A 57671-nucleotide genomic window follows, 5' to 3' on the forward strand; every position below is an offset into this window, starting at 1 on the left:
TCTCCTTGCGCACCTTGAGGTCCCTGGTCGCCTTGAACTCCTTGAACTCCCTGAGGTCCTTGGTCGCCTTGGGCTCCCTGAACTCCCTGAACTCCCTGAGGTCCTTGGTCACCTTGAACTCCTTGAGGTCCTTGGTCGCCTTGTGCTCCTTGAACACCCTGTGGTCCCTGGTCGCCTTGTGCTCCTTGAACACCCTGTGGTCCCTGGTCGCCTTGGGCTCCTTGAACACCCTGAGGTCCTTGGTCTCCTTGTACGCCTTGAACTCCTTGTGGTCCTTGGTCTCCTTGCGCACCTTGAGGTCCCTGGTCGCCTTGAACTCCTTGAACTCCTTGAACTCCCTGAGGTCCTTGGTCACCTTGGGCTCCTTGAACGCCCTGAGGTCCTTGGCCACCTTGGGCTCCTTGAACGCCCTGAGGTCCTTGGCCACCTTGGGCTCCCTGAACACCTTGAGGTCCTTGGGCTCCTTGGACTCCTTGAACACCTTGAGGTCCTTGGTCACCTTGTACGCCTTGAACTCCTTGAGGTCCTTGATCACCTTGGGATCCTTGAACGCCCTGAGGTCCTTGGTCACCTTGAACTCCTTGAGGTCCTTGAGGTCCTTGGTCGCCTTGAACTCCCTGTGGTCCTTGGTCACCTTGGGCTCCCTGAACTCCTTGAGGTCCTTGGTCACCTTGTACGCCTTGAACACCCTGTGGTCCTTGGTCACCTTGTACGCCTTGAACACCCTGAGGTCCTTGGTCGCCTTGGTCTCCTTGAACACCCTGAGGTCCTTGATCACCTTGTACGCCTTGAACTCCCTGTGGTCCTTGATCGCCTTGGTCTCCTTGAACTCCCTGAGGTCCTTGATCACCTTGAGGTCCTTGGTCACCTTGCGCTCCCTGAACGCCTTGAGGTCCTTGGTCACCTTGGGCTCCCTGAACTCCTTGAGGGCCTTGGTCACCTTGCGCTCCTTGAACTCCTTGAGGTCCTTGGTCACCTTGGTCGCCTTGGACTCCTTGAGGTCCTTGGTCACCTTGGTCGCCTTGAACACCCTGAGGTCCTTGGTCTCCTTGGGCTCCCTGAACTCCCTGAGGTCCTTGATCACCTTGTACGCCTTGAACTCCCTGTGGTCCTTGATCGCCTTGGTCTCCTTGAACTCCCTGAGGTCCTTGATCACCTTGAGGTCCTTGGTCACCTTGCGCTCCCTGAACGCCTTGAGGTCCTTGGTCACCTTGGGCTCCCTGAACTCCTTGAGGTCCTTGGTCACCTTGCGCTCCTTGAACTCCTTGAGGTCCTTGGTCACCTTGGTCGCCTTGGACTCCTTGAGGTCCTTGGTCACCTTGGTCGCCTTGAACACCCTGAGGTCCTTGGTCTCCTTGGGCTCCCTGAACTCCCTGAGGTCCTTGATCACCTTGTACGCCTTGAACTCCCTGAGGTCCTTGATCGCCTTGAGATCCTTGAACTCCCTGAGGTCCTTGATCACCTTGGGATCCTTGAACTCCTTGAGGTCCTTGGTCACCTTGAACTCCTTGAGGTCCTTCGTCGCCTTGAACTCCCTGAACTCCTTGAGGTCCCTGATCGCCCTGAACTCCCTGAGGTCCTTGGTCACCTTGGTCGCCTTGGGCTCCCTGAACTCCTTGAGGTCCTTGGATTCCTCGATCGGTTCCTAAAAGTTCGTCAGATACTAACCGATGGGCAGGTACTAATTGCCCCAATGCATCTTTACCCCAAACAGAAATTTGAGTTTCATTCTCTGCTGGTCCGCTAGTGGTAAAAACGAATTCAAATGCGTCTACATTTGCAAAGAAATTCCTCGTTATAACCGCATTTGGTCCCACTACCACTAATTGTTGTACATATAATGTTCTGCTACCGTTTAAAATAAAACCCTCGATCAAAACGATAGAAGAATTTACAGAATCTCGGTTATCTATTTTTACTGTGACCAGTTGGGTGGGTCTGACTCCTAGAACAGGATCGTTTGCAATAGGTCCAGTAGATAATACTACCATTGGATACTCCCTCCTTTCTAGTAAAATCAAGCTTTTTTGTGAACAATGAGATCTTTCTCAAGATCCTGTTCCCTCTATTTTATGTCTCAACCATTTGTTACGATTGTGGTTCTATCTCTGTACATATGTTGTGTTTCAAGAATCTAGTTGCTCATCCGCAACAATGCGCTGAGCATCAATGATTTCACCACTCCCGTTTCTTCCCCAAACTGAAATATCAGTACTTTCTTCTGCAGGACCGCTTGTGGTAAAAACAAATTCATATGCGTCGAAGTTCGCTACATAATTTTTCGTAGTAACTGCATTGGGAGCTAACACTACTTCTTCTAGCACATACAATGTTCGTAAATTGTTTAAAAAGTATCCCTGAATTAAAATAGTTGAAGAATTGACTAAATCCTGGTTAATTATTTTTACGGTAACCTGTTGGATCGGCCTGGCCCCACTAACAGGACTATTCTCAATAGGTCCAGTTGATAATACTGCCATTAAGTTGATGTCCCCCCTTTACCATTTATTAACTACAAATCCATATAAACATATAAAAAATACTATATATATTGAACTCGAAAAATTTATAGTAGTTGGATTCGATCCTAAACATGGGATTATTTAGATTTAAATCCACTATATTATTTTACAGTTCAATCTATATAGAACAGAATAGGGATTACTGTAGCTACATCTATCATATTAATAATTTGTTACACATGACTGTTTGTTTGCCTATTAAAATTAAAATAGATATTTACTCATTCAATCCATTCAATCAAGCCTTATTAAATTCTGAGGATATTAAAGGTAGTGACCGAGCTTTAGGTAACTTATTAAAGCTGATTCATCAATACCATTCCCAACCATAAAAAGGAAAAAAGGCACCCCAGAAAAAAAGGCGCCTTTATCCTTGTAGATCAATTTCAAATAAACTCCATTCTCTTGCAATCACGTTTACACAGAAACAGTGAAGTTATAATAGTTTTTTTACAAATGCCACTTGCACCAACAGTTCATGCTACAACACTCTAGCAGATTTATTTTTTAATTTCTCAAATTGTTCCAACCTTTGCTTCTCATCCCATAAATAATGAAATCCCCATCTATTTGCTGTATCCCCTTCTCGCAGTCCTTGTTTTAAAGCCGAGAAACGTGAATTTAGATAGTCAAATCCCAAGTATTTATAGTGTAATAATAAAATATCATTATTGGATGGCTTTATGACGTCCCCTGTAGGTGAAGCAGTATGCCTGCCAGGACTGAAATTTATTTCTTGAATCGCATTTGGATTAAATATTTGAGGCTTATCGTACGTTTGACTTCTTACACCATTCCTTACCGTTTCATGTAATGGCTGATGGCTACTCGGAAAAAAATCAGAAACCATCTCATAACCATCAGGGACAATCAATGTTATCCCTTTAGAGGTGCATTCTTGCAGATATGTTCTAAGGTTAGGGTGATAGAAATGTTCATCTGCGTCACACACAATAACCCAGTCTGCCTTGCCTCTGCTTCCTTTCCAAAATTGATTGAATTTATCTTGTGCTGATTTCACGAGAGAATTACCTTCTATTTCGAATCTATCTATAACAACTTTGGGATTTTCCTTTAACATGGATACAGAATTATCAGTTGAGGCATTATCGAAAATATAGTATTGATCCGCTATATTATCATAGTGCTTAAAAAAAAACGGGAGCATTTTTTCTTCATTCCAGCATAAAGCATATACATGTATTATCACGTGCTCTTCCCCTTTCACACTCAAAGCTTATGGATCGACTTGCTTGATAATATATGCAATTTATATTTGTAGGGTTCAAGTCGTGGAAGACGAGCTTTTCGTTAAGCGAGTATGTGAGAGATGATAATTAGCATTAAAATTAAATGCCGTCCCCAATTGGGGTAGCGTGCAATCCCGATAATGCTGCTCAATGTATTGCAAAATATCAATAATTGTTTTCACATAGGCTGCCTCGGATGTTTCTCCCCACGTAACCAGACCATGCTTTTCCATCAATACCAATTCTGCTTGCGGATGATCGAGTACACCTTGGGCAATCATCACCTCCCACCGCATACCGACGAATGGTGGTCTTTTATCGACTGGCATGAGCAGTTGGATAAGCAACCCCTTCTCAAGCCATACTTGTTTACACGTTAAAACGGGCTATTCGATTGGCTAAACAGGTTGATCCTGACAAGCTTCCGTTCCTGAACCAGCGGTTGGAGGACGTTACGACCGCAACACTGGCCCAACTATGGGATGAAATGCAAGGCTTCTTCGTCAGCGGTCCCAACCGCCAAATTTCGTGGGCCGGACAAACCCGGGACGGAGCCGTAAAACATCTCAAGTCCTACTGGGGAGGTATGCTACGAGATGGAGCGGACACGTTCTTTGGAATTGTACGATCCCCATAATAAAGCCTTTTCTCCCTACGGCAGTTATTTAATCAACAGCTACTGTCACGCGTGGAGCTGCACCCCAACCTATTTGATTCGTAAGTATACGCTTTAAAATGCAATAAGACCGTGCCAAAATCGGGTTGTGAGAACCTTTTTCGGCACGGCCTTACTATTTGATTAACTACTCGTCTGTTCGCATCACTTGGGCAAGCAGCTCATACGACCGCAGGCGCGCTTGATGATCATATATATGAGAAGTTGTAATCAGCTCATTGGCTCTCGTCTGATTCATTATAAAATCAAGCTTTTGCTTGACCGTATCAGGGCTACCGATTGCAGAATACCCCAACATATTGCCGCGAACCGCCTCCCTCTCCTGCTCACTCCAGAGCTTCTCCATGTCATCAACTGGTGGCTTTAGTTTCCCGCTCTGCCCGCGTATCACATTGAGAAATTGTTGTTCTTGTGAAGTGAAAAGCCACTGTGCTTCCTCATCAGAATCTGCAACAACCACATTGACGCCGACCATCACATACGGCTTATCCAGTGCCTTCGATGGACGGAAATTGCGATGATACAGCTCCAGAGCGTGTAGCAAATGAGCCGGGGCAAAGTGACTGGCAAACGCGAACGGCAACCCGAGCTGACCTGCCAGCTGTGCGCTGAATCCGCTTGATCCCAGCAGCCAGATCGGTATATCCAGCCCTTCTCCCGGAACCGCCCGTACACCCGGAACTCCCCCTTTTAGCGCTGAATTGAAATAGGAACGCAGCTCATTTAATTGCTCCGGGAAATCTTCACCAGTGCTGTGCAGCCCTCGCCGTAGCGCCCTCATGGCAGGCTGATCTGTGCCTGGAGCCCTACCCAGTCCCAGATCAATCCGTCCCGGATACAGTGACTCTAACGTTCCGAACTGCTCTGCAATCATGAGCGGAGCATGATTGGCCAGCATGATGCCGCCTGAGCCTACCCGAATCTTGTTGGTATGCGCAGCTACGTGCCCGATAACCAGTGAAGTAGCCGCGCTGGCCACCGCCTGCATGTTATGATGCTCCGCCAGCCAGTACCGATGATACCCCCATTGCTCGGCATGCTGGGCAAGAGCAACGGTATCGCGGAAGGAATCGGCAGGAGTGCCGCCTTCAATGACGGGTGCAAGGTCTAGTATAGATAGTGCAACGTTCCGAATAGTCATTTTTCAATGAACCTCCCTGTATTTGTATCGCTGGTGAAATGCTATATCACTGATGAAGTAAACGCCTGTCCCATTTCCTTCACCATCACATATAATCAGTAAAATAGCTGCACTGTCAGAGTATCGTTTTACGATTCCCCTCACCGCTTTAATTATTTGATATATCAATTGATATGTCAAATATAATAATGTGTCCCGTTATGAATTGCAAATGAATTAAATTTTTAATTTTTTTGAGAAATAGTTTACTTTTACGAAAAGCTCCTCTATCATTTACTTATATGGATAATCATTATCCACATTAGACTGATTACAGATTTTGAATGTATAGAGGTGATGCTAATGCATATGAAAACAGGCGTCGAACAATCTGTCTACGCCCTCCTGCTACTCGCGATGCTGCCAGACAAAGCGGTTTTGCCAGGAGAGGCCATCAGCCAACAATTAGGTGCTTCGCCCACTTATTTTCATAAGCTGTTGCGAAAATTGGTCAGCTCTGATTTGATTACTTCTGTTCCCGGGGTCAAAGGCGGGTTTAAATTAAAGAAAAAACCTGAGGATATTCGGGTATTTGATATTTATCTTGCGATCGAAGGACAACAGACACTCTATTCTTCCAGCGGTATTTACAACGATATGCTTGAATTAAAGGAAGAAGATCAGTGTTGCCTGCTGACAAATTTGATGGAAGAGGCGGAAACGTCCTGGAAGGCAGTTCTGAAAAGGGAAACCATCTCATCATTATCCGCTGACTTTTATAAAGCGGGTTATGCTGCCAAAATTACTTCTTTGGAGAACTGGATTCAGGAAAAAAGGGTTTTGTAAAGAATTTGAAATCGCAGAAAGGATCATGAACATGAACGATTATTTAGTAAAAGCTCTTGCCTACAATAACCAGGTCCGGGCTTACGCCGTCAGAACGACGGGGACGGTAAGTGAAGCACAACGGCGTCATCATACCTGGCCCACGGCATCGGCTGCATTGGGACGCTCCATGACGGTCGGCGTCATGTTCGGGGCCATGCTTAAAGATGAGGATAAACTCACGATCAGGATTAATGGTGGCGGCCCCATTGGCACTATTCTTGTCGATACCAATGCCAAAGGGGAAGTTAGAGGTTATGTAAAAAATCCGCAAACCCATTTCGACCTTAATCATATAGGGAAATTAGACGTCGCCAGAGCAGTTGGAACAGATGGAGCGCTGATTGTATCCAAGGATATCGGATTAAAGCAGCCTTTTGTCGGACAAGTCCCTCTTATATCAGGTGAGCTGGGTGAGGACTTCACCTCATATCTGGTCCAATCCGAACAAATTCCTTCTTCTGTTGGAGCCGGGGTGATTGTCAATCCTGACAACTCCATTCAGGCGGCTGGCGGATTTATTATTCAGCTAATGCCGGGTACGCAGGAAGAGGTAATCAGTTTTATTGAGAGACGCCTTGAGGCCATTCCGAGTATTTCCTCTATGGTCATGCAAGGACTGACGCCGGAGCAGATACTTGGACAGATTTTGGGAGAAGACAATATTAAAGTATTGGAAACCATGCCTGTGCAATTCCATTGCCCCTGCTCTGAGGAACGAGTTTCTAATGCCATTATCAGCTTAGGTAGTGAGGAAATCGCAGATATGATCCATACCGATGGACAGGCCGAAGCACATTGCCATTTTTGCAACGAGCATTACCATCTGACCAAAAAAGATCTTGAAGGCATGCTAGAAATGGCTACTTCATAATTGCAACAAGTCTATCCTGCAACATCGGTGCCTTGCTTCGCAGTGCTGGTACTAACCAAGGAAGAGACTAATCCTTGCTAAGCAAAATCTCCTAAATAAGAGCTGTCCCCAAGGTAGTTTTAGCTACTAAGGGACAGCTCTTTTCCTTTTATTCGAACCTTGTTGTCAATCTCAAACTTCATTCACCCGCCCCTGACACTCGCGGTACTGACTGGGCGTATAGCCTGAGTATTCCTTAAATTTCCGATAAAAAAAGCCCTGGCTTTCGTATCCCACCTCGTACGCTATTTCGCTGATGCTGTGGTTCGTATGGCGAAGTAGCGTCTCCGCGTGCAGCATCCGTTGGGTTTGGACAAGCTCCCGAAAGGTTTTGCCTGTCTGCTCTTTAAGCAAATCCCCCAGATAATTAGCGTTAAAACTAAACGCCGCCCCCAATTGGGGTAGCGTGCAATCCCGATAATGCTGCTCAATGTATTGCAAAATATCAATAATGCTCGCTTTACCCGGCTTATGATCCAGCTCAAAATTCATATCCAGCTGATACACCCGCATCAGCTCGGTAAGCAGCAAAGGCACATAATGACTTAGCATCTGCTGGGAATGAAATAAAATATAACGGTTGTGTCGTCTGTCCCGGGATACCGCGTTAGCCAGAAAATCAGCCACAATACCCGTATTACTGAACCGTCCAAAAAAAAGTGGTTGAGAACGCTTCCATTTTCATAATCAAATTAACCAAAATATCATTTTCCCCAAGCGCGTAAATGCTGTGCGGAACATTCGTATCCAAAATACATATCTGCCCCTGCTCCAGCCTAATTTCCCTGCCGTCAATAACCTGTCTGCATTGCCCGGAATACATATAATTCATTTCAATAAAATCATGATTGTGTAAGGGCATGTCCGCAAAACGATGGTGCTTACTCATATAAATGGAACCGCTATCAAAAAAATATTTGCCCTGCATTCGAAGAATCTCATGTCCTATTTCGCTTTCGGTAATATGAAACCCTAGGGGTTCTAAATCGTTCACATTTTTCCCGGTGCGAATCTGTATTTCCTCTACAGCATCCAGGCTTCTGAGAAATTCATCCAATTGCTGGTGGTTCATCGTTTTCCCTCCTGCTCTCTCCCAGATGTCATGCGATGAGATTGACAATAAAACAAAAAAAGCCCCTCTGCGTCAATGCGTTGTATGTAAAAAAATGCTCCTAAAAAGGAGCTTGTGCGGATTGTACGTACTCAGGATCAGGGTATCCAAATGGATCTGACAGGTAAACAAGCAGGACGTGGCGCTTGTGTCGGCGCTTACGCAGACTGCTTGCATAAAGCTCGAAAAACAAAGGTGCTGGACAACGCCTTACAAGTTCACATCACCGATGAAACCTATTCTTCACTGGAGCAGCATCCAGTGTGGCAGGATGGATCATGTCCACTATGCTGCAACGAGGGTGACGCACGCGTATAAGGATGGTAAAATCTTTATCCACACTATATCGGACACCTGACGCGCGTGCAATGTCTACTTTTCCAGCCGGGCATTCAAAAGCTGATCGTATCCAAACTGCTGGCGCGTAAGCTCCTCCTTGCGCTGTTTTTCCACAGCTTTTCCCCCCAATTCCCACGCTTCCTCCGGCTTCACTACAAATACACCATCGTCATCACCCAAAATGAGATCACCTGGATGTACGCTGACCCCAAATAGGCTAATCGAGGTATTCACCTCTCCCTCCAGTTCTAGTGTACGTGTAGTCAAGGCGCTAATTCCTTTGGAAAAGACGGGAAATTGCAGCTGGTTCAAGATACCGACATCTGTGACACAACCGGAAACAATCACACCAGCAAGTTGTTTTTTCATCGCTACATAGGCTCTGAATTCTCCCCAACAGGCTCTGGCATCGTCACCGGACATATCGACGACAAGGACATCACCCGCTTGTGCCAATTCCAGTGCATGACGCACAGCGGTGGAGTCCAGATGGGGAAGCCTGACCGTAACTGCATTCCCCAACAAACGAATGGGACGGAACAACGGCTGTGCTCCCTGCATACATCCAAAATCCGTGAAATGCCCAAGGGTAGAAGCACTAACATGCTGATAAAGCTCCAGCAGGTCCGTCGTTACCCCCTGAACCCGAGGTTGAATCCGAAACATACAAACCAGCTCCTTTCGTGATCTAACCAAAACTCACACTATACATCTAGGAATCAAAGCAGGCGGAATGGCGCTTAGGCAAAATTTTCAGCTCACTATAGCCCAAACATCGTAGCTCATACTTAGCTCGTACAATGTATCTTCGGACAGGTAGGGCAATAGCTGCCCTTTTCCTTCATCTGATAAAAATAGCAGCAGGTTTTGCGAACACGTACAGCTTTCACCACCGCAGTGGGCGTGGCGGATACCGATGCCGTTACAGGTACCGCCGCTCTCTCTGAACGGGGAGAACCAAAATACCGGGCCAGTGGATTTTGCCGTTCACCAAACAAGTGAGCCGGAGCTTCACAGGTCAAATATTTAAAATCCTCTTCTGTCCGCAACCGATCCCCGCTTTTTAGCTCCTGCCGGATACGGTTTTCATATAGCGCATAGACATAGATAGCGGTGTTTTCCCATAATACCGTCCTCGGAATGGAAGCAACAGCAGACACAGATCGCCACACCAGGGCCAAATGCTCTGCAAATACATACCGGATGACGTGATCACGCCAAGCATGGCGCTGCTCCAGACCGATGTCTCCCCCATCCTCACCCTTCTTTCCGCTGTCACATTCCGTAACCAGCAGTCTGTTCAAATGCAACCTTGGAAGCCAGGTATCCTTGACAAAAGCAGATTGAATTGCACAATCAGCAATCTTGACTTCCAGCATCTTGTTATATACCGACATGGCATACAGAGCCGGGGACACGATCAAAAAACCGTACCGCTTCGCCAAAACAGAGGCCGTTACCCTGCGTGCAGAAAAATCATGCAGCCCTGCCAGCCGATCCAGATACATGGCGCATTGAGTTGCATCCAGCAAATCGACCGCAGGTAGATCATACCGTCCGTTTGGAGCTTGTTCACCACGGCTGCTTATTCGCAATTTTTCCGTCAGATACGACCATTCGTCAGGCTCAAACGAAGATCCTTTGGCGTACAGCACCCATTTTCCTCCCCTTTCCATGAGGAATAAACATCGGTGTTCCGTACAAGGGATCAGGAATGACTTGGCAGCGCAGTTGGAATACCTTTTCCACCGTCTCTGCGGTCATGATTTCTTCCGGCTTTCCCTGCGCATAAATACGTTTATCGTATACCGCAACCATATGGTGCGCATAGCGACAAGCCAGATTCAGATCATGCAGCACCATGACAATGGTCCGCCCTTCTCGTTCATTCAAATCAAACAGCAGGTCCAAAATCTCAATTTGATGCGTCATGTCCAAATAGGTCGTCGGCTCATCCAGCAGGATCATATCCGTCCCCTGCGCCAAAGTCATGGAAATCCACGCACGCTGGCGCTGCCCGCCAGATAAGGAATCTACCGGACGATCCGCAAAAGCCTCCAATTGCGTCGCTTGCAGCGCGTTTTGTACCTGTGCTTCATCCTCTGCCGACCACTGCTTCAGCCAGCTCTGATGTGGATATCTGCCCTGCTTGACCAACTGATACACTGTCAGTCCTTCCGGCGCTGACGGTCCCTGCGGCAAAATGGATAGCCTTTTGGCAATTTGCTTGGAGGGTAACTGGGCAATGGCCTGTCCATCCAGCAGCACAGCTCCCGCCGCAGGCTTCAATAGCCGCGCCATGGCACGCAAAATCGTCGATTTTCCACACCCATTGCTGCCTACTAGTACCGTTATCTTTCCCTCCGGAATTTGCAGGTCCAGCTCTTGAATAACCGGATCTGTCCCGTAGTTAATCATCAGGTCCTTTACCTCTAAACCCATGCAGCTTCCCTCCCCTTTTATAAACTGCGAACTTAAGATCTTCTATATTCCATTAAAAAAAGAAAAACACCCATAAGTGTTCAAAAAAATTCCAGCTCGGCTTTAATGCCGATTTCGGCGCTGGAGCAGCAAATACAGGAAAAACGGTGCGCCCACCCCTGCTGTAAAAATGCCTGCGGGAATATCAATCGGATAAAAAGCCGTACGGGCCAGCAAGTCGGCGAGATACACCAGCAATCCCCCTACCAATGCTGATACCAGCGTCAGGCTACCCATAGAGCGGCCTACCAATCTGCGCGCAATATGCGGTGCGATTAAACCCACAAAACCAATCGCTCCCGCAACTGCTACGGCAGTTCCAGCAAGAATCACACTGAGCAGCAGTAACATCACACGATGCCGCTGCACCTCCACTCCCAAGCCGGTAGCCACATCATCCCCCAACTCCTGTGTGTTGAGGCTGCGTGAAAAATAGAGAACCAAAGGTGTGCAGATCACAACAGCGATCAGCATGGTATATACGTTATTCCACGATGCTCCATACACGCTGCCCGTCAGCCAAATATAAGCCTTGCCGGCTGTAAAGGACGAGCTCATGACCAGCATCAGCGTCGTAATCGAGCTCATAGCAGAAGCCAAACCTATCCCCACCAGCACCAGTCGGATTGGTGTCACACCATCCTTCCAGGCCAATATATACACAAGCAGCGATACGACCAGCGCTCCAGCGACAGCCGCCACAGGCAGCCATTGAATGCTCAAAACAGCTCCCCCATAAGCAATGAACGTAACTGCCGCTACGGATGCTCCGCCTGTAATCCCGAGAATGTCCGGGGATGCCAGCGGATTACGGATAATGCCCTGAAGCACCGCTCCCGCAATGCCCAGAGCCGCACCAACCAGCACTCCCGTAAGCGCTCGCGGAAACCGCAGCCTGTACAGAATAAAATCATAATCGCCTGAGCCACGCCCCCATATCGCTCGAAGCACTTCCCAAGGGTGCACATACGTATCTCCCCAGCCTACACTAATCACGCCAATGATCAGTAGCGCCAAAGCCAGTCCACACATCATCCATAGTGCTTTCTTTTCCAGTTGGATATGAAACCTGCCGCTCCTGCTGCGCAGCGTCACATAATGCTTCGCATTCATGCCGTCTCTGCCAGTCCCATGATTCAAATTCACGCGCTTCATTTCCACGCCACCCCTTTACGGGCAATGTAGACGAAAAAGGGAACCCCTATCAAAGCTGTAATGACGCCAATCGGAATTTCCTGCGGCGAAATCAGTACTCTGGCTGCGGTATCCGCCGACACCAATAGCAAAGCACCCAGTACCGCCGAAAAAGGGGTAATCCAGCGGTAATCCGCACCAACCAAAGCACGCGCCACATGCGGAATGATCAGACCGACAAAGCCAATCGCCCCCGCAATAGCAACAGAGCATCCAGCCAGCACCACAATAATCAGGCCCATCGCGCATTTTACCCATAAGATATTTTGCCCCAAGCCCTTCGCTACATCTTCCCCGGTCACGAGCAGATTCACTGCTCTCCCCATAAACATCGCCGAGATCCCAGCCGCTAGCATAAAAGGAAATAAAGGCTGTAGCATCTCCAGCGAACGTCCGCTGACAGAGCCTGCCATCCAGAACAACACATTTTGCATTCCCGTTTCATTCATCACCAAAATAATTTGGATCATCGACATAAACAAAGCGTGAATGGCAGAGCCGGACAATACAATCTTGACTGGCGTCAAACCATCCCTGCCTAATGATCCGATGACGTACACCAGAATAGCCGCCAGTCCTGCGCCGATCAAGGCAAAACTCATCAGAGACATCATGGACTCGACCGAAAACGCGACCGCTGCGATAGAGACGAAGAACAAAGCACCCGCATTGATACCGAACGTACTGGGTGAAGCCAACGGGTTGCGGGTAAGTGCCTGCATGAAGGCTCCTGCCATCGCCAAGCTCGCGCCTACAACAGCAGCAATGACCGTGCGCGGCAAACGTTCGGTATGTATCAGCACATGCTCTACATTTTGAGCATCATAATGAAATAAGGAAGAAATCATAAAATTTGGATTAATTAGCGTTCTACCCATCAGTAGGCCAAGAAATAAAGCTCCTGTCAACAAAATCAGGCATACACCAAGTCCAGTCCATTTTCTTAAATTTGTCGTTAGCATCGTTGCATAGCCTCACTCTTCCAACAGCCTGGTACAACATAAAAGAAGGATGAGAGATATAACCCCTCACCCCTCTGCTATATTTCCGTTGTTCTTATTGTCATGTAGGTTTATGATTTCAGATCATACATTTTATAAAGATCATCCAGCATCCGATTCGCGCTCAGATAACCTCCAGCCAAATTCCAGTTCACTTCGTCGACCTTAAAAATGCTATTTTTCTTGTATGCATCAAGGTTTTTCCATAGAGGATGACGGGTCCAGGCTTCAACATTTTTTTCAATCGCAGCCGGATCCTTACCGGAGTTAAATACGAACAATGTCTCTGCATTCATATCGGGTATGCTTTCCTTGCTGTTGACTTTAACTCCCCACTGATCCCCTTCTTGTGCAGGAGGGCGGGTAAAGCCTAACTCCTTCAGAATTTTCCCGGCATAGCCCATATAATAAATACGTGCATGGTCCGCGCGGAAATTAACAATGGAGGCCTTGATCGGCAGACGGTCACCCATTTTCGTCCTGAAATTCGCTACACGCTGATCCCAATCCGCCAGTAATTGTGTTCCTTTATCCTCCTGATTCAACACTTGTCCGATCAGTTTTACGGTTTCCTTCCACTCATATACTTCATTGACGGCCACGGTAGGGGCAATTTCCGATAATTGCTGGTACGTCGCCTCGTTACGGAATCGGGTTGCAATGATGACATCCGGTTTCAGGTTATAAATCTCCTCCAGGCTCGGCTGTGTTTCCAACCCGACCGTGGGAATCCCTGCGAGATCCTTTTTTAAATAGTCATACACGGGCTCCGTTCCATGGGACTCCACAATCCCCACAGGCTTTATACCATAGGCGATCATAACATCGTTGGCTCCGTTATACAGCGTTACGACCCGCTTGGGTGTCCCCTTAATCTCGGTTTTACCCAACACATGCTCAATGGTACGCACCGAATCGGTTGAAGCCGCTCCCTGCGTGTCCGTCGTTCCTTTATCCGTTCCAGTCGCTCCACCGGAATCCGCACTCTTACCCGCGCCTCCAGTGCCACAGCCTGATAAAAGCAGCAATACAACTATGAGTGCAATCCATATACTCCCCTTGCCTGATGCTTGCATTTCTCTATTCCCCCTATTTAGATCGCCAATAATGATATTGATTCTCATTATTAATTATAGGGAGGGGGGCCATGATGAACATGGACGTTAGCGTCCTTTATTTGGACGAATCAGACAATAACAACGTGACCGTTTTGTCCAATAACAGGTCGTGGGACAACGAAGTATAGCATGTATACAGGTGTCGGCTATCACACATATGGTGTACGGCTCCGCTTTGCACCGCCTTTAGCTTCTGCCATTCAGGAGAGCGCCACAGTGCCAGACATTCCTGCTGAATCGTTTGTTCTTCACAGGCATTTCCATAATGGCGGAAACACGTCAGTATGATGCGATCCGCATCATATTCAGCCAGATCGTCCACCGTCACCTCACGGTAATGGACAATATCCTCCACTCCCGCAGGCATAGCCAGCTTTAAATCCCCGTATAGCACCGTTCCCACATTCCGCTGTCCATACACACACATTTTCTGGTTCCCCACTCCGACGATTAGCACCGTCTCCCCGCCGAGCTTTTGCCTGAGCTTTCGAGAAATGGTCGCAGCCTTCGTTTCATACCGTTCCAGCCATTCCACCGCTTCCGCATCCTTGCCGACAATACGGGCAATCGACTGAAAATGAGTGCGCCAGTTTTGAAAAAAGGGCACGGTGACCGTGGGAGCAATCTGCTCGTACATTTTTTCCTTTTTCGACTTCTCAAAATCTCTAAACTCACAGGTTAAAATCAGATCAGGCCGGGCTGACATCAGCTTCTCCAGGTCGGGCTGAACCTCACCCACCGAAATGGTATTGCGGAAGCCCTCGGTGACAGGATAAGCCTTGTTGATGACCGCCGCATACGGCTCAATGCCCAATGCCACCAAATGTCCGGTTAACAGATGCTTGAGCGAAGCGATTTTATCCGAATAACGGATTGTATTCACGTAGGCTGAGGGGGAGCGTCCTGTCGCAGCTTTAAATTTGCGGCTAAAATAGAACTCATCGCTAAAACCGGCACCGTGAGCAATAGATCGGAAGGAATCACGGGTAAGCACCAGCGCCTGCTTCGCATGATTGATACGAATGTCCGTCAAATATTCCATCGGGCTTTTGCCAATCAATTTTTTGAACATACGCGAATAATAATCAGCGCTCATCCCTGCCAGCTCCGCCAACTTGTCCCGCGTAATATCGGAAGCATAGTGCTGCTCCATATAATGGAGGGTCAGCGTCACCGCCTGCTGCACATCGGGCTTCTGATCACGGCTCGTATGCTGAAACAAGGACATCAGCATTTCCTGAAATACAATGTTGGCCTTCATTTGGTCCCACACGCTATTACAATGATGTTTCCTCTTGATCTCCTCGACCATATCCATCACAAAACGAAAGTGGGAAATGATCCATTCATGCGGTCCAATCGCTGGTGCGGGTATGTAACGGTCCGGCTCCCCGGACGGCTGTAATGCAAGAAAACGGATGATGTAATAATCCGCTGGAGCGCCGAACAACATATGGAGCTTCATGGCTGCGCCGGGAGCGAGCATAAAGCCCTTTTGACGGTAAAGAGGATACGTCATTCCATCAATGACTATATCCCCTTCGCCTTCATTGAATAATAACAAGGTATGAAAAGACGTTTCTTGCCGGGAGGAAGAGCGACCAGAGCACACATGCTGAATATCTTGCAGTTTATAAAGAAATGAAGTAAAGGATTGATCCTGCGTATTCATGGTTCCCAGCCTTTCTATATATCGATAATTATTCTCGATTCTATGAGAACTCTTTTCATTATATATAGACTGGGTCGGATTTTGCAAAATGGAATTGCGCTCAAGCTTATAAATGATGAAACGGGTTCTGTATACGGCTTTGACCAGATGGCATGCTGCCGGGTACGCCAGACTGCTCCAGCAAAGGCTTAACCAGTAGCTTGAGTGGCCAGTCCGGCTTTTCAAATAAAATATGCTCGATTTCCTGACGAACGGCAGCCTTGAAAGGCACGCGATGAATCGCTTCTTCCAATTGATGCCTTAATACAGACCATAAAGTGAACTCGTCTATACCATAAACATCGGAAAGAGTATCTATAATGGCGTACAGATTGACTTGAATGCCAAGGGTTTGCAGGTAGAACAGTAATTTCTTCGGTGTTTCATTATATAGGCTGTTGGAATAGCCTGGCCGGATTTGGTATTCAGGATCGGCTATTCCCTGCTCTGTCAGCCAGGGCAGATGCAGACGTACCGAGTCATGGTCACGTAGCAAAATGTGCTCGATCTTTCCATTTTTCCAAACCAGCACACAGTTTTGTCCATGGATTTCAGGCATAAGCCCGATCCGATACAAGCGCAGCATGATTTCAAAAAATGCCGAGCACACTTCACCGAACAGTTGTTTTACCGATTTTGCCGTGTCTGGAAGTCCGCGCTCAGCCGCCCATTCCTGGAAAAAATGGTGCTGACTTGCGGCCAACGCAGACATGGGAATCAGGCGAACAGCAGGATCATGGATCAATTCGTGCGGATAAATCCGCGCCATCGCTGCCAAGTGCCGGGGTGGATCATCATACAGGCTGCCATTTTCCGGCATATAGGCCCACCAGGAGCCTTCATCGCATAAAAATAAGCGTTCCTGAAGCTGTGGGTCACGCGTCTTGGCTTGCTGCAACATGGCTTGTCCGCGATCTCCGTTAATCAGCTTTACCGCAGGGAGATAGCGGGATGCCCCCAATGAAAACACGCCCAGCGGCAGCTTGACATAATTCTGCCCGCCATCCTTGGGAGACAGGGAGCGCACAGACGAGGTTGCCTGAAAAGCTCCGGCCTTCACTTCCAGTGGAATCCATACTTTGTCCACCTGCTCGGTATGTAAATGCTGGGGTAGCATATACGTGAGCTGCCACGGATGAACGGGGATTGCAATATAATCCGCAGCTAATCCGCGTTCCTGCATCTCCTGCTCTACTAGCTGACGCTCGGAGCTGGACAGAAGAAGGTCGTCCGGCTGCTGCCCATCGTATGGACGCTGTGTGTCCGATTTGACTGCATCTGCTACTGTTTCTGTGTCCGTAAAATGAGGCCCTTGTGCGATTCCCACTCCGGTCATCACCGCATCCTTTCGGAGCGCCACCCAGTTCAGCGTGATGTCTTGCCCAAATTCAGCGATATATTTGCGATAGTCCTCCTCGTTCAAGCCCGTTTTGGCCTTGGATGCGGGGTGAAACGGACGATCACGCAGCGAAGAATACTGTTCCAATCGTTGAAAAGCCTCTGAGGGCGATTTCTCCAGTATATTTTCATCCGTCAGTCCGCTATCCAGCGACCATGTAGTCTGTTCAATGGATTGCTCTAGTAGCTGGATAAACCGTCCCACTCCCTCCTGTTGACGGTATTCTTCATCCAGGCATCCCTCAATCACACGCTGCATCAGCGTTACGGGGTGAAGCAATTCTGCACTAAACCCGCCACCCTCTGACCACCGCCGAATTTCATACACACCACTCGACTGTAGATAGCGATAGGGTTGAACCACTGCAGCTTGTACGGGAAAAATGAGACTGTGCTGCTGTTCCCGATCCACCCACCAGCGGTAAAGGCTTATATAACGACCGTTTGGAGAGGTTTCCCCTTTTGGATCCGCAATAGCTTCAGGATCGGCAAAAGAAAATAGCTCGCCTAATTCAGGATTGACGGTAGTATAGTAGCTTTGCCATTGCGAAATAGACAGCAGTTCAATATCGGCATGCTCCCAAAATCCTTCCGCCAGCAATGTATTGATGAGATCCTGCATGACATGGTTTTCAGCCTGCTTTTTCTTCTGCAAAAGCGTTGTTTCTTCGGATGAAAGCACCGGGGTCGTGCTTGTTGTGTATTTCATATGGATTCATTCCTCCTTAATGTTAGTGCTGCTTTGACTGATTTCGACCCTGATCATCGGCTTTATTTTAGAAATCCAGGGGCTGGGGACGATGGGAAGCACCATCCGTCTGCGTAGTGGCGCTATAGGTAACTCTCATTTCAGTTTATATAGTAAAAATGTGGATGTGGATGGCTGAGAAAATCATGATGGGAAATCGTCCAGCCATAGGCTCCCGCAATATGAAACAGCAGAACATCCCCAATTCGCAAATGCTCCACATACACTTCATGGGCCAGCACATCCTTGGGGGTACAAAGCTCACCCGCGATGGTCACTGCTGTTTGTCGCCGCTCTGTGCGCGGAAAAGGATAACGCCAATCGTCAACAGCAACCACCTCAAACGGCTGATTATGCTGCCATGACACTGGCAATCGAAAGTGATGGGTTCCCCCACGAATAATGGCGTAATGCTGGTCATGATTCGTTTTGAGGTCGATCACTTCTGCCGCATAATACCCGCAGTGCGCCACCATATAGCGCCCGGACTCAAAAATGAGCTGGATGTCGGGAATGCGGTATTCCTCCCACACTTGATGCAATTCTTCCATGAAATCATCCCATTCGAACCTGCGCTCCAGATCGGTATACGAAATGCCGAAGCCGCCGCCCGCGTTCAGATAGCGGATGGATAGATCATGCTCCTGAATCCAGCCCTGCACACACTGCAAATACGTAGCGACCATGCGGGCATGCAGCCGGGCATCCAGATTATTGGACAGAGAGTGCATATGGAAGCCCTCCAATTGTACATACGGCAGGCTTTGGGCCAGTCGGATCGCTTCCGGCACCTGAATTTCGTCGATACCAAACTGAGTGGGCCGACCAGACATCGTGATGCTCGCCTCCGGCAAGGTACGCCGCAAATTAATACGCAGCAAAATAGATACACGCTGTTGTCTGCGTTCGGCAATCCAGCCGATACGCTGCAACTCATGCAAACTCTCGGCGTGAATCAGCATCACTTTCCGCTCTAGCGCTTCCTCAATTTCGGAGTCCTTTTTCCCCGGACCTCCAAAAATAATCGGCACGTCGGCTGACACTTCGCGAATGGTCCGAATCTCTCCAATAGATGCAGCTTCAAAGCCCTTTACGGTGGGAAGCAGGCTGGCGATCAATTGAGGATCGGGATTAGCTTTGACCGCGTAAAACAAACTGCAATCGTCGGGCAAGCTGCTCACACAACGTTGTGCCCGTTCTCTCAGTGCGCCCAGGTCATATATATATGCGCATATCGGCTGCTGCTCTCGCTCCCGTGTTTGCTGGATAAGCTTTTCCACATACGGAGCGATCTGTCCTCCAGATAATGCTGTAACAAGCTGACTCATGTTCTTCCTCCTTTATGTTGAGAGCTACTGTAGGTCAGACCTTCTTTTTTGCAAGGCGCGAAAAGCAATTCCCCGCTCATCACCCAGTACGAAGGCATGAACCCCTTGTTCTACCCATGCGCCGTATTCCCCGTCCCTGCGTGGAATGGCACAGTACGGAATACCTGCTTGCTGTGAAGCTTCAAAGACGCGCTGTAGCCCTTCCTGCACAATCGTTGCATCGGTCTGCCACGGCACTCCGTACGATTGGGACAAATCCGCTGCTCCCTCCAGCACCATGCCCATACCCGGTACAGACAAAATATCCGCGATGCGTTCCACACCCAATCCGCTCTCAATCATCGGCACCAGCATAATCTGTTCATTAGCCTGATTCATGTAGTCCACCAGATTTCCTTTGCCAAATGCGGCAGGTCTGCCGCTGTTCAGGCTTCGCTTGCCCTCCGGGCTGTATTTAGCAGCCTGAACCAGCATCTCCATCTGCTCCCTGCTCTCCACATGCGGAACGACAATTCCCTGTGCTCCGCTATCCAGCACACGCAATATTTCCTTGGCATCGACCTCGGGCACACGCACCAAGGGCGTGATTTGTGCGGCTTCCGCAGCACGGATCATATGCTCCACCGTCTCGGGATTGACCATGACATGCTCCATATCAATGATCACAAAATCATATCCGGCATGTCCGATCATTTCGACCGTAAGCGCCGCCGGAATGGAAGCGATGAGGCCAACGACCTCCTGTCCTGTCCGCAGCTTCTCCTGAAGCCGATTTACAGTCAACATGTCGGCTCCCGGTGCACATACAGCGGGTTCATTCCCGGCTTGAAATGAAGGTCCTCATCCCCAAGCAGACGTCTTTTCATCAATTCTTCAATCTGTACGGTCGGGGCAAACAAATCAAACAGACGGAATCGCTTCTTATGCTGAGGATGCTGGCGCTGATAATCATGAATGACCTGTGCGGACATTTCCCAAAAACGCTGCTCGGCCAGTTGATAATGTTCGGCCAGGAACATCGCCAGCTCGGCGGCTGCAATAAAGAAAAAAGCATCGTAAGAAAAGTCGCGTACATCGTCCGGGTTACTCGTTTTAATAAACGAGTTGCGGTTAATTCGGGCATGAGTTGGCGGCTCAGGATGAAGATCGGGGCATTTCTCCGGCTCTGTCAGATGGTTCACAGAAAACCGGACACCATCATGAAAATCCTTAAGCGCCACCCGTGTCGGTTGCCCGTTCCGGTGGATCAAAATGATATTCTGGCCGTGGGATTCCATACCAATCCCATGCGCATACAGCATATGAATAATCGGCGATATCGTGGCCTCCAGCACACGCCGTGTCCATTCCTCTACGCCGAATTGCTGTATCCACGGATCAATGAAGGGCACTCCATTTTTTTGCACATAACATAGTCCGTTAAAAGGAATCGCATCCTCATCCGGCTGCAAATACCCGTGAATGCTTTCCCGCCAAACCGTCCCCAGTGAGCCGTAGGTTTTCGCCTGACGGTATTCGGGAAGCTGCTCATAGTCATACGTGATACCCAAAACCTCACGCAAAACAAAGAATCCCTGTTGCGCAGCGTATTCATCGTGTTCCAGCAACCCATGCAGCCAGTCCGTGATGAGCGCTCCGTTCAGCACGGTATGCCCAGCCATGATCCGGCTGGTGGAGGTGTTCATAATGCTGAGCGACAGCTTCACATACGAGCGCTCCGGTGTGGTCCGGTTGGACAATGTGCGGATCGACTGCTGCGCCTGATACACATCGCTCGCTTCACCGAGCCATACGATCCGCTGATCCGTCAGTTCTTGATGAAACCGGGGCAAAATGACCTGCTGCCATTGCCACGGGTGGACAGGCATGAAGCGAAAGGCCTCCGGTTGCTGACCGTAGCTGGTTAACAAGGCTTGGAAGCGTGCGACTTCGCTTTCTCCCAGCTCCTGGCGAATAAATGCTTCATACTCAATCGCCTGCGACTGCCCTGCCCGGCTATGGCTTTTGGCAATAGCCAGCCAAACAGGACGGAGCGGCTGCTTGAACTCGGGACCATACAGTTCATTATCTGCCAGCGTAAAGCCGATTCTGGATTTGTAGCATGGATGGTAGGGATGTCCATCCCCCAAATTGCCTTCCAGTTCATCATATCGACGCTGGTCATCCGCCAGAAATGGCGCGGTAAAAGAGCTTTGCGCCTGTACATCCTTTAGTAAGGTCTGCTCCAATTCCTCGATAAAGCGCTGAAGCCGTTCACCCTGCTGTGCGGCACTGAGGACCTCATTTGCAAAATCCGTCAGCGTAGCTGTCGTCTCGCTTCCGTCTGTCCCGACCCGTATGACCGGCACAGGAACGAGCCGAATGCGCCCAAAGCTGTTCATCCGTTTTCCGACAGAACGATATTGGACGGCGCGACCTGTAATGTCTTTGCCGAACAATATAAAATGTGGGTCGCCGTTATTCAAGGAATCGCTATGCGTGTCATAGGGCAAAATTTCTTCATACAGCAATGCCTGAATCAGTTGCCGGATGATACGCTGCTCCACCTGCGTAAAGGTATCCGAGCGGAGCGCCTGAATAAAGCGTTGAGTGGTCGAAGCGTTGCTGGCGGGAGCTGTAGAAAGGCTGCTTGTAGAAAAATTATGGTCCGAAATATTAGTTACAGACATGAAGTCACCTCACGAAAATGAATTGGATTAGGGATCGGGATAAACGAAGGCGCATCCCCTCTGGATTGAAAGCAGCTTGTGAAATTGGCTTTGGCAGGCAGTGTAGGTGCGGTCAATAAATCCTGGATATAGGCAGCTAGACGGGGGCAAGAACCAGCATCTTGTTTCCGTAATTGCTCCAGCACCTTGCGAACCACCCTCCAATACTCCTGCTCACCGTGCTGCTCATGAACCGCAAGGGCATGAATCAATGCCCCCAAATGGTTAACGAAGAAATAATAACGGGTACGCATCCACGGCTCTTCTGCACCGTATAATACGGGACTGTCCTCAGCAATCAATGAACTGATCCACCCGGATGCCTCGGCCTGTTCACGCACAATACTTACGCCCTCCAAATCCCGTACATAGTAGCATTCCGGCCATCCGTCCTGTAGGGACAGAAGCGAATTTTGTACATGGGCCTCGAATGCGATACCCTTCACCGCAAGCAAACGCAGCATGGGCACCATGGATACGTGCAGATACCGTTCCAGCCAAGTTAACAGGTCAGGCCGTTTTCCGTTTTTGCCCGGGGCATTGTCCCGAATTACTCCAATAAGCCGCGGCTCCTGTTCACCCGGCAACGGCTCCAGCAAGGAAGCCAGTACATAGGTGGATTCAGGGTTCAAATCCATCGGACGATAAAGAACCGTAAACTGGTCAGACAGCTGCTCCAGCTCTTGAGCCGTCGCTGCTCCTCGTTCTGTTGCCGCCGGGCTATACTCATGTCCTGCGTCATACTTTGCATCACTGGTGGTGACCTGTGAAAGCCCTGCACCCTTAGTAAACTCAGGACTCTCTGTCCATTTCGCATCCTCATTCGGCTGGAAGCATACGCGGCTGTATCCCGTTTCTGTCAGCACCTTGAAGGACTCGGATTGGATATGGGACGACCAGTCGGCTGAAAGCTCATGAATGACCTTCGCAGCATCCAAAGTACGCCGAGCCTGCTCCTGTGTATTGTCACGCACAAGATTGGTAATCCGCACATGCAGCGGTAGCTTATAGCCGTTTCCGGTTTTCAAATCCCATACTGTTCGTATCGAAGAAGTCGGATAAACGACAGGGCCTAGCGCACCCAAAGGAATCAACACCCGCTGACGTATCAAACCTTGAATACAGGATTGACGCAACACCTGCTCGGCCTGCCATGGATGCATCGGCAAAATACGATACCGCGCCAGCTCCTCTCCCCATTGACGCCGAGCATGGAGCCGCACAGACGGGTCAATGGCATCCCTGCGATGCTCTTCACCAATCCATTCCTCCTGCACGTTATCCTCATGAACCGCGAAATAATACAGCGGAAACGCCGCGCCCATCTCGGGACTGTATAACGGAAGCTCATAATCAGCAAATCCTTCCGTGCTTTTCGGAAAAGGATGAAAAGGGTGTCCGATCAGCAAAGACTGCTCTGAGCGTACATACGTCAGGTGGGCTTCTGTACTTGAGGAAGACTTTGGCTTGCTCTCGCCTGTGATCTTCGTATGGTGATCCATAAAGAGCGTCATTTTGTGCATGCTGTTACGAATACGCTGCTTCATCTTTTGCTGTTCCGCTTCCCTTTGCTCGGGCTTGGCGTGATAGCTCATCTCGTCCAGCAGCCTTTGTATAACTCCATCCATCTCCAGGGGCCTGTACGTCCCTCCTTCTTCCACCTCGTACCAAGCACTCCCATACATATGTTGGCCAGTTGCAGAGAAATGGTGTAGAGTTCCCATGATTTTCAGCCCGATTTGGGGCAGAATCACCCTTATTTCCGATGCTTCCGTGTTCATTCTCGGGTCAAATTGTTGTGTTTCCCGCAGATAGCTGTTGACCAAGGCCCGCAGTGTCGCTTGCTCCGCCCAGATCCTGCTTTTGGACAGCTCTCCAGCGATAGTGGGAACCTCCGTTGATTGTATCAGCATGTATACTCTTTCTCTCCCTTCCTGTTCAAACCTTAGGTGCAGCCGCAGAAGCTTTCGCTTCTGGGGTATCACTGGATGTACGACGCGCTCCATTTTTACGAAGGAAGTCAGGCGTCTTCAGGAAAAAAGCGGCGGGAATCGTGAGTAAAATCAATATACTCATCCCGATAAAACCCTCCCTGATCGCTTGCAGCGTTCCTGTTTCCACCGAATAGCCCCCCGCCAGAAGCTGAGCCTTGCGAACTTCAAAATAAATCGAAATCACAACCATTCCAAGCGAAGAGGTCAGTCTGCGCATCACATTGTTCATTGCCGAGCCTTGGGCTACCAGCTCATCGGGAATCGCATTCAGCCCGGCCGTTGTGGCAGGCATATTCGACAGACCCAGCCCAATTCCCCGCAGCATCATGAGGACGAAGATCATCCACAGCGGTGAATTCATCTGGAGCATACCGAGCATCGCCGTAGCGGCACATGTGATGATAAGTCCCGTGCTGATCATTCCTTTTGGCCCCTTGCGATCTAATTGCTTGCCTGCTATCGTGACAAACCACCCTGTACATATAGCGGAAGGCAAAAACACAAGTCCTGTCATCATGGCGTCATAGCCATACACATATTGAACCAGCATCGGAACCAGAAAAATGCTGCCGAACATCGCAATCGCCTGTACACTCGCCACGATGACGCTCAAGCTGTAGGTCGGTATTTTGAAAATGTGCACATTCAGCAATGGCTGTTCCTTCACCAGCTCCATTCGCACAAACAGAACCAGTAAAGCCGCGCCTGCAAGGAACAGTAGAATATGTAGCGGGGCAATCAGATCCGCAGCGGTCGTTGTTCTGCCCAGCGCAAACAGAATCAACCCCACACCCAACGTGACCGTTATAAATCCGCTGCTGTCAAAGGTGCGCGACGGATTGCTACATGCAGCTGTTAAATAACGCATCCCCAGCAGCAATCCCAGCAGTCCGGTTGGCACATTTATGAGGAAAAGCACCTGCCAGCTGCTTAGAGATAGCACGATTCCTCCCACCGTAGGTCCGAGCATCGGAGCCGCCATAATCGCAATCCCCCAGATTCCCGTAACCTTACCGCGTTCCTCCTTGGGAAAGGCTTCAAAAATCAGCGCCAGCGATAACGGAATCATCAGTCCGCCTGCCATCCCTTGCAGTCCCCGACAGAGGATGACAGCGGTAAGCCCCCACGATAACGAGCCGAGCAGGGAACCTGTGACAAAGAGCGCAAGTCCGCTCAGATATACTTTCTTTTTTCCAAAACGATCTGCCAGATATCCGGTTAAAGGCATCGTCATACCCATCGTGATTAGAAAAATAGTGATGAGCCAGCTCGCCGTAGCAGCGTTCGTATGAAATACTTTAATGAAGGACGGAATCGCCGGGTTGAGCGAACTGTTATTCAGCAAAACCGTAAAGGTGCCGAGCATCACCGTGATGACGACTTTCCACCGCTCGGGCACAGCACGTATGTTCATCCCTCGGCCTGCTTAACCATGACCGTGCTGCAACCCGACATAGGCCACATGCACCGCTTCATTAAAAATGAGGAAAATGTCGTCGATTTGGCGCTCCGTCACAATCAGCGGCGGTAAAAAGCGCATCACGGCGGAATGCCTTCCCCCCACCTCCAAAATCAGTCCACGTTTCAGGCATTCCTGCTGTATTCGAGAGGCCAACTGCTTATGGGCCGGATGATGTCCTAACTGATCTACAGGCTGTCGTTCATCCACAATTTCCACCCCGATCATAAGCCCCCGGCCGCGTACATCTCCGATGCAGCCTGTTTGGTACTTTAAGGCGTTCAGACGTCCCATTAATTGTTCGCCTCTGGCTGCAGCATGGTCGGGTATACGGTGCTCCTTGATATATTTCAGCGTGGCAAGCCCGGCAGCCATGGCCATTTGATTGCCACGAAAAGTACCAATATGCGCGCCGGGATTCCATACATCCAGCGCTTCGTTGTAAATCACAACCGACAGCGGCAGACTGCCGCCGATCGCTTTGGACAAGACCAGCACATCGGGAATAATGTCCGCATGTTCAAAAGCAAACAGCTTCCCCGTTCGTCCAAGCCCGGTCTGCACTTCATCAATGATCAGCGGGATATCCCGTTCCCTGGTGATACGGCGAATTTCCCGAAGCCACTCCACAGACGCAGGAATAGAGCCGCCTTCCCCCTGAACCACCTCCAGAATAAAAGCACATGGCGTAAGGATCCCGCTCTCGGGATCATCCAGCAGATTTTCGATATAACGACTGCTAAGCGCCTGCGTCTGCTCTCCACCTACTCCGAATGGGCACCGATACGCATAGGGATAGGGCATAAAATGAACATCCGGTATCAAGCCCTGTACTCGCTCTTTTTGCCCCAAAGTACCGCTGAGACTCATCGTAGCGTGGGTTGATCCATGATAACCTCCCTGAAAGGAAAAAATGCTTCGGCGGCCCGTAGCCGTTTTGACCAGCTTGATCGCAGCTTCCACCGCAGCTCCCCCGGTCGGGCCACAAAATTGAATTTTCGCCTGACGGGCAAATTCAGGAGGCAGACTGGCGAACAGTTCTTCTACAAATTGCTCCTTCACCGGAGTAGTCAAATCGAGCGTATGCAACGGACGCTTGTGATTCAGCAGCTCCCTGATCGCCTCAATGACCACCGGATGATTATGACCGAGTGCTAAAGTTCCGGCCCCGGCCAGGCAATCGTAATAAATTTTTCCATCCATATCCTTGACATGGATGCCCTCTGCTTCGGCGATGGCAATGGGGATACGACGGGGGTAGGATCTGGCATTGGATTCCCGTGCAGCCTGACTCTCCAGATAACGGGTGTTTTGCGAGATAGCAGTAGTAGCTTTTGGCAACTCTATCGCTCCTTTGATATTGATAATCATTTTCAATTAATTCACCTCCTTATTATATGGAATAAATATCCTGTTTCCATGGACATTTCAGACCGGAATTTGGACAAAAACTGTTTTTAATTCCTAAAATAGAATAAAAAAACCACAATGAAAATCGTCATTTCGACCATTTTCACTGTAGTTCTTTGGTATTTCTTCCTGACAGAATCAGGAGCGCGGTTTTTCATATGAGATTTTCGCTATAGCATCGTGCAGATGGATAGATTCTTCATTTCGGCACTCCACCGCGAAGGCACGAACGGCCTCCAGTCAGTCCGGATTTATGGTGAATCCGCCGCGTTGCATCTAATGGGTAGTCCACGTCCACGATAAAATCGAGTGATTCATTCGGAATACCCAGCTTTCGACCAAGTGGAGTACCCAGTATGTTGGATAGCCAAACGGGTGAAATCGAACCCAACGGTTTATGGACCCGAAGCTCCTTCGCCATATTCGTTCCCAGCTCTATCATCGTCGGGCTCTGTTGCCTTTCATCCATCAAAAGGGCTTTTGAACCCAACCAAATGGATAAAATGTCGTAGCCCCTTGCTCGCATGAATATGTGTAGCCAAAGTTAGCATTTCTTCGGTACTAATGAATACTTGTCAAACTTCGCTTGATTAGGTCTGCCGAAATATTATTTTTCAGTCAGGACCCGATCACCGCTGCTCGCAGGCTGAGAGATCACCAAAAACTCAACATCCTCATTCGTTTCGTTAAACATTTGATGAGGGACCAAAGGAGGAACCTCACAGCCTTCCTGAGACCATAATTCGATTCGTTCACCATCCACTTCAAGTATGGCTGTACCTGATAAAATAAAGAAGAATTGGCGTGCATGATGGTGATAATGTCTGACCTCGTGTGTATTCCCGGGCATACGCTCATGAATAATACTCAAATCCTTATTTTTCACCAAACGCCAACCATCACATTGGTCTCCCCATATATAATGTTCGGCATTGTTTTTACTTATTTTCAACTGAACCCCTCCTTTTACCATTACTGATTCATAATGCTCATATATCTGCCTTTATAATTTCCTCCAGCTTAATCCAGCTAAAATCCTCTTCCCCACGGGACAGCTTCACTTCCCGCCGACTCGTGTTAATCACCGTCACAAACCCGCACAGCTCCTCGTCATCAAATGGATTGAATACCCGCAGCGTAATGGGCTTCCGCTCGTTATAGGAAACGATGATCGCCTGCTCAATCTGCTGCATTTCCTGATCGTCCAGTGTCGGCTTGCCGCGTCTCCCCTGCTCCTTCATCAGTCGCAAATATGCATCCCGATGCTCAGGCAAGATCATGCGAGAGCTTTCCCATATGCCGTTCCCTTCAAGCTTTTTCCCCATCGTAAACGCCTCCTATGCTGTTCTGGTTACCGGATGCCATGCCAGTACCTGATCTAATCGAAAAACGCGTGGCTGGCCTGTCTGTAAACAGGTGGCCCGTATCAAACCATTCCGCACACGATGCACCTCAATGCGCCGCTGAGACAGCTTGCCCTTCCGGTCCATATACACGATTTCCACGATCTGTCCCACGTATTTTTCCAGCATGCTCCTTCACTCCTTATCAGAACGTTTGTTTGTATTATATGCGAACATGCGTTTGATTATCAATGTTAAATAATCCCCTAAGAGAATGTGATGCTCTCAGGGGATTATTTAACACGCTTTGACATCAAAAAGTGGATCTTCCCAATCGTAATTCCAGCCCATATGCAATAGAACATCATAGCATTGAAGCCTATATCCTGGAACGTAGAATATTCCAAACTCCAATATATATGGGTTTTATAAACATTTATTTATAAATATAGGCATTAATGTTTAGACAATACTTTTCATTTTTTGTAGTCTTGGTAAGAAAATAAAATTTAAAGGAGTGTAATGATTATGAAATTTGTAAAGCTAACTTTATTCACGATGGTTTGGATGATGGTTCTCTTTTTTAGTACTAGCCACAGCATATATGCCGCGGCTACGGGGGATGTCCTTAATAAACCGGAAGAAGGATGGTCTCGTTATGAAGCGAATACGCCCGAGATCACCTATCTTGGTGGTAATTGGTTTCGTGATAATACCGGCCCAATAACCTGGACTTCTCCCTGGCAAAAATCTGGAACAAGTCTAAAGTTTAATTTTAAAGGTACTAAATTAAGATTAATTTCTACCACTTGGTGGTCTGGTTCTAGCAGCATTGATGTCATTATAGATGGTGTTAAGGTTGATAACTTTTCTTTGACTGGAAGTGACGTAGCAGCCCGTAAAATCATGTACGAAAAATTAAACTTGCCTCAGGGAGAACACTCTGTTGAATTTGTAAATAATACACCCAACTATTTATTTATATATGCAATTGATACTGATGGGTCGTTACTTCCCTTTAAACCTGTCGAGGTAGCGCCAACTCCTGAACCATCTGAACCTTCTGAACCTTCTGAACCGTCAGAGCCCTCTGAACCGTCCGAACCCTCACAGCCGAGTGGTGACCGTGCAATTCTGGTTGTGACTATGGATAACGGGCTTGAAAAAGAATTTGATATAAGCAAGAAGGAACTAGCCTCTTTCATTCAGTGGTATGACGCTAAAGATGCCGGACGGGGTGCTTCTTTCTTCGCCATTGATAGACATACCAATAACAAGGGCCCTTTCAACAGCCGCAAAGACTATGTAATATTCAATAAAATTGTGACATTCGAAGTAAACGAATATTCATGTGAACCTCTCTCCAAAGAATTGGAGAGCTTCTCAAATCATCAGGACTCGTAACCTCGTCCCTCCTTGAAGGCTAGTTCCTAGCCTGATTGCGTTAGATTAAGATACGTTCTGCAAGGCTAGTTTCAATATATTAATAGCTGCATTTTCATCCCGATCTGCAACGTATCCGCAAGGACATTGATGGACACGAACAGCAAGTGATTTTTTGTTGACGATTTCTCCGCAGTTGGAGCATCGCTGCGATGTGCCCGATGGATTCACTTGCACAACCTGACGACCGGCGCTTTCAGCCTTGTACGTCACGAATTGAATAAGTTGATTCCATCCGCTATCTGCAATGCTTTTGGCAAGATGATGGTTCTTGACCATCCCTTGTATATTCAAGTCCTCGAAGGCAATCAGTCCATATTTATTGATCAACTTTCGCGATTCTTTATGAGCGTAATCCTTACGTTGATTTGCTACTTTCTCATGGAGTCTGGCTAGGTCGCGTACAGCTTTACGCCGGCGGTTTGAACCACGCTTTTTCTTCGAGACCGCACGTTGCTTTCGTTTCAGCTTTTCTTCGCTTTTACGAAGAAATTTCGGTGACTCTATTCTCTCGCCATCTGATGTTACCGCAAGTTGGGACACGCCAAGGTCAATGCCAATCTGCTTTTCTGATGCTGGAAGGTGTTTGCTTTCGACTTCACAAGAAAAACAGGCGTAATATTTGCCATTCTTAACCATGATGGTACACGTCTTGATCGTTCCTTGCGGCTGCCGATGAAGTCGAATGCGTACATCACCGATCTTGGAAAGCATAAGTTGCTTTCCTTCTATGGAAAACCCACTCTGCGGGTAGGTAAAGGAGTTGTACTGACTTTCAGGCTTGAATCTCGGAAAGCCCGCTTTCTCGCCATTTTTGACGCGGCGAAAAAAGGCTTGGTACGCCTTATCCAACCGCTCAACGACATTTTGAAGGACTTGGGAATGGACGTTTTTGAGTTCAGGTATGTACCGTTTTCTCTCTGGCAACGTTGCTTTTTGCTCGTAATAGGTAAGACTCTGCCCCGTTTGCTCGTAAGCAGCGATTCGTTCGGCGAGCAAACGATTATAGAGGAGACGGCAACGTTCCAGCGCGAAATGAATGTACCCTTGCTCCTCTTTGGTTGGATATAGACGGAATTTATAGGTTCTCTGCATTAGCCGTCTCCTTTCTTTTGATTTTCGATGTATTTCTTTATGGCTTGTTCGGAGATAGAACCAATGGTTTCAATGAAAAAGCTGCTGTTCCAGAGGTGTCCACCCCATAATCTTTTTTTAATTGAGGGAACCTCAGAAATAGTTTTCTTGCAGAAATTCCTTTCAACATTTTTACAATATAGGAAGGAGCTATTTGGGAGCGTTGCTGATGCAAAAACATGAATTTGGTCTTTTTCGCCAACCTCCATCATGACCACTTCAAATTCTTTTTCTTGAGCAATTTCTTGGAACAGTTCTTTAAGGTAGGCTTCAATTTTCTGCTGACAGTACAGATCGGCGTTACTTAACCGACCAAACGATGTGATAATTGACGTTGTAAACGTATGTTCTAGCGTACTTTATATTTTCTTTTGTCATACAGATAGTCTACCAGAACCAAGTTGAGACTCAAATAGATACAATGATTTTGGAGTTACAGATAGTGCAGATGAAAGTCCGCTCGTCCTAAATAATAATAAAGGCCTTTTATAGTACAGTACGTCCACAACTAATTTAATATTTCCCCCCCCTCGAAGTTGGACAGTTCTTAACATTGGAAAAGTGGCAAGCCTCCAAGTGATAAGGGGCTTGCCATTTAACGTTCCGATTGACAGGTGCATTGACCCACAATCGAGTAGATTGACTAGAATGTCTTTCCTCCAAATGAGGCTTACTGAAAATGGCGAAGAGGGCAGAATGATTGTCGCAAAGCGGCAACGGCTCCTTACTTCTCCAGAATTAAACCGCTGGTGCGGGATTAAAATTCGTAGGTGGACAGCTTGATATCCTCTTTATTCAAGCTTTTCAATGGATAGGCTTGGCCATTCCAATAAGTCAGGATATCAACAGGCTCATTAGCGCTATGTTCTTTTAGCATAAGAGATAATTCAGGCAACAAATGCGGAAGCTGGTAAGAGCTTGTTATAAAATGATACTCTTCCGGACTTTCACATTCTTCAGCTCTGTAAAAAACAAAGTAACCCTCGGTGTTGTCCCCGATGAGTACAATGTAACGAGCAAGAAAAATAATGTCACCATTGGAAAAGGGGATGGAATATGTCGCATTAGGAATTAAATCCGTTTCCACCCCCTCTATACGCGCGGTAAGTTCACTGTTAAGAGCATCTATTCTTTCTCGTTGCTCGCTAATGAGGTGTTCATAACTTACCGGGACAAGCCCTCCCTTCCTAATCGTGGTGATCAGTTCATCGATAAATACCTTTTGAGACAAAACCCGATTACTCATCCTATTCATCTCCACATTCATTTAAATCACAACCTTCTTACTCATTTCAAAGTGCTTCATATTTATGTAAATTAAAATCTTATGTCATAGAGATGCTCTTTTGTTCAACTTATGGATTGCAGCCATCATCATGAATGGGTACGGTTAACCCGATCAATCAACTACCAAATATTTTTGTGATTGCGTTCACAACTCTCTCCATTTGAAATGGTTTAACAATGAAATCCTTTGCACCTGCCTGAAATGCTTTGATAATCGCTTCTTGCTGACCCAAAGCAGAACACATTAAAATTTTAGCATGAGGATCAAGCCCTATAATCTTTTCAACAGCCTCAAGTCCATCCATCTTGGGCATATTGATATCCATGGTGATTAAATCTGGACGAAGGTTCGAGTACTTCAAAACAGCGTCATACCCATTTTCCGCCTCCGCAATAACAGAGTGACCCAAATCCAAAAAAATATCCTTAAGCACAGATCGCATAAATAAAGAATCGTCGACGACTATAATTGTTGCCAAGGTAATCTCTCCTGTCGTTTTATATATCATACTTCTTCATTCAGATGCTGACTGCTGAACAAAATGCATATCCAGTTTCAATATCGGTGAAATAATATCCGAAGTTAATAGAAAAATTCTGTTAAAAATAAAAACGTTACCAATGGATTACAAACGGAATTTTAAACTAGATACTATTGAATTAGTTTTCAAAACAGGTTTTCATAATGACGTAAATTATTCCTGTAGGGTGAAGATCATAAAGTACTAGGTATCCACTGGAACCTTTGCACTATATAAGCAGGACTTAAAAGTTACCTATCGTGCCGTTCCGCAAACGGATGGTGCTTCACTTGTACAGCACCATTCCGCCTACTCCGTTTTTCATGTGAATTTACGAACCCGTTTTGATTGACAATTTCTATTTCTTTAGGATTTCTAACTTTGGAATATGTAGCCTATATTATAATGTTTCAAATTCAAAACCCCCTATCATACCATGCATTACATCACAAGTAAGCCAATCTAATGCATTTTTACTCAATAGCTTCATAACAATTTCTTGTATCTTTACAGGTATATCTCCTGTTACACAAGATGCTAATTGAATAGATGCAGTGCTACGATCCTCCACGTAAAAACGATGCAAACCCGTTTGATAAATTCTCTCCACTCTTGCCAAATGAACAGCGCCAGTTAGAACATACACAGCATAGCCTGGCTTAATAAGAAGCCTCACTCGTTTCATAATCAAGATCTTCCTCTTCCCATACATGAACAATCACAATCTTCTCAAGCACAGCAATGTCTGACATGTTCTTCTCCTCTTTTCTAAAAAATTTTATTTAACCAGATCAAAACTTAACCTATAACCGAGCAAATGTAATTAATAATTCCTTTTGTTAAAAAAAGATTTTTTATAAATATTATGATTATTTCATAATGCTTACTAACAGGGTAAAATAATTGATAAGAGGTGATTATTTTTGGCGATAAGCATAAAGTTAGAAGAAACATTGGTCAAAGCAGGAATCACAAAAAATGCCTTGGCTCGCGAAGCAAAAGTTCGACCGAACTTAATTTACGATATGTGCGATGGTAAGACAAAACGCATAGATTTGGAAACATTAAGTCATATTCTCGACACATTAGAAGAACTTACAGGTCAGAGACATAGCCTGAGCGATGTTCTGGAATATATCCCACGCAACGAAAAAAACGATCACACTCCTGTCTAATGGAGATAGATCGTTTTTTTATGCTCTACATGTAGAGATAACTGCTTATAGTAATTAAGTAAATATAATAATAAAGTTGTAAAATACGATTTTACTAAGGCTCTGATTGTCAAAAGTACATTCAAGGTCTAGATAAGCTTGTAAAAAATACAGACAGGCTGCTAACTCCGCGATTAAATCGTAATAGTCCATTATTTGGTATTTATTTATTATTGTGTATTTATAATTTAAACTCGAAAGATGCACATTAAAACGAAGTAGCTGGAATGGTGCTGTACAAGCGAAGCGGTGGCGATGGGAAGCACCATCCAGATGCGCAGTGGCACGATAGGTAACTTTTGAGTTCAGCTTATATAGACATAAAAAACTGACACTGGAGTCGTTCCAATGTCAGTTTACAGTCTTATTCATTCAGGGCCTTTTTCAAAGCCTCCAGGTTGTTTTTCATAACGCCAAGGTAATCGAGGTTCTTCTGTTTATCTTCATCCGTCAGTCCTTCGAGTGGGTTCAGTACATCGGTTTTTGCACCGATTTCAGTAGCTACGGTCTCAGCGACCTTTGGATCAACAAGGGTTTCAAAGAAAATCGTTTTCACATTATTCTCTTTGGCAAATTTGATAATGCCCGCCAGCTTGTCCGGTGTAGGCTCTTGCTCCGGAGATAGTCCGGAAATCGCCACTTGGGTCAGGCCGTATTGCTTAGCCAAGTAACCAAAAGCAGTATGCTGGGTAATAAAGTCTTTGCGTTTTACATCTTTCAGACCTGTTTTAAACTCGGTATCCAGCTCTTTCAATTTAGCGATGTAAGCATCAGCATTTTTTTCATAATCTGCTTTGTTCGCAGAATCTGCAGAGATAAGACCCGCTTTAATGGACTCTACTTCCTTTTGGGCCAATACCGGATCAAGCCATACGTGAGGATCCAGCACATGATCGTGACTATGACCTTCCTCAGCGTGTGCTTCTCCTTCTTCCTCCTCAGCAGTACCTTCCATCAGGTTCAGCCCTTTACTTGCTTCAACCACAACACGCTTGTCGTTAGACGCACTGCTCAAAGCCTGCTCTGCCCAGCCTTCGACGATACCGTTATATACAAAAACGTCGGCATCCTTCACCTGTGCCATATCTTTGGCGCTTGGCTCCCAGTCATGCGGCTCCGCACCAGCAGGAATCAGCGCGGTTACATCAGCATGATCTCCAGCGACCTGCTTTGTAAACTCATACATCGGATAAAAAGTGGTAACCACTTTCAGCTTTTTGCCGCTGTCCGTCGTTTGTGCCTGATTCGGCTCGGTTTGGGGAGTGTTGGTAGCTGTATTATCAGATTTGGCTCCGCAGCCGGACAAAATAAGTGCCAGTCCCGCAGACAATACGAATGATTTTTTGAACCATGTATTCATGTTCATAACTCCTTTATTTGTTTGGTTTTTCAGAAAACGAACTGTTTCATTCACTGGCGTGCTGCATTCTTCTGCCGGGAAGCCTGCTGCTTACCCAGTTTGCGGACCAGCTTTTGAATACCGATTCCCACGATCAGGAATAATAACAGCACCATGGCAATCGTCCCCCCTGGGGGTGTACTCAGTTCATACGACGCAGTTAAACCCGAAAATACCCCGATCAATGCGGTCACCATAGATATCCAGATGGCTGCGGCAAAGCTAGGTGCAATTCGAATCGCCAATGCAGCCGGTAGCACAATCAGTGAGGAGACAAGCAACACACCGACAATCGGCATTGCAGCAGCTACAATCATCCCTGTCAAAATGCTAAACGCAAATGAAATAGATTTGACAGGAAGGCCGTTTGTCTTCGCCGTTTCTTCATCAAAGGTAATCTGATACAAAGGACGCCGAAATACGAAAAAGAAAATACCCCCGATCACAGCGACTGCGATCATCAACATAAGCTCTGTCTGATTGACCGCCACCACTGAACCGAACAAATAAGCGGAAAAGCCTTTATTAATACTCTGATTCAGGTTCATTAGAATCACAGCCGTCGACAGGCCGCCTACCATAATAATTGCCACAGAAATCTCGCTGTACGTTTTATAAGACCTGCGGACGTATTCAACGATAATCGCTCCGATTATAGCTACAATAAAACCGGTTATTGTCGGATTAATGCCCAAATAGGCACCCGCTGCCACCCCTGCCAGTGATACATGCGATAGCATGTCCGCCATCAGAGCCTGACGCCGCAGCATCAGGTACACTCCAAGCACCGAGGCCAGCAGTGCAATTACCCCACCGGCACAAAATGCCCGCTGCATGAAGTCGTAGTGCAGCATTTCCATCCGCCATCTTCCTTCCTCTCAAGTTCAATAATACGATCCAGATAATGTTGCACTTCCGATAGTCCATGGGTAACCATGACTACGGTTCTTCCATATTCCTTAACCTGCTGATTCATCAGATCGTAGAAGTGATGGCGGCTTTCCTGATCCATTCCGGTCGTGGGCTCATCCAAAATGAGCAAATCCGATTCCTGCGCGAGCGCTCGTGCCACACAGATACGCTGCTTCTGTCCACCGGACAGCTCGCCGATTTTACGATGACGCAAATCCCACATGCCTACCTGACGAAGCGCCTGCTCTGTCAGATCATGATCCTCCGGCCGCATACGGCGCAACCACGAGCCATGAGTGTATCTTCCTGAACGGACAAACTCCAGGATGGTGCTTGGAAATCCGCCATTAAAAGCAGCAATTTGCTGCGATACGAATCCAACAACAAGCTTCTTGCCCTCACCTGTGCGGTCGGACATAAACACCTTGCCCTTCCAAGGTTGAAGCAAACCGAGCAACAATTTGAGCATTGTCGATTTGGAAGCCCCATTTGGCCCGGTAATGGCCACAAATTCGCCAGAAAAAATTTCAACATTGGCATCCACCAGGTTAGGAACGTCCCCGTAGCCAAATGTAACTTGTTCCAGTGAGGCTAATAACATGACGCAAATCTCCCTTTCCTTTAAAAAGCCTGGAGCCATCTGAACGACATACCTCCGCGCAGATTCTCCAGGTCGTTTATTCTCATTAAACCATCTACCGTAATTATTACGATTAGATAATAAAAAAACAAGCGTTTGATAAACGTAACCTTTACGCATTAGCAAGTTTAACAGTTTAGGAAAGGTTCGTCAATGTTTTGCAGGTCTTTTGCTCGTTTACTTTACTTTGTCCGGGTACAGGCCGGAAGCCAAGGTTTTCAGCGCGATCGGCGCACGCACGCCTTCAGCTGCTGCGGACAGAGGCAGCACTACAAATCGTTTGTTTTTGATCGCTTCTACACCAGCGAGCGCCGGCTTGCTCAGCAGCAGCTTCTCTTTATCCTCCAGCGAGGTATCTCCATAATCCAGAATCACAATGACGTCAGGATTGCGCTTCACAACTTCTTCCCAGCTTACCTCGGCAAAGCTTTTGTCTACATCATCAAAAATATTTTTAGCTTTCACACTTTTAATCAGCGAGGTCAAATAGTTGTTGGCAGCCGTAAAGGGCTTATCTTCGCCGCTGTCATATACAAATACCTTTGGCGCTTTTTCTACAGTACCGATCTGAGTCTGAATGGATTCCACTTGTTCACGGATACTGCTTACCAGCTTTTTCGCACGATCCTCCACCCGGAAAATACGTCCAATATTTAGTATGTCCTGATATACGTCTTCTAATGTGGGACCCGGCTTGTTTGATGATTCCTGTACATAGGTCGTCACGTCCTGTTTGGCAAGCTCCTCACGAGAGCCGAGATTTTTGTCGTTAAAGGCACTCTTCCAGCCCGCATAGGCAAAATCCGGCGCAGCAGCCATAAATACCTCTTTGGACGGGTACTGCTTGGCCAACACCGGGATTTTATCATATTGAGCTTTATATTCCGGTAAAATGCTATCGTCCAAGTAGGCCGTGCCCACCATGGAGGACTCCAGTCCAAGCGCCAGCATAACCTCCGTCGCGTGCTGATTTAGTGTAATCGCACGTTTGGGCGCTTCGGGAAATACCATTTTAACACCCATATTTTCAAGCTCCACGGATGCTTCCTTTGTCGCCGATTGCGATGCAGCAGGCTGCTGTTCAGTTGCGGATGAACCGGATTTATGAGCCGTATTCCCAGCTCCGCAGGCTGACAACAACAGCACCGCCAATGCGAGCATGACAAGCGATATTGCGGATTTTCTATGTTTTTTCATATGCTCTGCTCCTTTTTCATTCATCATAGGTAAAATGACAATAGCTGCATTCTGTTAACGTCATAGATTGTCTCCGCTCCTGAGGGAATCCGGTAAAAAGGTAATACTCGGCTTCCCGGTTTTCGGATGAATGCAGATTTCTGTCTCTACCCCGAATACACCGCGCAGCAGGTCGGGCTGAAGCACCTCATCCGTTATGCCAGAGGCTACCACCTTGCCCTCTTTTAATACATAAATTAGGTCACAATAAAATGCCGCCAAATTCAAATCATGCAGCGCAGCCAGTGTGGTTACCTGTAGCGCTTTGACCAAATCCAGAATTTGCAGCTGATACCGGATATCCAGATGATTCGTCGGCTCATCCAAAATGAGAAATTTGGCCTGTCCGGCCAACGCTCTGGCAATCAGTACCCGTTGCTTTTCACCACCGGACAAGGTGGCAAAGCCCTGATCCGCCTGAGCATCCATGCCTACCCGCTCCAGCGCCTGCTCGACCAGCTCATGATCGACGGCAGTGTCTGCTTCCAGCAGTTTCTTATGTGGATGGCGACCCATCAGGACGATGTCTCGTACTGAAAAATCAAACGCTTGCGGTGCATCCTGACTCACCACAGCCATTTGCCGGGCCGTTTCCTTGTACTTCATCTCTAGCATATCCCGGCCATCCAGCGTAACCAAACCGCTGTCAGGCTTTAGCACACGGTACATGTTTTTGAGCAACGTCGATTTGCCGCTGCCGTTCGGACCGATCAGTCCGACCAGTTCCCCCGTTTTTACCTGGAGGCAGATGCCGTCGATCAGCCGTTTATCGTGAATACTGAAGGTCACGTGTTCGACTTCTATATTCATTTTTCGCCTCCAAACGAATAAGAACTGCGCCGCAGCAGCCATACAAAGAAGGGTCCTCCGCACACAGCCGTCACAATACCAATCGGCAGCTCCTGTGGAGCCAGCACGAGCCGAGCACATCCGTCTGCCCACACGACAAAGATAGCTCCCGCCAACAAGCTGACGGGCAGGACACGTCGATGATCCGATCCCACCATCAGCCTGACGATATGCGGAATCATAAGCCCGACAAAGCCAATCGAGCCACTGACCGATACGACTGCCCCGGTTAAAAGTGAAGCCACGACAACCAGCAATACACGAAACGCCTGTACGTTCACACCGAGCGTTACGGCGGCCTCTTCACCCGTTAGTAAAGCATTCAGCGATCGATATCGGGTAAGCAGGACAACCGTTCCAGCCGCTATAATGAGGCTTGGAATGAGAAGCGTATCCCATTGAGCGCCTGCCAGACTTCCCATCATCCAATACATCGCGTCACGAATGCCTTTTTCATTCGGGGCCATAGTGACGATAAAGTTGGTCACAGCCGACAGCATCATGGACACCGCCACCCCTGCCAGGAGCAAGCGAGTCGTCGATATGCGTCCAGCCACACGAGCCAATGCGAATACCATGAGCATCGCAGCAAGCGAACCTATAAAAGCAGATAAAGGCAGCGCAAGTCGGCCCAGGAATCCGAAAGCTCCAAACACAATCACCAGCGTCGCTGTCACCGAAGCCCCGGACGAGACTCCTAAAATATAGGGATCAGCTAACGAATTACGAATTAAGGCCTGAATAGCCGCACCTGTAACAGCAAGTCCTGCTCCTACGACGACACCTAGCAACACGCGCGGAAATCGGATTTCCCAAACGATATATTGCTCCGGCTTCGTCCATGTCACGGGTATCCATTGATCCAGCCAGGGAAGATGGGACAGCGCAATTCGCCATACTGTTCCCGGTGCAACTGCTACGGGACCAAGCATGACGGCGAGTGTGACCGACAGCATCAACCCTCCAGTCAGCAGCAGCAAAATCGTGGTAAATCCCCAAGCAGGCTTTCCAGCTACGTTAGCGCGAGAATTATGTTTTGACGGATAAATGCCGCTAGTTCCTGGGGTCATAAACCAGTCAACGGTTCTTCGGCCGCTTCCAGCTTTCTCAACCGTTCTTCGATCTCGGAAGCAGAGAAATTTTCGCCCATGACGACAGCTACATCATTCACCGGCTTCTGCGGGCGAATCGGAATGATTTCCAACTCCCGGTAGGCAAACTGGAACATCATCTGACCCTCTGATTCCAGAAAACGCACAATTCCTTTGGCTCGGTAAATTTCAGCTGGCAAACTGCGAAACAACTGTTCAAACTCGGAGCGTGGCACAGGTTGTCCAAAGAAATGCGTGTGAACAACTACATGGTCGTAGGAATGATAATGCTCTCCATGTTCGTGGTCATGGTCATGATGGTGATGGTCTCCATGATCATGAGCGTGTAGATGATTTTCCGAATGATAATGATCATTTCCGCTATCGGCTATGGACTCCTTTTGCCGCGAAACGTCCATACGATCCTCTCCCTGAATGGAGAAAAAAGTATCCGCGTCCACGTCGCTCCGTTGCGTGCTCACCGTCAGCGCATACGGATTTAATTCTTTTACGAGGGCCTGTACCTTCTGCAACTCCCCCGCAGCCAATAAATCGGTCTTGTTAATAATCAGCTTGGAAGCGCATCGAAGCTGATCCTGCATCAGGCGATACGACTTGTTTCTCTCGTGACCTGAGGCAAAATCCAAAAATTGACGCGCATCCACCACCGTAATAACAGATTGTAAGATCATAGAGGAATAGATAGAGGCATCTGTCACGGCATCTACAATTTCCATCGGATTAGCCACTCCGGTACATTCTACAATAATCACGTCCGGGTTATATTCCTCGGCAAGGTTCATCAGCTCAACGCCCAAATCTCCGCGAATGGTACAGCATATGCAGCCACTAAGCATTTCCTTCGTGGGAGCCTGGCCGTTCACAAGACTGCCGTCCAAATTAACATCGCCCAACTCATTCATCAAAATAGCCGGCTTGAGTCCCTGCCCTTTATAGTAAGCCAGCGCATGCTGAAGAAGAGTTGTTTTACCGCTGCCCAGAAATCCGGATAAAACAACAATCGGTATCATAAAATCCTCCTTGTCTTTACAACGTTTTAATAAGGATCGTACCGTAAAAATTTCCTTCTTGCAATCGTTTGTTGAAGTTTAATCGTAATATTTACTAATTAACACAGTCACATTGTCCAATTAAAGAACACAATTATATAGATGACCACGCTTGAACTTGTCCATAAAGGAGTACTCCAGACGCTACCAGCGGGCATGTTTGTCCCATTACACGCATAGGATGTAGATAAGAACCCTTATTTCCAAGGAGCCGTGGAATGAAAACCAGTACGCTGTTGAAGATGCTGCCTTTTATGATTCCGTTTGCCTTTCTCATCCCTGTGCTTGTTACGCTATCTCCCCGATGGCTTCGTTCGTTAGATATGAGTCAACTGCAACCGTTAAAAACGGTATTTATGGGCATCTTTCTGGAAGCTGTCCCGTTTCTCCTAATCGGTGTACTCGTCTCATCCCTTTTACAATGGCTCGTACCGGAAACATGGATTCGCAAAATAGCGCCTGCGCATCCTGTGCCGGGTGTCCTGCTGGCCTCTTTGCTGGGTCTGCTGTTTCCCATCTGTGAATGCGGCATGATCCCTGTCGTTCGCCAATTGATGCTCAAGGGAATGCCTGCCTATATGGGCATCACCTTTATTTTAAGCGGGCCGATTATCAATCCTGTGGTGCTGGCTGCGACGATAATGGCTTTCCCTTCCCATCCCGAGGTCACTGCCGTTCGAATGGGGCTGGCCTTAGTCGTTTCCGCGATCATTGGGCTGATCGTGTATGCCTTTGTGCGTGTGCATCCGCTCAAACGGTCGTTGCTCTCTTTTAACCAGCCAAAGCAGAACAACCAGACTCATCGCCACAATCGCACATGGCGGGACTTTTTTGTACATGCTGGCGACGAATTTTTGGATATGAGCAAATATCTCATTATCGGCGCGTTGCTGACAGCCTCCATCCAGACCTTCATCCCACGGGATGAAATGCTTTCGTTAAGCGGTGAAACGGCTGGCTCGTACGCCTTTATGATGGGTTTTGCCTACGTACTGTCCCTGTGTTCCACCTCCGATGCCTTTGTGGCTACTGCTTTTTCGCATACCTTTACACTGGGCCCGCTGGCATCCTTTCTTGTACTCGGCCCGATGCTGGATTTCAAAGGTACGCTTATGCTGCTAAGCACCTTCCGCACCAAATTTGTCGCCGTTCTGTGCTTGCTCATTGTTTCGTTCGTCCTGGTGGGTTCTATAGCTGCTGAATGGTTATTGGGGAGGTGAATACGAACGTGAATTCAACCTTTAGCATCCGCTGGCAGTATGGCATGCGCTCCTTGCTCATGATTGGATTGGCTGTGTATATCATCACCTTGAGCCGCTCGAATTCCCTTCATTACTACTTGGCTCCGCAAATGCAAAAGCTGCTCCTGCTTTGTCCCGTGCCCCTGCTGTTTATCGCTCTGGCCATGGCATGGCACGGCATAGCCGGGGAGCGAGAAGGTGAGGATTTATGTGATTGCGAGCATCCGTTGCCGCAAAGCTGGTTCAAAAAAACGCTTGTATATGGAATGCTGCTCATTCCGCTGCTATTCGGTTCGCTGCTGCCCAATCAGGCACTTGGCAGTGATATGGCAGCCAAAAAAGGCATGTCCTTCACGTATCCCAACCCGGAGATCCGGCGCAAAACAGATATACAGACCACGAAAGCACCGACCTCCTCCATTTTATCAACCACCTCTCTTGCACCATCTTCGCCCCCTCCAGGGGGAAAATGGAGTCAGGAAACACTGGATAAGCTGTTCGTTCCGCCTGATAAGTACAACGTAGAATTTGCCGAGCTGGCGAAACGTCTATATCAGCAACCGATCATACAAATCAAACCGGAGATTTTTTCCGAAACCATTGGAGCCATCGAATTGTATAAGCACGCTTTTGAAGGAAAAAAGGTGCAGGTGACTGGCTTTGTCTACAAAGACGGCAGCCTGCCGGGCAAAGGTCTATTTGCGGTGGGAAGGTTCCTTGTCATGTGCTGTACTGCTGATGCCATGCCATTCGGAATCATCGTCCAATCCAAGAAGGTCCCGTCCTTTGACAAGGATACGTGGGTGACCATTGAAGGCACATTACATGCCACACAGAAAGGCAATACCCCCGTACTCGAAATTCGATCCAAGAAAATAACCACTGTGGCACAGCCGGAATCCCCTTATGTTTATACCCAGGCAGATTCGGTAGCCACCTTTGATCGATTGAATGCAACACACTAACCCTATCAAGGAGGAATAATGATGAACAAGGTTCCTGTTATTTTAATCAGCGGTTTTCTTGGCAGTGGCAAAACGACACTGCTTCTGCGCCTGCTGGCCCATACCCGGCAAATTCCGCTCCGTCCCGCTGTATTAATGAACGAAATGGGTGAATATGATGTAGACGGCGCCATTATTTCTGAAGAAATGCCTGACGTATCGGTGGAAGGACTGCTGGAGGGCTGCATTTGTTGCAGCAAAAGAAGTGAGCTGGCAGGCGCTCTACACACCCTGCTCAGTCAGGAGCCGGATCTGATCTTTATGGAAACCACAGGGGTAGCTAACCCTGAGCAAGTGCTGGAAGAGCTTCGCTCCCCGCTGCTGGCGGATCGGCTTTATCTGGCTCACAGCATCAGTGTTGTGGACGCTGAGCTTTTTCATGAATACAATAGCCGCTTCACCGCGGACAAGGAGCTGGTTCGGACTCTGCACGGGCAGCTTCGCACCGCCGACTTCATTGTAGTGAACAAGACGGATGCGGCAAGTGCCCGTGAAGTGACGAAGGTCGTCAAGAGCATCCGCAAGCTCAACGATACGGCCAAGCTGCAAACCGCTGAGTATAGTCGGGTTGACCTTGAACCACTGCTGGAGCCTGTTCTGGCCTCCGTATCCGTTGCCGCAAAACCTGTACAGGTACCTCAACCTGAATCAGCACAGGCTCAGCGAACCGATGCAGCCGCATCGTCCGCCCCTATTTCCGCAAAAAGTATCGAACGACCCGGCAGTATCTCCAGAAGTACAGCATTCAAAGTTATTTCTGCGCACAGTCATAGCCACAGCTACGATCCAAACCAGCCCCATTCGTTTTCCCGTCTGGAGAGCTTAACGCTGCATCAATATTCTCCACAGCCATTGGAAAAGCAACGATTGGAAAGCTTCCTGACCGGGCTCGGTTCCTCGCTGCTTCGGGCGAAAGGCTATTGCGTGCTTCCACACGAAGGTACAATGCTTTTGCAATATTCAGGAAGTCATTTGGATTGGCAACCCACTGCACTCCCCGTGAGTCAGGGGTACGTCACGCTCATTGGGGAGCATCTGGACAAAGCATCCATTGCTGATCAATGGGAGCAGTGCTTTATTTCACTTTAAATGGCATGTCTGGATTAAGACAAAAACACCTCCTGCAGATGCAGGAGGTGTTTTTAAAAAGCGATGTTCACGAATTATTTGTATAATCCGTGAACATAACGCTCGTCTTGTTCTAAAGGTTATATTTTTTGTTAAAGCGATCCACACGTCCACCGATATCCACGTTTCTTTGTTTACCAGTGAAGAACGGGTGAGAAGCGGAGCTGGTATCTACACGGATAACCGGGTATGTGTTGCCGTCTTCCCATTCCATCGTTTCTTGGGAATACTTAGTGGAAGCACTCAGGAAAGAGAATCCACAGCTAGGGTCCAAAAAGATAACTTTGTTCAATGTTGGATGAAGATCTTTTTTCATATTATTCACCTAAGCTTTCATATCATTTTATTGGTTCAAACTCAAATGTACTGGCGTAATACTCCATCAGTTGGCAAAAGGAACGGTTATGTCCCAGAAAAAAAGACGACAGATCGTAACGGTTGCGCTCAGGTTCGTAAACGACAAGCAAACGATGCCGCATATATCGCATCGCCCATTGCATGAACGCTCCGGATCTTTCGTCAGCCTTCATCGTTATATAAGCATATAGTGAATGGTCCTCCGGCTCGTCCCAAATGCTGACACCAGCACAGGAGAACTCGGTTGCCACGTGCTTTCGATTCAAAAGGCAAAGCGTACCGTGCAGCTCCGCATCTATCGTACAGCCATGAAAAAAAGCTATTCGCTTAGGCGTAAGCTTTATCTTTGGACGCTCTATCCACTGGACTAATTCAAGTTTTCGCCGGTTCCATAACGCAGGCTTTTGCAAACTTAACACGATTTCTTCATCATGAAGTGGAGAGACCATGCCATGGCTCCTTTCATGAAGCCCTATATTCATTAGATTTCAAGCTTCGTTCAGGACGCAAAACAATTCAGGTTGCTATGTAGCAAACCTACATTATCTAGTTTCACGATGAATCGTATACTTTTTCAGACGCGGAGAGTATTTTTTCATTTCAAGACGCTCCGGATGATTTCTTTTGTTCTTGGTTGTTGTATAGTTGCGGTCACCAGATTCGGTGCATGCCAAGGTAACAATTACGCGCATTTCTCTTCCTCCTTAAATGGAATACATGGTATTCAATTACAATAGTAATTTTTACGATTAGTTCTATTTTATAATTCATGGTGCTCTTTGTCAACCTTTGACTGACAGTTTATCGCTTCTTCTACTGTATTCCAGCGATTACGGTACTGTGCCAGCTTCGGATGAAGTTCTGATGATTCGGTCGAAAGCACCAATCTGACGTTTCTGATCCATTCATCAAACGATGCATAGGATGCACACAAATTTGCAGTTTCAGGACTCATATACAGAAAAAGCGGGGGAGTATATTTTTCTGCCAGAAAACGGATTGCTGCTTCAATCGGCGTATACTTTTTGCGTTTACCTTCCCAGCTCTCGATTACGACAGCACTCAAAGCCTGCTCCCGCTGCCACTCCCCAAGGTCGTCCACCCGCTTATAATAAGAGCGAACCGGCTGCTTCCACATTCTTCTGACTGTTTCCTCATGTAAAGGGTACAGTACCAGCTTTTTAAAGGATAACGCAGCTCCCGTTTCAGCAAAAATATCCAGCTCTCGAGCTGTAACCTGTTCAAACGTATCATAATAGATCATAGTCCCTTTATGCGTCTCGACTGGAGGCTCATAGCCATAGGGCATATATTGAAGGTTTCTTGTCATGCCGGACACTCCATCCTTCCGTAGATGAACTTTTCCTTCTATATTATACCCTTGTTTTGGCATGAGTTTGCATAAAATGTTTATCCTTGCTGGGCAGCAGTCGTATTGTGGCGTGAGCCCCGGCGAAACTGCAAGGCGTAAAGTCCCATGGTTGCGAGCGCAATCAGCGCAAGAACCGTAAATATATTGCTAAAATTGAACACCTGCACGTTGGTTACGACAGGATTCAGATGAAAGGTAGACGAGGTATCTAGCGTTTTACCCAAAATACTGGTCGTCACTGCACCGGAAATAAAATTCAGCAGAGACAGCAGCCCCATTCCAACACCAATCTGATCCCTCGACAAGGTACGGGAAATCGTGTTAGACATGGCAATCTGCATAAAGGTTTGACCTACGTTGCCGAAAATGAGCAAAAATAAAATGAGATACGGAGACGCGCCCACAAAGGTAGACAAGCTGACAAAGCAGATAAACATAAGCGTAACTGCCGTATAGACTAGAAATGAATTTCCTTTGCTATCGGCCAAGCGCCCACCGCTTTTACCAAGCAACGCCGACGCAATAGCAGCCGGAAACATAATCAATCCAATTGTTGCAGGCGTAAGCTGATTGAGACTGTTCAGAAACTGCGGCGCCAGGTACGGCAGCCCAAAGCTGACCCCTGCTCCCAAAAAGGCTATAAACAATCCGTAGGAATATTGCTTGTTTCTGAACAGCTTGGGCTGAATGAATGGATCTTTAGCGGTAGTAATCCGCCATATAAACAGCGCAAACAGCACAATACCGACCAGAAAAAATATAATATTGCTTTGCGAAATGGAAAGCAGTAAGAAGGCCACCGTTCCGCCCAGCAGCAATCCACCAAGAAAATCAAATTTTTGATTCTCTCCACGCTGGTCGTCCAAATATTTGCGAAAGAATGGCAAGGCGATAAGCGGCAGCATGGAAATAACGAACAAAAAGCGCCAGCTTGCAAAGCCTGTAATCAAACCGGAAATAATCGGAGCCAGCGCCGTACCCAGTGCCAATCCGATTGCAGTAATGCCCAAGGCGCGTCCTCTTTTTTCAGCAGAGAAATAGCGGACAGGAATGATCATAGCTGTCGCCGGAATAACAGCAGCCCCTGCGGCCTGAAGCAGACGGGCTACAATCAGCATCCAAAATTGATTGGCAAACAGACCAATAAGCGAACCTAATGCAAAAAATATAATCCCAAACGTCAGTAAATCCTTGAGACGGTATTTATCCGCCAGCTTTCCATAAGTCACGGAGCCAACCGCATACACAATCATATAGCCGGTCAACAGCCAGCTCACATCGGAAGCACTAATATGAAACTCCTCACGAATCACAGGCATAACTACATTAAACATAAAGGCGTTCATCACTGAAAAAACAAGTGTGAAGGCCAACACACGCATAAGCTTATCCGCATTGGGATAAGTTTGTTCTTTTATCATCCGGTCTCTTCCCTCTCCTGTAAAATCTATCTAGGCTGCAATAACTCAGCTTTTGAATACCCCTATCCGGGCAAATTTCTCTATATATCCGTTCAAACGCGGGCGTTCGCAGGGCGGTAATTGTGAAGTATTTTTTTCAACAGACCCCGAAGAGCCTCTGACTCCCCCACAGATAAGGTTTCGCCTACCGAGCTTTTAATCTGCTCAACTGTATGCTCAGCTACCTTGTGAATTTTCAAACCTTCCTCAGTCAAATAAATCTGCTTCATACGCGCATCTTGCGGATGACTTTTGCGTACTGCCCAGTTTTTCTTAACGATCCCGTTCACCAGGCTGGTGACGCTTGATTTATCAATAAGCAGCAGCTTTTCCAAATCCGTATTGGTCACTCCAGGCGACATTGCCAGTATATAAAGCGTCTGCGATTGCGGGGAGGTAAGCCCCAAAGGACGCAACGCCGTCTCAATCTCGCGCCGGACTGTTGTAAAAATCCATTTAATTAAATACATCGTGCTCTCTTCCTCCCAGGGGAGACAAACGGGATATACTTCACTTCCCATCTCGGTACTAACCTCCACAATCATTGAATTTTAATGGTTTGAATTCCAACTAATCTTAAACAGTCGCCTATCTAGTGTCAATACCTTCGGAAAATTAAAAGTGATTACAGTAAAAGACGAGCCCTGTAAGGAAGCCCGTCTTTTACTTCATTTCTATTTCATTTTGCTTGTACATGAAAAAACATTAAAAACATTTAGTCAGCGGTTTTCACTTGAACCAGCGGGTACTCTTCTCCATCCACCGTAACTGTACTAGCATCGTCTAGCTCCAGTCGTTGCCAAATGGTCAGCAGTGAGCGATAAGGATACTGCTTCAGGTCATACTCGGTTGGCGCGTCAGTGTCGGTTCCGGTTCCATCGGTTGCTGTGCCGCTCCCACCTGTAGGAGTCCCCGATGTCGTGCCTGCGCCCGATTGGCCTGTCACCGTTCCGGCCTGATCAGCGCTGTTTCTGCTGGATGTACCCCCACCAACCGTTGAGCCAGTAGCCCCCCCTGCTGGCGTGCTTCCTGTAGTGGCACTGCCGGTTTTCGCGTCACCGGACTGACCAGTGTTAGCTTTACTGGCTGCTTCCTTGTCGTTCTGTTCAGCAAGCGTAAAATTTTCGTATGAATACTCCTTTTGATCCGCACCGACAATGACGAGCTTTTTAGGCTTAAACGCCGCCTGCTCCGCCGATGTTTGAAAAGCAAACAGCAGCTTGACCATTTTCGTAGTCGCCTTGGTGTTGGGCACATGAGTCACAATCGCCGTAGGCTCTTCCTTTACGGGTACTGTAGGCTCCACTACAGGCGGCTGCACTGGCTTGGGTGTAGTGACAGGTGCTGGCGTGGCTTCCGAGCCGATTACCCCCGCTGCTTTCAGGCCACCTAGCGTGCCTGCAATGACGACAAGCACGATCCCGGAAATCACCCCACCCTTGCGGAAGCGACGAAGCGTTTTGACTAAAGGTGTATCCGTCTCACGCCTTGCTGTCATATAGAAATTTTTAAAGACAGGCTTGGCAGGCTCAAAATATTCACGCCACAGCGTTTTTTTATGCAGCCCTTCGCGTCCTTCCTTCTGGAAGAACAAAAGCAACGCACGTCGGTAGGCTGGTTCAAAACCGCCCCGTGGCGTAGCAAATTCGGCATGTCCCTCCGACCAGCGGATAAAACGGTACATCGTATCGTTATCCTTCGCCCATTTGCGAATCGAGCTAACCAGACGAGCAAAATCCAGTATTCCTTCGCCCGTGCCATCGGAACGATAGAAGGCAGGCAGCAGACGGGCAAAATGGCCCTCCGCAAGCTGCTGGGGCAGCCAACTGTAAGCCCAGTCCTGCACCTTTTCCACTTCGCCCGGCTCCAGACCCTCCAGCACTGACGGTTCCGGGTTCTCCGTGCTAAACCAATCGTAAGCTGCAATCAAGCGCACCGCTTGTCCCTTGAGCGGGGCTGGCAGTTTCCCGACCCACTGCACCAAATCAGGACGGGTAAAGAACGGAATCTGTACGACCTGATCAGGTGAGATTTCCTTTAGCTCCACTTCCGTAAGCAAATACCGATCCGACGCTTCTTGCAAGCGTTCCGTTAACCCGGATTGCTCCAGTGGAGAAAGTTGGCCCCCCGTAGAACTACTTTCCCATTGTTGCAACCGTTGATGAATAGCAGCCACAGCCTCTACCGGCTTTCTTTCAGCACGCAGTTTGCCCATCAATGCGGACTCAGCCAAAAGCTGAAAATCGGCATTCGCCGATACTTCAATATATCGACTGCCCCATTCATACACGACAGCCAGCAACCCCTTCACATCCGGTGTTCTTTTCATCTGGCTATCCATGTAGGGAATAAACAGCAGCTTCGTGAGCGCCGGATTACCCAGCACCTTCGTAAAATACGACTTGCCCAATGAAGGATTTTCTTCAATCGTATGATAAATATAAGTGACAGCTTCCGTATTTCTAGCGGTATAGGCGTTATTTAGCGAGCGGATCAAATATTCCACCAACCGATTCTCGCTGCTACGCGCGTGAACTTTATAGTAATCCTTGAAGCAGTCGACCAGACCCACGTCAGGAATATATCCATCCTTCACCCGATCAAATTCATGATCAAAAAACGACAGAAATAAGTCATTCAGCCGCATTTTACGTGGCAACGCATCGGGAGAAGATAAATAGTCGGTCAAGCTTCTCAGCACGGAAATTCGCCGTTCGTTATATAGCCCGCGCTCTCCCTGCTCTATTCTGTACAGTGTAATTAGCTCGTGATAGCTGGATAGCGCAAGATCGCGCCCGGCCTCCATGCCAGTCAGCATTTGCTCGGCAAATTTGAAAAAATCATCCGGCGTCCCGCCAGTCAGCAACGTATGGGCAATCCAGTCAAAATACGGCTGTCTCACCTGCTCTGCATCCACATTGAGTACCCGACCACTGTTAGTAAGGTCAAATACAAAATCCTTTTCCACATTCCGATCACCGGGACGCAAACTGAAAGGCTCAACAAACATCAAATGAATGCCTTTTCTGCTGTGTGGCTCCTTCGCATATGTAAGAAATCCGAGCCTGTTGCGAAATGCATAAGGCAGCGCCGCATACAACACACCCAGCAGCAGCTTGGCTGAAGATGCCACCGCTTCTACTGGAACGTTCAGTGCTATATATATCTTTTTACGGCCAGTAGCCGACATCATGACTGCGTATAAAATCTGCTTGAACATTTCTTCACCGAGCTGCAATTGAGACAGCACCGCAGACGGGTCAACAGATGGAAATACGCTCCCACCCAGCAGACGCTCCAATTCCGGCAATTCCGTTCCTTGCTCAATATCATAAGCATCGACAAAAGTTGTGTTCAGCCACTGCTTATAATCAGACGGAGATTCACCATGCTCGGCTGGAATCACATAATTATGCGTAAAAAAGGCGCTCCGCAGCCCGGTAAAATCCGCTGCCTTGTAGATACTGCGTCCCAGCACCACATCCCCTGACTCCGTCCGTACCAGATGCATGGCTTCCGGGTAGACGCTCTCCTGCTTCTCACCACGCGCTGTTAAAGCAGCAGGAGCATCATACACACATAAGGGATGCAGCACCTTTTTAATAAAAGAAGTGTCCAGCCCCTTGGAATTGGCTACCGTATCGAAGCCTTCCGTTGAACGGAAAATACCACGCCGTTCCCGTGTATACATCTGCTGCTGTATCAAATGAGAGGTAGAATTACTCACTGTGATTCTCTCCCCTCAATGTACTTCAGCTTGTAAAGCAGCCAAATGAAGGGCTCATCCACACGGATCGGACTAACCAGCCCTTGCAGCTTTTGATCTACTGGATTGCTGCCCAAGGCGGAAACCGCAAAATAGGCCGTATCTGTAAAATACACATCCATCGTGCCCTTGAACGGCTTATCCACCTTTTCAATGAACCGTCGCACTTCGCCATCAATGTTAGCAAACTCATCCAAATCCATATACTTCCGGTGCTCCATTGGATTAAAAATATTGCTGTTTGTCTTGATGTACGTGCCTTCTTCATCTGCCAGCGCAGTGAGCATGTCGCTTTTGGTCAGGACAATGGCGGTTGGAATGTCCGTCTTCCCTTTTTCCTGATATGCGATAAAATCACCGAACATCGTAAGTACGACATCACGCGGCTCATCATATTGCGAAACAAACTCGCCCGGCTTGTCGCCGATGTTGATCTTGATACGCTCCCGAATAGAGCGGATTTGCAGCGGATCAACCATAAACAAAATACCCGCCGAGTTTTTAATATGCTGTCCGTGCAGACCCAGATAGTCCTGATCGACCATCCCCTCACCGGCGACATCAAAAAACACCAGCGTCAGTGGCGGCTTTTCCTCATCCTTAAACACAAACTGGAAGATAAAAGGCTCCTGCATCTTTTCTTTCTGTGTAGAGGTCAGCAGATCCCCTCGCTCAAACAGCGGTTCCTCATACATCGTACGGAACTTGCGGCTGATCTCCGCATTCAACGGCATGCAAGCCGCATCAAAATGATCGGCCGTAACATGCTGCAACGTGTGAATCAGGGAGGTCATATAGACGGATTTCCCTGCCTGTGAAGCTCCAATAATCGAAATGATATTACTCGGCACCTTGCCAGCGGTCACAGGCAGCTCGTTATGGCAATGTGGACACAATCTGCGACGTGTCAGCTCACCGTAGCGATCCGTCAGACCTGTCAGTACATGATCCGAGTACAAACGATGCTCCTCAGGAACATCAAGGGGATGAAGAATGGCCTCCATATCATGCACACTGTCCAAACCAAAGCGCTCCCGGTATTTGTTCAGCAGCTCGTCCTCACCCAAAGCGTAATCCTCGTCATCCTCACGGTGATGGGAAGCACGGAATACAACTTCCTCCGGGGAAAACTTACTAAAGCAATAAGGGCACACAATATCATAAAATAACGGCCTTGGTGCTGCCTGCGGCTTTCTTCTGAATAAATTGCTAAGAAAATTCATCGGTTGCGGCCTCCTTTCATTCAGGGACTAATTCATATACCGTGCCATATTTCTGGCCGTCCGTAAAAAACAGCCGCACATATTCATCTCCGCCCACTTCCACAGCGGGCAACACATTCCGTCCCGCAGGAAATGGTGCCGTGAACGGGTACAAGGTTCCGTCCTCCCGATCCGCCGGATAGCCACCACGCTTTTTCACATAGCAAAGCGCCTCCTGCGGAACAGGAACTTCAGCCGTCACCTGAATCTGCACCGTTTTGCGGCTGTGAAACCAGCCTTTTTTGTGGTGGACCGCATATCTGATTTTAGCTTTACCCGTGCTCAGTTCCAGCCGATTAGCTCCATCCTGCTGACGGATCACAAAAGTATCTCCGTCCTCCCGCACAGCCGGATACACGGTATACCGCACGCGTCCAATGCCATCGATCCGGTCACGGTAGCTGCCAGCAGCCTTGTACTCCTCACGTGTGAAGAGCTTAAGGCTTGAAAAAGGCGGCAACGCTTCGGCATCCTCCTGCCCGTTCACACCCGGATCGGCTAATTGTTTCGCAATATATACCACGGTGACTCCTTCCGGCCACTGCCAGCGAAGCACAACCCGGTTGTCGTCAATTTTGTGGCTCAGCTCCGAAATAACAGGATCACCGGGCTGTGCATCCCTATACTGCATAAGTTCCAGCCTCCCGTTCTAAAATCCACTGCTGCGTCGATTACGCGGCGGGCCTTCCGGCGCTCTTGTCCTGCGACCTGATGACGCACCGGGGTTTCCTCCGCCGGAAGAACGGCGAGTATTTTCCGCAATCGGCAGCACAAGCGAGAAGACCGCGATCAGAGCCGCCAATACGAGCGCTGCCACCAAACGAATCATCAAATCACCGATGGGCGAGCCGGACAGGCCCTTTTCCAAAATAAAGCCAGCCAGCAATCCGGCAGGAACCCCGCCAATCGCGAAATTCCGCGCCAGAAAACGGTTATCGAACATCAGTCCGAGTGCCAATCCCAGCAGTACTCCAATAATCACCAGTGCGGTTACACGGTAAATGGCAAAATACAGACTATCCGCATACTCACCTGTTCGCTCCGTTACCAGAGTACGATCGCCGATTTTGTCATAAATTTTACCGAACGCCTGAGTAAGACCTTGGGCATTCGCCACATTGAAGTAAGTTCCACCCGTCATTTGGGCAATATTTTGCAATAATGCTATACCATCGGATTCAGCGAGCTTCAGACCGATTGTATTAATCGGAATCTGCCGGGCGATATAAGGAGCCAATGCCGTCTGGCTATCCAGATCACTAAAGCCGTCAGACAGCATAATAACGAGAGAGCCCTTTTCCGCATTACCCTGAGTTTCGATTTCTTTGATGGTTTCATCCAAGGCAAGACCGATTTCTGTGCCACCTGTCATTAAGGTCTGCATGCTGTCGATCTTGGCATAAACGGCTTGCTTCTCCGCATCTGTGCCAATCGGGGTAAACGGCTGAACCAACTGCGCAGTGGACTCAAAGGAAACGATGGCTACCCGCTTGTCTCCATCCATTTGACCAATTAGACTCTTGGCGGCTGTCAGACGTTCATTGTCGGGATCTGTTTGCTGCATACTCCCGGAATTATCAATGACGAGCACGAGATCCTGTACACTTTTGCGACCTTCGGGGTTTACCTGGTAGCCCAGCTCCAGCAGCAGCCCTGCCACGAACAGCATCACCAGCGTAGCAGGGACCAGCAGCTTCCAGGACAACCCGGAGTACCGCTGCCGCCATGACGGCCCGTTCAGTTGTGGCGAAATCCATTCGCCGATAAGGCATCCCAGGCCAATACACAGCGCCATGATGCCAAAATACAGCCCAATCACGATGATATGCGGCCAGTGGCCTATCAGTTTGTTAAGAATCAGCTCTCCAATGATGAAGCCCACTACGGCGCCCAGCAAGCCGAACAGCAGCAGGAGAACATTAAATTTACGCTGCTTCATAAGAATCGTTGCTTCCTTCCATAATTAAAGTAGGAGGAATTTGCAAATTCCTCGTAGGATTACCATGTTGCTACCGCAGTTCCGGCAGCCGATCCGCGTTGATCCCGTGAAACACGAAACCATTCGCGATATATGTCTCATAATACGTCTTGCCGTTGCGGTAGACCATCAGATCCTCCAGATGGAAACCACCCATCAAATGAAGCTTTTCTACCCCGCTGCTGCGACGCTCATGCACAAACCCCAGCTTGTAAATGCGCGAGGTAATATCCACATCCAGCGCATAAGGAAGAAATTCGCCTTCGTAGTCACCAAAGAAATATTTTTCCTCATACCGATGCTCATGAGTGTAATCCAGCAAACGTACGTTAATACCGCCGTTTTCCTCCAGCCTTTGGTACAGTTTTTTAAACAGCTCATCCTTCGGAACGACCAGCCGATTTTCATAGGCAGCAGCCACATTCGCCCGCCGCAGCAATTCTTCCTCGAATGTCTGGTTAAACGGCTGTGCGCTAAGGATCAGAGTGCGGCAAGTCTGTGTGAGTCGATCCACCAGCTTTGACGGACCGCCATCCAGCAAACCGGATACAGGACCCATATGCCGGGCATCAAAGAATACAGCTTTCCCCCGCTTGGTCTCCAGCTCACGCATGACATCCTCCGTCACACGCTCATAGTACTCAAACAGGTTTTGACCTGTATAGCTGTCAGCCTGACGGACGCTGTCCGTTGCAGCCTGATGCAGATCACGCTCCAGATTGGCAAGCTGTACGGTAATATGCTTCGCCTGCATATGCCATTTTTCAAGAGCCAGCTCATAACAGCGAAGTAGCTCCAGATCCGTTTGAATCCACAGCATGTTCAGCTTGTGCCCATAGACCGTCTCGGTCAGGTAACGGATCAAGCTGCGCACATTATGTTTATCCATCAGCGGCAATCGTTGAAAGGGCTGGTCTTCCACTCGTCCACTATACAGGGCATCCAGCTCAGCAGCGCTGATCTGCAAGTCATTGGACGTATCTCGAATCAGTCCTCGAATGGCGGTAAGCACATTCCCGGTCTTATTCTCATCCGTCCAGTCCGTAAGCTCGAACAAACCGATCTCGGGGTGCTCCTTGACCGATTCGTTCACAGCCGTTTGCAGACATAATTCCGCCTGAAAATCCCCCAACCGTTTGTGTACGATCCGTTCACAATTATCGCGGAAAAAGGCTTCACAGCCCTGTCCGAACAAGGCTTCCTCCGCCTCGCGCAGTGTCATTCGCTTTAACGAGCCGTAGCTGGCTCCGCTGGTCATTAAAGCGCTCATGTCCATAATGGCCTCATTACCAGGAACGAGGTCATTTCGTGTACGGCTGCGCTCGGCAGCATCCAAACCGAAATAATCCAGCTTATCGCGTATATCCCATTCCTGCTCTGTTCTCATACGCGCCAGCAGTTTCACATAAAAGTGATGCAGCACCGTAAGCGCAATCGACTCATTAGGGCGCTTGACCCGGGAAAATCCAGCCGACACATAGCCCTGCCGCCCGGATTCCGTCATAATGTTGTTTTTAAACGACGTATTGTTATACCCCCCATCCTGTGAACGATAGGAATCTTCCGCCTGATAACGGTTTTTGAGAAGCTGAATATGGCAAATGATGTCACAGCTCTCTCGCAGGCTATTCGGCACCGTTACACCGCGTTCGTTCTTGTCGGACAGCACATAGACGAGATCGAACAACGGCGACGGAGCATGAGATACTGGAATGGTCAGTTTGTCCTCAGTCATATGCAGTGGCGCCGTGAACGTATAATCCGGACTTTGGATATAGTCCAGTTCTCTCATAAAAGCAACTGATGCTGCGCTGCTATAGCCAAATTGGGCTGCCTGATCGCTTTCGCTGACCAATACGTACAGATCCATCTGTACCGACTTAAAGGACTGCGCAAAAATGTATTCCGCCAACAGCGTAATCTCGGGAACCAATACATTCATGGGATCGTCGGCTGTCGTCAGGATCGACAAATGGACACGCTCGAACGAGGAATACAAACGACCGTAATCCGCCAAGTTCCCACTAGCCCGGCGCAACGCGGTGTTAAGCTCAATCAACTGCGATTCATGTGTATAAAAAGCCTGATGCAAATCACGTCGTCCGGTTTTGTGGCTACTTTCCTCCGGTACTGCTACCGCATGGACAATGGCACCCACCGGACGATCTACAGTTGCATGATCCTCCTGCGACCGGATGTGAATGTACGTTACCCCAGTACTGTTATCCCACTTGGTCCGGTTGATATCTGCAATCGTGTTGATTGCCGGACCCATACGGTCACCGATAAAAAGAAACACGGACGGGAAATGGATGCTGCTGCGTCCATCCCCGCTACCGATGAATTGATCCTCTGCGGCTGCATAGTCAGCCGCATAACGTAACAACTGCTCTCTCATACTTTACTTCAACTTTCTACGGATATCGTTTAGTTTCCCGGACATTTGAGCGTAGAACGCATAGAGCTCCGTTCCGTTAGCCAGCTCCACCTTTTCATATTCCAATTGATTCCGGGCTTCCAAGTAGATTCCAGCCAGTTCATCCAGCTTCGCCAAGAGCGGCGTAATATCCTCGGACGAAGTCAGTACAGCATCACGGC

At 48.1% G+C, this 57671-nt stretch carries 56 protein-coding genes and 3 pseudogenes (1 of these 59 running past the window's edge); 9 read left to right on the forward strand and 50 right to left on the reverse strand.

The annotated features are described in order from the left end of the window. From ABH897_RS00005 to ABH897_RS00020, 4 genes and pseudogenes are all read right to left on the reverse strand, one after another. Positions 1-1588 (reverse strand): BspA family leucine-rich repeat surface protein (locus ABH897_RS00005; protein ID WP_404590868.1); only part of this gene is annotated, 1588 nt, incomplete at its 3' end. Positions 1589-2126: 538 nt separating this feature from the next. Further along, positions 2127-2480: a hypothetical protein gene (locus ABH897_RS00010; RefSeq protein WP_404590870.1), complete on the reverse strand. Its 354-nt coding sequence runs from the start codon at positions 2478-2480 to the stop codon at positions 2127-2129. A gap of 523 nt (positions 2481-3003) precedes the next feature. Then, on the reverse strand, positions 3004-3732 hold the full coding sequence (locus tag ABH897_RS00015) for a glycosyltransferase family 2 protein (RefSeq protein ID WP_283655840.1): 729 nt from the start codon (positions 3730-3732) through the stop codon (positions 3004-3006). A gap of 171 nt (positions 3733-3903) precedes the next feature. Continuing rightward, positions 3904-4071 (reverse strand): annotated as a pseudogene (locus ABH897_RS00020) (class II aldolase/adducin family protein); the annotation flags it as partial. 95 nt (positions 4072-4166) lie between these two features. On the opposite strand from ABH897_RS00020, the gene ABH897_RS00025 reads away from it, so the two are divergent. Further along, positions 4167-4409: a hypothetical protein gene (locus tag ABH897_RS00025; RefSeq protein ID WP_404590872.1), complete on the forward strand. Its 243-nt coding sequence runs from the start codon at positions 4167-4169 to the stop codon at positions 4407-4409. A gap of 166 nt (positions 4410-4575) precedes the next feature. Here the strand turns inward: ABH897_RS00025 and ABH897_RS00030 are convergent, their stop codons facing one another. Beyond that, a complete protein-coding gene (locus ABH897_RS00030) occupies positions 4576-5589 on the reverse strand; it encodes an LLM class flavin-dependent oxidoreductase (RefSeq protein ID WP_283655837.1) in 1014 nt (337 codons plus the stop codon). Between the two features lie 342 nt (positions 5590-5931). On the opposite strand from ABH897_RS00030, the gene ABH897_RS00035 reads away from it, so the two are divergent. Together ABH897_RS00035 and hslO are read left to right on the forward strand one after the other, a co-directional pair. Further along, positions 5932-6414 (forward strand): Rrf2 family transcriptional regulator, encoded by a 483-nt coding sequence (locus ABH897_RS00035; protein ID WP_283655836.1) that lies wholly within the window; start codon positions 5932-5934, stop codon positions 6412-6414. A 31-nt stretch (positions 6415-6445) separates the two neighbouring features. After that, positions 6446-7327 carry an Hsp33 family molecular chaperone HslO gene (gene hslO, locus ABH897_RS00040; RefSeq protein ID WP_404590874.1) on the forward strand — a complete coding sequence of 294 codons (882 nt, stop codon included), beginning with the start codon at positions 6446-6448 and terminating at the stop codon, positions 7325-7327. Between the two features lie 171 nt (positions 7328-7498). On the opposite strand, the gene ABH897_RS00045 is transcribed toward hslO, so the two are convergent. Then, entirely contained in the window at positions 7499-7993 is a 495-nt protein-coding gene (locus ABH897_RS00045; protein ID WP_404580270.1) for a helix-turn-helix transcriptional regulator, read from the reverse strand. 10 nt (positions 7994-8003) lie between these two features. Then, complete coding sequence (locus ABH897_RS00050) at positions 8004-8438, reverse strand: AraC family ligand binding domain-containing protein (RefSeq protein WP_404590876.1); 435 nt, start codon at positions 8436-8438, stop codon at positions 8004-8006. Positions 8439-8543: 105 nt separating this feature from the next. On the opposite strand from ABH897_RS00050, the pseudogene ABH897_RS00055 reads away from it, so the two are divergent. Next, a pseudogene (locus ABH897_RS00055) lies at positions 8544-8795 on the forward strand (YlxR family protein); the annotation flags it as partial. Positions 8796-8849: 54 nt separating this feature from the next. On the opposite strand, the gene ABH897_RS00060 reads toward ABH897_RS00055, so the two are convergent. From ABH897_RS00060 to ABH897_RS00150, 19 genes and pseudogenes are all read right to left on the reverse strand, one after another. Then, positions 8850-9482 (reverse strand): RraA family protein, encoded by a 633-nt coding sequence (locus ABH897_RS00060; RefSeq protein WP_283655831.1) that lies wholly within the window; start codon positions 9480-9482, stop codon positions 8850-8852. A 122-nt stretch (positions 9483-9604) separates the two neighbouring features. Beyond that, complete coding sequence (locus tag ABH897_RS00065) at positions 9605-10471, reverse strand: IucA/IucC family C-terminal-domain containing protein (RefSeq protein WP_404519085.1); 867 nt, start codon at positions 10469-10471, stop codon at positions 9605-9607. Next, entirely contained in the window at positions 10443-11258 is an 816-nt protein-coding gene (locus ABH897_RS00070) for an ABC transporter ATP-binding protein (RefSeq protein WP_404519086.1), read from the reverse strand. The genes ABH897_RS00065 and ABH897_RS00070 overlap by 29 nt, the downstream gene beginning before the upstream one ends. 102 nt (positions 11259-11360) lie before the next feature. Further along, positions 11361-12452 carry a FecCD family ABC transporter permease gene (locus tag ABH897_RS00075; RefSeq protein WP_404590878.1) on the reverse strand — a complete coding sequence of 364 codons (1092 nt, stop codon included), beginning with the start codon at positions 12450-12452 and terminating at the stop codon, positions 11361-11363. Then, positions 12449-13453 carry a FecCD family ABC transporter permease gene (locus tag ABH897_RS00080; protein WP_283655827.1) on the reverse strand — a complete coding sequence of 335 codons (1005 nt, stop codon included), beginning with the start codon at positions 13451-13453 and terminating at the stop codon, positions 12449-12451. Before ABH897_RS00080 ends, ABH897_RS00075 begins: the two co-directional genes overlap by 4 nt. Before the next feature lie 110 nt (positions 13454-13563). Continuing rightward, positions 13564-14568: an ABC transporter substrate-binding protein gene (locus ABH897_RS00085; protein ID WP_283655826.1), complete on the reverse strand. Its 1005-nt coding sequence runs from the start codon at positions 14566-14568 to the stop codon at positions 13564-13566. Between the two features lie 97 nt (positions 14569-14665). Then, entirely contained in the window at positions 14666-16282 is a 1617-nt protein-coding gene (locus tag ABH897_RS00090; protein ID WP_404590880.1) for a helix-turn-helix domain-containing protein, read from the reverse strand. 106 nt (positions 16283-16388) lie between these two features. After that, positions 16389-18428: an IucA/IucC family protein gene (locus ABH897_RS00095; RefSeq protein ID WP_404590882.1), complete on the reverse strand. Its 2040-nt coding sequence runs from the start codon at positions 18426-18428 to the stop codon at positions 16389-16391. A 140-nt stretch (positions 18429-18568) separates the two neighbouring features. Then, positions 18569-19795, reverse strand: coding sequence for a type III PLP-dependent enzyme (locus tag ABH897_RS00100; RefSeq protein ID WP_404590884.1), 1227 nt, complete (start codon positions 19793-19795; stop codon positions 18569-18571). Between the two features lie 24 nt (positions 19796-19819). After that, a complete protein-coding gene (locus tag ABH897_RS00105) occupies positions 19820-20581 on the reverse strand; it encodes an HpcH/HpaI aldolase family protein (protein WP_404590886.1) in 762 nt (253 codons plus the stop codon). Further along, entirely contained in the window at positions 20575-22464 is a 1890-nt protein-coding gene (locus tag ABH897_RS00110) for an IucA/IucC family protein (RefSeq protein ID WP_404519090.1), read from the reverse strand. Before ABH897_RS00110 ends, ABH897_RS00105 begins: the two co-directional genes overlap by 7 nt. Continuing rightward, complete coding sequence (locus tag ABH897_RS00115) at positions 22455-24416, reverse strand: IucA/IucC family protein (protein WP_404590888.1); 1962 nt, start codon at positions 24414-24416, stop codon at positions 22455-22457. The genes ABH897_RS00110 and ABH897_RS00115 overlap by 10 nt, the downstream gene beginning before the upstream one ends. A gap of 25 nt (positions 24417-24441) precedes the next feature. Continuing rightward, positions 24442-25911, reverse strand: a complete 1470-nt coding sequence (locus ABH897_RS00120) for an MDR family MFS transporter (protein ID WP_404519091.1) — start codon at positions 25909-25911, stop codon at positions 24442-24444. Positions 25912-25923: 12 nt separating this feature from the next. Beyond that, complete coding sequence (locus ABH897_RS00125; RefSeq protein ID WP_404591200.1) at positions 25924-27327, reverse strand: diaminobutyrate--2-oxoglutarate transaminase; 1404 nt, start codon at positions 27325-27327, stop codon at positions 25924-25926. Positions 27328-27504: 177 nt separating this feature from the next. Continuing rightward, positions 27505-27606 (reverse strand): annotated as a pseudogene (locus ABH897_RS00130) (GTP cyclohydrolase FolE2); the annotation flags it as partial. Then, complete coding sequence (locus ABH897_RS00135; protein ID WP_404590890.1) at positions 27566-27892, reverse strand: hypothetical protein; 327 nt, start codon at positions 27890-27892, stop codon at positions 27566-27568. The pseudogene ABH897_RS00130 and the gene ABH897_RS00135, both read right to left, overlap by 41 nt. 81 nt (positions 27893-27973) lie before the next feature. Beyond that, complete coding sequence (locus tag ABH897_RS00140) at positions 27974-28318, reverse strand: cupin domain-containing protein (protein WP_283655817.1); 345 nt, start codon at positions 28316-28318, stop codon at positions 27974-27976. A gap of 37 nt (positions 28319-28355) precedes the next feature. After that, the gene (locus ABH897_RS00145; protein WP_283655816.1) at positions 28356-28691 is read right to left on the reverse strand and encodes a YolD-like family protein; all 336 of its coding nucleotides are present in this window, start codon (positions 28689-28691) and stop codon (positions 28356-28358) included. 12 nt (positions 28692-28703) lie between these two features. Beyond that, positions 28704-28898, reverse strand: coding sequence for a hypothetical protein (locus ABH897_RS00150; RefSeq protein ID WP_014281351.1), 195 nt, complete (start codon positions 28896-28898; stop codon positions 28704-28706). Between the two features lie 339 nt (positions 28899-29237). Between ABH897_RS00150 and ABH897_RS00155 the strand changes: the two genes are divergently transcribed. After that, entirely contained in the window at positions 29238-30113 is an 876-nt protein-coding gene (locus ABH897_RS00155) for a hypothetical protein (RefSeq protein WP_404519093.1), read from the forward strand. Positions 30114-30158: 45 nt separating this feature from the next. On the opposite strand, the gene ABH897_RS00160 is transcribed toward ABH897_RS00155, so the two are convergent. The 5 genes from ABH897_RS00160 to ABH897_RS00180 form a co-directional block, all read right to left on the reverse strand. Beyond that, on the reverse strand, positions 30159-31247 hold the full coding sequence (locus tag ABH897_RS00160; RefSeq protein ID WP_404519094.1) for an RNA-guided endonuclease InsQ/TnpB family protein: 1089 nt from the start codon (positions 31245-31247) through the stop codon (positions 30159-30161). Next, positions 31247-31615 carry an IS200/IS605 family transposase gene (gene tnpA, locus ABH897_RS00165; protein WP_404519302.1) on the reverse strand — a complete coding sequence of 123 codons (369 nt, stop codon included), beginning with the start codon at positions 31613-31615 and terminating at the stop codon, positions 31247-31249. Before tnpA ends, ABH897_RS00160 begins: the two co-directional genes overlap by 1 nt. Positions 31616-32043: 428 nt before the next feature. Further along, entirely contained in the window at positions 32044-32532 is a 489-nt protein-coding gene (locus tag ABH897_RS00170) for a hypothetical protein (protein ID WP_404519304.1), read from the reverse strand. A gap of 157 nt (positions 32533-32689) precedes the next feature. Continuing rightward, positions 32690-33052, reverse strand: coding sequence for a response regulator (locus tag ABH897_RS00175; RefSeq protein WP_283655814.1), 363 nt, complete (start codon positions 33050-33052; stop codon positions 32690-32692). Positions 33053-33494: 442 nt separating this feature from the next. Beyond that, positions 33495-33779 (reverse strand): hypothetical protein, encoded by a 285-nt coding sequence (locus ABH897_RS00180; protein ID WP_283655813.1) that lies wholly within the window; start codon positions 33777-33779, stop codon positions 33495-33497. 238 nt (positions 33780-34017) lie between these two features. Between ABH897_RS00180 and ABH897_RS00185 the strand changes: the two genes are divergently transcribed. After that, positions 34018-34269 carry a helix-turn-helix domain-containing protein gene (locus tag ABH897_RS00185; RefSeq protein WP_283655812.1) on the forward strand — a complete coding sequence of 84 codons (252 nt, stop codon included), beginning with the start codon at positions 34018-34020 and terminating at the stop codon, positions 34267-34269. 403 nt (positions 34270-34672) lie between these two features. On the opposite strand, the gene ABH897_RS00190 is transcribed toward ABH897_RS00185, so the two are convergent. The 7 genes from ABH897_RS00190 to ABH897_RS00220 all read right to left on the reverse strand — a co-directional run bounded on the left by ABH897_RS00190 (position 34673) and on the right by ABH897_RS00220 (position 41466). Then, positions 34673-35668 (reverse strand): metal ABC transporter substrate-binding protein, encoded by a 996-nt coding sequence (locus ABH897_RS00190; protein ID WP_283655811.1) that lies wholly within the window; start codon positions 35666-35668, stop codon positions 34673-34675. A gap of 50 nt (positions 35669-35718) precedes the next feature. After that, positions 35719-36567 (reverse strand): metal ABC transporter permease, encoded by an 849-nt coding sequence (locus ABH897_RS00195; RefSeq protein ID WP_014281343.1) that lies wholly within the window; start codon positions 36565-36567, stop codon positions 35719-35721. Further along, positions 36513-37220 (reverse strand): metal ABC transporter ATP-binding protein, encoded by a 708-nt coding sequence (locus ABH897_RS00200; RefSeq protein WP_025685519.1) that lies wholly within the window; start codon positions 37218-37220, stop codon positions 36513-36515. Before ABH897_RS00200 ends, ABH897_RS00195 begins: the two co-directional genes overlap by 55 nt. A 216-nt stretch (positions 37221-37436) precedes the next feature. Next, positions 37437-38456: an ABC transporter substrate-binding protein gene (locus ABH897_RS00205; protein WP_404590892.1), complete on the reverse strand. Its 1020-nt coding sequence runs from the start codon at positions 38454-38456 to the stop codon at positions 37437-37439. A 60-nt stretch (positions 38457-38516) separates the two neighbouring features. Next, complete coding sequence (locus ABH897_RS00210; RefSeq protein WP_283655809.1) at positions 38517-39305, reverse strand: ABC transporter ATP-binding protein; 789 nt, start codon at positions 39303-39305, stop codon at positions 38517-38519. Then, positions 39302-40414: a FecCD family ABC transporter permease gene (locus ABH897_RS00215; protein ID WP_283655808.1), complete on the reverse strand. Its 1113-nt coding sequence runs from the start codon at positions 40412-40414 to the stop codon at positions 39302-39304. Before ABH897_RS00215 ends, ABH897_RS00210 begins: the two co-directional genes overlap by 4 nt. Then, positions 40411-41466, reverse strand: coding sequence for a CobW family GTP-binding protein (locus ABH897_RS00220; RefSeq protein WP_404519098.1), 1056 nt, complete (start codon positions 41464-41466; stop codon positions 40411-40413). Before ABH897_RS00220 ends, ABH897_RS00215 begins: the two co-directional genes overlap by 4 nt. 257 nt (positions 41467-41723) lie before the next feature. Here ABH897_RS00220 and ABH897_RS00225 point away from each other — a divergent pair, with 257 nt between their 5' ends. Genes ABH897_RS00225 through ABH897_RS00235 form a run of 3 tightly spaced genes read left to right on the forward strand, consistent with a single transcriptional unit; the run spans position 41724 to position 44839 of the window. Then, positions 41724-42725 (forward strand): permease, encoded by a 1002-nt coding sequence (locus ABH897_RS00225; RefSeq protein ID WP_404519099.1) that lies wholly within the window; start codon positions 41724-41726, stop codon positions 42723-42725. 8 nt (positions 42726-42733) lie between these two features. Next, positions 42734-43711, forward strand: coding sequence for a TIGR03943 family putative permease subunit (locus ABH897_RS00230; RefSeq protein WP_404519100.1), 978 nt, complete (start codon positions 42734-42736; stop codon positions 43709-43711). An 18-nt stretch (positions 43712-43729) separates the two neighbouring features. Continuing rightward, positions 43730-44839, forward strand: a complete 1110-nt coding sequence (locus ABH897_RS00235; RefSeq protein WP_404519102.1) for a CobW family GTP-binding protein — start codon at positions 43730-43732, stop codon at positions 44837-44839. Positions 44840-44951: 112 nt separating this feature from the next. Here the strand turns inward: ABH897_RS00235 and ABH897_RS00240 are convergent, their stop codons facing one another. From ABH897_RS00240 to ABH897_RS00295, 12 genes are all read right to left on the reverse strand, one after another. After that, positions 44952-45194, reverse strand: coding sequence for a type B 50S ribosomal protein L31 (locus ABH897_RS00240; RefSeq protein WP_014281334.1), 243 nt, complete (start codon positions 45192-45194; stop codon positions 44952-44954). 22 nt (positions 45195-45216) lie between these two features. Then, positions 45217-45684, reverse strand: a complete 468-nt coding sequence (locus tag ABH897_RS00245) for a hypothetical protein (protein ID WP_404519104.1) — start codon at positions 45682-45684, stop codon at positions 45217-45219. Positions 45685-45777: 93 nt separating this feature from the next. Beyond that, a complete protein-coding gene (gene rpmG, locus ABH897_RS00250) occupies positions 45778-45927 on the reverse strand; it encodes a 50S ribosomal protein L33 (RefSeq protein WP_007430271.1) in 150 nt (49 codons plus the stop codon). Between the two features lie 68 nt (positions 45928-45995). Continuing rightward, the gene (locus tag ABH897_RS00255) at positions 45996-46565 is read right to left on the reverse strand and encodes a hypothetical protein (protein WP_404519107.1); all 570 of its coding nucleotides are present in this window, start codon (positions 46563-46565) and stop codon (positions 45996-45998) included. Between the two features lie 80 nt (positions 46566-46645). Continuing rightward, a complete protein-coding gene (locus ABH897_RS00260; RefSeq protein WP_404519109.1) occupies positions 46646-48028 on the reverse strand; it encodes an MFS transporter in 1383 nt (460 codons plus the stop codon). A 92-nt stretch (positions 48029-48120) separates the two neighbouring features. After that, a complete protein-coding gene (locus tag ABH897_RS00265; protein ID WP_404519111.1) occupies positions 48121-48588 on the reverse strand; it encodes a MarR family winged helix-turn-helix transcriptional regulator in 468 nt (155 codons plus the stop codon). A 194-nt stretch (positions 48589-48782) separates the two neighbouring features. Continuing rightward, positions 48783-51794, reverse strand: a complete 3012-nt coding sequence (locus tag ABH897_RS00270; RefSeq protein WP_404590894.1) for a GAP1-N2 domain-containing protein — start codon at positions 51792-51794, stop codon at positions 48783-48785. Continuing rightward, the gene (locus ABH897_RS00275; protein WP_404590896.1) at positions 51791-53056 is read right to left on the reverse strand and encodes a TRAFAC clade GTPase domain-containing protein; all 1266 of its coding nucleotides are present in this window, start codon (positions 53054-53056) and stop codon (positions 51791-51793) included. Before ABH897_RS00275 ends, ABH897_RS00270 begins: the two co-directional genes overlap by 4 nt. A 16-nt stretch (positions 53057-53072) precedes the next feature. Next, positions 53073-53726, reverse strand: coding sequence for a beta-mannanase (locus ABH897_RS00280; protein ID WP_404590898.1), 654 nt, complete (start codon positions 53724-53726; stop codon positions 53073-53075). A gap of 18 nt (positions 53727-53744) precedes the next feature. Next, complete coding sequence (locus tag ABH897_RS00285) at positions 53745-55034, reverse strand: vWA domain-containing protein (RefSeq protein WP_404590900.1); 1290 nt, start codon at positions 55032-55034, stop codon at positions 53745-53747. Between the two features lie 70 nt (positions 55035-55104). Further along, positions 55105-57471, reverse strand: a complete 2367-nt coding sequence (locus ABH897_RS00290) for a transcription initiation factor TFIID (protein WP_404590902.1) — start codon at positions 57469-57471, stop codon at positions 55105-55107. A 3-nt stretch (positions 57472-57474) separates the two neighbouring features. Further along, positions 57475-57671: the 3' portion of a tubulin-like doman-containing protein gene (locus ABH897_RS00295; RefSeq protein ID WP_404590904.1), read on the reverse strand. Its footprint extends 3193 nt past the window's final position; only the last 197 of its 3390 coding nucleotides appear in the window; its start codon lies off the right edge, out of view — the gene reads right to left on this strand; its stop codon occupies positions 57475-57477.

Origin of the sequence: Paenibacillus sp. RC73 (genome assembly GCF_044908085.1) — a bacterium.
Taxonomy (GTDB): domain Bacteria; phylum Bacillota; class Bacilli; order Paenibacillales; family Paenibacillaceae; genus Paenibacillus; species Paenibacillus terrae_A.

Bases quoted from the DNA above. Each gene is read 5' to 3' on its own strand.
- ABH897_RS00010 (WP_404590870.1), bottom strand. From the start codon at position 2,480: ATGGCAGTATTATCAACTGGACCTATTGAGAATAGTCCTGTTAGTGGG.
- ABH897_RS00030 (WP_283655837.1), bottom strand. From the start codon at position 5,589: ATGACTATTCGGAACGTTGCACTATCTATACTAGACCTTGCACCCGTC.
- ABH897_RS00035 (WP_283655836.1), top strand. From the start codon at position 5,932: ATGCATATGAAAACAGGCGTCGAACAATCTGTCTACGCCCTCCTGCTA.
- hslO (WP_404590874.1), top strand. From the start codon at position 6,446: ATGAACGATTATTTAGTAAAAGCTCTTGCCTACAATAACCAGGTCCGG.
- ABH897_RS00050 (WP_404590876.1), bottom strand. From the start codon at position 8,438: ATGAACCACCAGCAATTGGATGAATTTCTCAGAAGCCTGGATGCTGTA.
- ABH897_RS00060 (WP_283655831.1), bottom strand. From the start codon at position 9,482: ATGTTTCGGATTCAACCTCGGGTTCAGGGGGTAACGACGGACCTGCTG.
- ABH897_RS00070 (WP_404519086.1), bottom strand. From the start codon at position 11,258: ATGGGTTTAGAGGTAAAGGACCTGATGATTAACTACGGGACAGATCCG.
- ABH897_RS00075 (WP_404590878.1), bottom strand. From the start codon at position 12,452: ATGAAGCGCGTGAATTTGAATCATGGGACTGGCAGAGACGGCATGAAT.
- ABH897_RS00080 (WP_283655827.1), bottom strand. From the start codon at position 13,453: ATGCTAACGACAAATTTAAGAAAATGGACTGGACTTGGTGTATGCCTG.
- ABH897_RS00085 (WP_283655826.1), bottom strand. From the start codon at position 14,568: ATGCAAGCATCAGGCAAGGGGAGTATATGGATTGCACTCATAGTTGTA.
- ABH897_RS00090 (WP_404590880.1), bottom strand. From the start codon at position 16,282: ATGAATACGCAGGATCAATCCTTTACTTCATTTCTTTATAAACTGCAA.
- ABH897_RS00095 (WP_404590882.1), bottom strand. From the start codon at position 18,428: ATGAAATACACAACAAGCACGACCCCGGTGCTTTCATCCGAAGAAACA.
- ABH897_RS00100 (WP_404590884.1), bottom strand. From the start codon at position 19,795: ATGAGTCAGCTTGTTACAGCATTATCTGGAGGACAGATCGCTCCGTAT.
- ABH897_RS00105 (WP_404590886.1), bottom strand. From the start codon at position 20,581: ATGTTGACTGTAAATCGGCTTCAGGAGAAGCTGCGGACAGGACAGGAG.
- ABH897_RS00110 (WP_404519090.1), bottom strand. From the start codon at position 22,464: ATGTCTGTAACTAATATTTCGGACCATAATTTTTCTACAAGCAGCCTT.
- ABH897_RS00115 (WP_404590888.1), bottom strand. From the start codon at position 24,416: ATGCTGATACAATCAACGGAGGTTCCCACTATCGCTGGAGAGCTGTCC.
- ABH897_RS00120 (WP_404519091.1), bottom strand. From the start codon at position 25,911: ATGAACATACGTGCTGTGCCCGAGCGGTGGAAAGTCGTCATCACGGTG.
- ABH897_RS00125 (WP_404591200.1), bottom strand. From the start codon at position 27,327: ATGATTATCAATATCAAAGGAGCGATAGAGTTGCCAAAAGCTACTACT.
- ABH897_RS00135 (WP_404590890.1), bottom strand. From the start codon at position 27,892: ATGCGAGCAAGGGGCTACGACATTTTATCCATTTGGTTGGGTTCAAAA.
- ABH897_RS00145 (WP_283655816.1), bottom strand. From the start codon at position 28,691: ATGGGGAAAAAGCTTGAAGGGAACGGCATATGGGAAAGCTCTCGCATG.
- ABH897_RS00150 (WP_014281351.1), bottom strand. From the start codon at position 28,898: ATGCTGGAAAAATACGTGGGACAGATCGTGGAAATCGTGTATATGGAC.
- ABH897_RS00155 (WP_404519093.1), top strand. From the start codon at position 29,238: ATGAAATTTGTAAAGCTAACTTTATTCACGATGGTTTGGATGATGGTT.
- ABH897_RS00160 (WP_404519094.1), bottom strand. From the start codon at position 31,247: ATGCAGAGAACCTATAAATTCCGTCTATATCCAACCAAAGAGGAGCAA.
- ABH897_RS00170 (WP_404519304.1), bottom strand. From the start codon at position 32,532: ATGAGTAATCGGGTTTTGTCTCAAAAGGTATTTATCGATGAACTGATC.
- ABH897_RS00180 (WP_283655813.1), bottom strand. From the start codon at position 33,779: ATGAAACGAGTGAGGCTTCTTATTAAGCCAGGCTATGCTGTGTATGTT.
- ABH897_RS00190 (WP_283655811.1), bottom strand. From the start codon at position 35,668: ATGAATACATGGTTCAAAAAATCATTCGTATTGTCTGCGGGACTGGCA.
- ABH897_RS00195 (WP_014281343.1), bottom strand. From the start codon at position 36,567: ATGGAAATGCTGCACTACGACTTCATGCAGCGGGCATTTTGTGCCGGT.
- ABH897_RS00200 (WP_025685519.1), bottom strand. From the start codon at position 37,220: ATGTTATTAGCCTCACTGGAACAAGTTACATTTGGCTACGGGGACGTT.
- ABH897_RS00205 (WP_404590892.1), bottom strand. From the start codon at position 38,456: ATGAAAAAACATAGAAAATCCGCAATATCGCTTGTCATGCTCGCATTG.
- ABH897_RS00210 (WP_283655809.1), bottom strand. From the start codon at position 39,305: ATGAATATAGAAGTCGAACACGTGACCTTCAGTATTCACGATAAACGG.
- ABH897_RS00215 (WP_283655808.1), bottom strand. From the start codon at position 40,414: ATGACCCCAGGAACTAGCGGCATTTATCCGTCAAAACATAATTCTCGC.
- ABH897_RS00220 (WP_404519098.1), bottom strand. From the start codon at position 41,466: ATGATACCGATTGTTGTTTTATCCGGATTTCTGGGCAGCGGTAAAACA.
- ABH897_RS00225 (WP_404519099.1), top strand. From the start codon at position 41,724: ATGAAAACCAGTACGCTGTTGAAGATGCTGCCTTTTATGATTCCGTTT.
- ABH897_RS00235 (WP_404519102.1), top strand. From the start codon at position 43,730: ATGATGAACAAGGTTCCTGTTATTTTAATCAGCGGTTTTCTTGGCAGT.
- ABH897_RS00240 (WP_014281334.1), bottom strand. From the start codon at position 45,194: ATGAAAAAAGATCTTCATCCAACATTGAACAAAGTTATCTTTTTGGAC.
- ABH897_RS00245 (WP_404519104.1), bottom strand. From the start codon at position 45,684: ATGGTCTCTCCACTTCATGATGAAGAAATCGTGTTAAGTTTGCAAAAG.
- rpmG (WP_007430271.1), bottom strand. From the start codon at position 45,927: ATGCGCGTAATTGTTACCTTGGCATGCACCGAATCTGGTGACCGCAAC.
- ABH897_RS00255 (WP_404519107.1), bottom strand. From the start codon at position 46,565: ATGACAAGAAACCTTCAATATATGCCCTATGGCTATGAGCCTCCAGTC.
- ABH897_RS00260 (WP_404519109.1), bottom strand. From the start codon at position 48,028: ATGATAAAAGAACAAACTTATCCCAATGCGGATAAGCTTATGCGTGTG.
- ABH897_RS00265 (WP_404519111.1), bottom strand. From the start codon at position 48,588: ATGGGAAGTGAAGTATATCCCGTTTGTCTCCCCTGGGAGGAAGAGAGC.
- ABH897_RS00275 (WP_404590896.1), bottom strand. From the start codon at position 53,056: ATGAATTTTCTTAGCAATTTATTCAGAAGAAAGCCGCAGGCAGCACCA.
- ABH897_RS00280 (WP_404590898.1), bottom strand. From the start codon at position 53,726: ATGCAGTATAGGGATGCACAGCCCGGTGATCCTGTTATTTCGGAGCTG.
- ABH897_RS00285 (WP_404590900.1), bottom strand. From the start codon at position 55,034: ATGAAGCAGCGTAAATTTAATGTTCTCCTGCTGCTGTTCGGCTTGCTG.
- ABH897_RS00290 (WP_404590902.1), bottom strand. From the start codon at position 57,471: ATGAGAGAGCAGTTGTTACGTTATGCGGCTGACTATGCAGCCGCAGAG.